39 protein-coding genes and 2 tRNA genes (2 of these 41 only partly in view) are annotated in these 57,671 nt (G+C 60.3%); 12 read left to right on the forward strand and 29 right to left on the reverse strand.

Annotated features, from left to right (window positions below; all coding sequences use genetic code 11):
- The 3 genes in view from Q0025_RS01050 to Q0025_RS01060 are tightly spaced (at most 2 nt apart) and all read right to left on the reverse strand, a layout consistent with a single transcriptional unit that may run on beyond the window.
- Positions 1–2,731, reverse strand: the 5' portion of a protein-coding gene (locus Q0025_RS01050; RefSeq protein ID WP_297295136.1) for an efflux RND transporter permease subunit. 428 nt of this gene lie to the left of the window's left edge; 2,731 of the gene's 3,159 nt are visible here — the first part of the coding sequence; its start codon is at positions 2,729–2,731; its stop codon lies off the left edge, out of view.
- A gap of 2 nt (positions 2,732–2,733) precedes the next feature.
- Positions 2,734–3,777: a hypothetical protein gene (locus tag Q0025_RS01055; protein WP_297295137.1), complete on the reverse strand. Its 1,044-nt coding sequence runs from the start codon at positions 3,775–3,777 to the stop codon at positions 2,734–2,736.
- A complete protein-coding gene (locus tag Q0025_RS01060; RefSeq protein ID WP_297295138.1) occupies positions 3,774–5,195 on the reverse strand; it encodes a TolC family protein in 1,422 nt (473 codons plus the stop codon). The genes Q0025_RS01055 and Q0025_RS01060 overlap by 4 nt, the downstream gene beginning before the upstream one ends.
- A 267-nt stretch (positions 5,196–5,462) precedes the next feature.
- Between Q0025_RS01060 and aat the strand changes: the two genes are divergently transcribed.
- The gene (gene aat / locus Q0025_RS01065) at positions 5,463–6,149 is read left to right on the forward strand and encodes a leucyl/phenylalanyl-tRNA--protein transferase (RefSeq protein ID WP_297295139.1); all 687 of its coding nucleotides are present in this window, start codon (positions 5,463–5,465) and stop codon (positions 6,147–6,149) included.
- On the opposite strand, the gene Q0025_RS01070 is transcribed toward aat, so the two are convergent.
- From Q0025_RS01070 to Q0025_RS01095, 6 genes are all read right to left on the reverse strand, one after another.
- A complete protein-coding gene (locus tag Q0025_RS01070; RefSeq protein WP_297295140.1) occupies positions 6,146–6,886 on the reverse strand; it encodes a DUF2155 domain-containing protein in 741 nt (246 codons plus the stop codon). The genes aat and Q0025_RS01070 overlap by 4 nt on opposite strands.
- Positions 6,887–6,963: 77 nt before the next feature.
- Complete coding sequence (ndk, locus tag Q0025_RS01075) at positions 6,964–7,386, reverse strand: nucleoside-diphosphate kinase (RefSeq protein ID WP_297295141.1); 423 nt, start codon at positions 7,384–7,386, stop codon at positions 6,964–6,966.
- Between the two features lie 70 nt (positions 7,387–7,456).
- Entirely contained in the window at positions 7,457–8,092 is a 636-nt protein-coding gene (locus tag Q0025_RS01080; protein ID WP_366939370.1) for a Pr6Pr family membrane protein, read from the reverse strand.
- Positions 8,074–8,149: transfer RNA gene (locus Q0025_RS01085), tRNA-Phe, on the reverse strand. Before Q0025_RS01085 ends, Q0025_RS01080 begins: the two co-directional genes overlap by 19 nt.
- A gap of 77 nt (positions 8,150–8,226) precedes the next feature.
- On the reverse strand, positions 8,227–8,832 hold the full coding sequence (locus Q0025_RS01090) for an HdeD family acid-resistance protein (protein ID WP_297295142.1): 606 nt from the start codon (positions 8,830–8,832) through the stop codon (positions 8,227–8,229).
- 139 nt (positions 8,833–8,971) lie between these two features.
- A complete protein-coding gene (locus Q0025_RS01095; protein ID WP_297295143.1) occupies positions 8,972–9,196 on the reverse strand; it encodes a hypothetical protein in 225 nt (74 codons plus the stop codon).
- 389 nt (positions 9,197–9,585) lie between these two features.
- Between Q0025_RS01095 and Q0025_RS01100 the strand changes: the two genes are divergently transcribed.
- A complete protein-coding gene (locus tag Q0025_RS01100) occupies positions 9,586–9,783 on the forward strand; it encodes a hypothetical protein (RefSeq protein WP_297295144.1) in 198 nt (65 codons plus the stop codon).
- A gap of 130 nt (positions 9,784–9,913) precedes the next feature.
- On the opposite strand, the gene Q0025_RS01105 is transcribed toward Q0025_RS01100, so the two are convergent.
- On the reverse strand, positions 9,914–10,678 hold the full coding sequence (locus tag Q0025_RS01105) for a metallophosphoesterase family protein (protein WP_297295145.1): 765 nt from the start codon (positions 10,676–10,678) through the stop codon (positions 9,914–9,916).
- A gap of 311 nt (positions 10,679–10,989) precedes the next feature.
- Here Q0025_RS01105 and Q0025_RS01110 point away from each other — a divergent pair, with 311 nt between their 5' ends.
- Both Q0025_RS01110 and Q0025_RS01115 read left to right on the forward strand, forming a co-directional pair.
- Positions 10,990–12,564: a 2-isopropylmalate synthase gene (locus Q0025_RS01110; protein WP_297295146.1), complete on the forward strand. Its 1,575-nt coding sequence runs from the start codon at positions 10,990–10,992 to the stop codon at positions 12,562–12,564.
- A gap of 145 nt (positions 12,565–12,709) precedes the next feature.
- Positions 12,710–12,785, forward strand: a tRNA-Lys gene (locus Q0025_RS01115).
- A 243-nt stretch (positions 12,786–13,028) separates the two neighbouring features.
- On the opposite strand, the gene Q0025_RS01120 is transcribed toward Q0025_RS01115, so the two are convergent.
- The 3 genes from Q0025_RS01120 to Q0025_RS01130 are packed head-to-tail and all read right to left on the reverse strand — an operon-like array spanning position 13,029 to position 18,993.
- On the reverse strand, positions 13,029–14,606 hold the full coding sequence (locus Q0025_RS01120; RefSeq protein WP_297295209.1) for an efflux transporter outer membrane subunit: 1,578 nt from the start codon (positions 14,604–14,606) through the stop codon (positions 13,029–13,031).
- A gap of 19 nt (positions 14,607–14,625) precedes the next feature.
- Entirely contained in the window at positions 14,626–17,781 is a 3,156-nt protein-coding gene (locus Q0025_RS01125; RefSeq protein ID WP_297295147.1) for an efflux RND transporter permease subunit, read from the reverse strand.
- Positions 17,782–17,784: 3 nt separating this feature from the next.
- On the reverse strand, positions 17,785–18,993 hold the full coding sequence (locus tag Q0025_RS01130; RefSeq protein ID WP_297295211.1) for an efflux RND transporter periplasmic adaptor subunit: 1,209 nt from the start codon (positions 18,991–18,993) through the stop codon (positions 17,785–17,787).
- Positions 18,994–19,882: 889 nt separating this feature from the next.
- Between Q0025_RS01130 and Q0025_RS01135 the strand changes: the two genes are divergently transcribed.
- On the forward strand, positions 19,883–21,292 hold the full coding sequence (locus Q0025_RS01135; RefSeq protein ID WP_297295148.1) for an aspartate aminotransferase family protein: 1,410 nt from the start codon (positions 19,883–19,885) through the stop codon (positions 21,290–21,292).
- 31 nt (positions 21,293–21,323) lie between these two features.
- Here the strand turns inward: Q0025_RS01135 and Q0025_RS01140 are convergent, their stop codons facing one another.
- Together Q0025_RS01140 and Q0025_RS01145 are read right to left on the reverse strand one after the other, a co-directional pair.
- A complete protein-coding gene (locus Q0025_RS01140) occupies positions 21,324–22,790 on the reverse strand; it encodes an outer membrane protein (protein WP_297295149.1) in 1,467 nt (488 codons plus the stop codon).
- Entirely contained in the window at positions 22,774–24,000 is a 1,227-nt protein-coding gene (locus Q0025_RS01145) for a DUF535 family protein (RefSeq protein WP_297295150.1), read from the reverse strand. Before Q0025_RS01145 ends, Q0025_RS01140 begins: the two co-directional genes overlap by 17 nt.
- Between Q0025_RS01145 and Q0025_RS01150 the strand changes: the two genes are divergently transcribed.
- Both Q0025_RS01150 and Q0025_RS01155 read left to right on the forward strand, forming a co-directional pair.
- Positions 23,987–24,673, forward strand: coding sequence for a response regulator (locus tag Q0025_RS01150; RefSeq protein ID WP_297295151.1), 687 nt, complete (start codon positions 23,987–23,989; stop codon positions 24,671–24,673). The two genes, Q0025_RS01145 and Q0025_RS01150, sit on opposite strands and share 14 nt — an antisense overlap.
- The gene (locus Q0025_RS01155; protein ID WP_297295152.1) at positions 24,670–25,758 is read left to right on the forward strand and encodes an ATP-binding protein; all 1,089 of its coding nucleotides are present in this window, start codon (positions 24,670–24,672) and stop codon (positions 25,756–25,758) included. The genes Q0025_RS01150 and Q0025_RS01155 overlap by 4 nt, the downstream gene beginning before the upstream one ends.
- Here the strand turns inward: Q0025_RS01155 and Q0025_RS01160 are convergent.
- The 3 genes from Q0025_RS01160 to Q0025_RS01170 all read right to left on the reverse strand — a co-directional run bounded on the left by Q0025_RS01160 (position 25,755) and on the right by Q0025_RS01170 (position 28,555).
- Complete coding sequence (locus Q0025_RS01160; protein ID WP_297295153.1) at positions 25,755–26,072, reverse strand: hypothetical protein; 318 nt, start codon at positions 26,070–26,072, stop codon at positions 25,755–25,757. The two genes, Q0025_RS01155 and Q0025_RS01160, sit on opposite strands and share 4 nt — an antisense overlap.
- 167 nt (positions 26,073–26,239) lie before the next feature.
- A complete protein-coding gene (locus Q0025_RS01165) occupies positions 26,240–28,102 on the reverse strand; it encodes an ABC transporter ATP-binding protein (protein ID WP_297295154.1) in 1,863 nt (620 codons plus the stop codon).
- Between the two features lie 165 nt (positions 28,103–28,267).
- Positions 28,268–28,555 (reverse strand): hypothetical protein, encoded by a 288-nt coding sequence (locus tag Q0025_RS01170; protein ID WP_297295155.1) that lies wholly within the window; start codon positions 28,553–28,555, stop codon positions 28,268–28,270.
- A 211-nt stretch (positions 28,556–28,766) separates the two neighbouring features.
- Between Q0025_RS01170 and Q0025_RS01175 the strand changes: the two genes are divergently transcribed.
- A complete protein-coding gene (locus Q0025_RS01175; RefSeq protein WP_297295156.1) occupies positions 28,767–31,220 on the forward strand; it encodes a TonB-dependent receptor in 2,454 nt (817 codons plus the stop codon).
- A gap of 116 nt (positions 31,221–31,336) precedes the next feature.
- Positions 31,337–31,549, forward strand: coding sequence for a hypothetical protein (locus Q0025_RS01180; RefSeq protein ID WP_297295157.1), 213 nt, complete (start codon positions 31,337–31,339; stop codon positions 31,547–31,549).
- 243 nt (positions 31,550–31,792) lie between these two features.
- Here the strand turns inward: Q0025_RS01180 and Q0025_RS01185 are convergent, their stop codons facing one another.
- The 3 genes from Q0025_RS01185 to Q0025_RS01195 form a co-directional block, all read right to left on the reverse strand.
- Positions 31,793–32,656, reverse strand: a complete 864-nt coding sequence (locus Q0025_RS01185) for a universal stress protein (RefSeq protein ID WP_297295158.1) — start codon at positions 32,654–32,656, stop codon at positions 31,793–31,795.
- Between the two features lie 136 nt (positions 32,657–32,792).
- Positions 32,793–35,378, reverse strand: coding sequence for a cation-translocating P-type ATPase (locus Q0025_RS01190; RefSeq protein WP_297295159.1), 2,586 nt, complete (start codon positions 35,376–35,378; stop codon positions 32,793–32,795).
- Positions 35,379–35,382: 4 nt separating this feature from the next.
- Complete coding sequence (locus Q0025_RS01195; protein ID WP_297295160.1) at positions 35,383–36,477, reverse strand: AI-2E family transporter; 1,095 nt, start codon at positions 36,475–36,477, stop codon at positions 35,383–35,385.
- Positions 36,478–36,734: 257 nt separating this feature from the next.
- On the opposite strand from Q0025_RS01195, the gene Q0025_RS01200 reads away from it, so the two are divergent.
- Entirely contained in the window at positions 36,735–37,034 is a 300-nt protein-coding gene (locus tag Q0025_RS01200; RefSeq protein WP_297295161.1) for a hypothetical protein, read from the forward strand.
- Here the strand turns inward: Q0025_RS01200 and Q0025_RS01205 are convergent.
- Positions 37,031–37,957: an FAD:protein FMN transferase gene (locus Q0025_RS01205; RefSeq protein ID WP_297295162.1), complete on the reverse strand. Its 927-nt coding sequence runs from the start codon at positions 37,955–37,957 to the stop codon at positions 37,031–37,033. The genes Q0025_RS01200 and Q0025_RS01205 overlap by 4 nt on opposite strands.
- Positions 37,958–38,386: 429 nt before the next feature.
- Here Q0025_RS01205 and Q0025_RS01210 point away from each other — a divergent pair, with 429 nt between their 5' ends.
- Both Q0025_RS01210 and Q0025_RS01215 read left to right on the forward strand, forming a co-directional pair.
- Positions 38,387–39,541, forward strand: a complete 1,155-nt coding sequence (locus tag Q0025_RS01210; protein WP_297295163.1) for an acyltransferase — start codon at positions 38,387–38,389, stop codon at positions 39,539–39,541.
- The gene (locus Q0025_RS01215; protein ID WP_297295164.1) at positions 39,528–40,622 is read left to right on the forward strand and encodes an acyltransferase; all 1,095 of its coding nucleotides are present in this window, start codon (positions 39,528–39,530) and stop codon (positions 40,620–40,622) included. Before Q0025_RS01210 ends, Q0025_RS01215 begins: the two co-directional genes overlap by 14 nt.
- Positions 40,623–40,957: 335 nt before the next feature.
- Here the strand turns inward: Q0025_RS01215 and treY are convergent, their stop codons facing one another.
- The 7 genes in view from treY to Q0025_RS01250 are tightly spaced (at most 3 nt apart) and all read right to left on the reverse strand, a layout consistent with a single transcriptional unit that may run on beyond the window.
- The gene (treY, locus tag Q0025_RS01220) at positions 40,958–43,567 is read right to left on the reverse strand and encodes a malto-oligosyltrehalose synthase (protein ID WP_297295165.1); all 2,610 of its coding nucleotides are present in this window, start codon (positions 43,565–43,567) and stop codon (positions 40,958–40,960) included.
- Positions 43,564–45,621: a 4-alpha-glucanotransferase gene (gene malQ, locus Q0025_RS01225; RefSeq protein ID WP_297295166.1), complete on the reverse strand. Its 2,058-nt coding sequence runs from the start codon at positions 45,619–45,621 to the stop codon at positions 43,564–43,566. The genes treY and malQ overlap by 4 nt, the downstream gene beginning before the upstream one ends.
- Positions 45,618–47,387: a malto-oligosyltrehalose trehalohydrolase gene (gene treZ / locus Q0025_RS01230; RefSeq protein WP_297295167.1), complete on the reverse strand. Its 1,770-nt coding sequence runs from the start codon at positions 47,385–47,387 to the stop codon at positions 45,618–45,620. Before treZ ends, malQ begins: the two co-directional genes overlap by 4 nt.
- Positions 47,384–49,492 (reverse strand): glycogen debranching protein GlgX, encoded by a 2,109-nt coding sequence (gene glgX, locus Q0025_RS01235; RefSeq protein WP_297295169.1) that lies wholly within the window; start codon positions 49,490–49,492, stop codon positions 47,384–47,386. Before glgX ends, treZ begins: the two co-directional genes overlap by 4 nt.
- Positions 49,493–49,495: 3 nt before the next feature.
- Positions 49,496–51,697 (reverse strand): 1,4-alpha-glucan branching protein GlgB, encoded by a 2,202-nt coding sequence (gene glgB, locus Q0025_RS01240; RefSeq protein WP_297295171.1) that lies wholly within the window; start codon positions 51,695–51,697, stop codon positions 49,496–49,498.
- The gene (gene treS / locus Q0025_RS01245; RefSeq protein ID WP_297295173.1) at positions 51,684–54,992 is read right to left on the reverse strand and encodes a maltose alpha-D-glucosyltransferase; all 3,309 of its coding nucleotides are present in this window, start codon (positions 54,990–54,992) and stop codon (positions 51,684–51,686) included. Before treS ends, glgB begins: the two co-directional genes overlap by 14 nt.
- Positions 54,989–57,671, reverse strand: partial view of an alpha-1,4-glucan--maltose-1-phosphate maltosyltransferase gene (locus Q0025_RS01250; protein WP_297295174.1) — the 3' portion only. 539 nt of this gene lie beyond the right edge of the window; the window shows 2,683 of its 3,222 coding nt (coding positions 540–3,222); its start codon lies beyond the right edge, outside the window — the gene reads right to left on this strand; its stop codon occupies positions 54,989–54,991. The genes treS and Q0025_RS01250 overlap by 4 nt, the downstream gene beginning before the upstream one ends.

Consider the following 57,671-nt stretch of genomic DNA (forward strand, 5'->3'; position numbering starts at 1 on the left):
CGACGACGCCACCGACGAGCGCAAAAGGCAGGTTCGCCAAAGTGACGAGCAGATTGCGCCAATTGCGGGTGACGATCGATAACAGGAGGACGATGCCGACGCCGGCGCAGATCGATTTCAGCGTCAGATCCTGCTGCGCCTCGGCCTGACCTTGCGCCGCGCCGGTGAAGACGAGATAGGTGTCGGGCGGCAATTTGATCTTGGCCGCGAGTGCCGCCTTCGCATCCTTGACGAAGGAGGCGGGGTCCCTACCCTGCACGTCGAGCGTGATCGATTGCAGCCGCCGCCCGCCCTGGTGCTCGATGAGATAGAGGCCGGAGGTCGGCGCGATATCGGCGACTTGCGCGAGCCGGACGTAGGTGCCGTCTGGCGCCCGCAGCGGCAGATCGCCGATACCGACGACATCGCCGACGCGGCGTTCCGCGAGCCGCACGACGACATCGAAGACACGGTCGGCTTGATAGGTCTGGCCGACGATATCGCCTTGATAGGCGGTGCGCACGACATCGAGAACGCTCGCCGGATCGAGCCCGAAGCTGTGCAGGTCGGCGGAGCGCAGCTTGATCGAGACCTGCGGCAGACCGAGGGGCGATTCGATCTCGACGGACGAAGCCCCGGGCACGCCGCGCAAGACCGCGACGACGCGTTCGGCGGTGTCGTTGATGACGCCGAGATCGCTGCCGTAGACGTTCACGGCCACCGGTGTCGAATAGCCGGAAAAGGTTTCGTTGACGCGCTCGGTCAAAAACGTATTGGCGGAAATGTTGACGCCGGGGAAGTCGAGCAGATGCGCCAGCAGCGCCTGTTTGGCGTTCATCGCCGCATGGCCCGAGATCGGATTGAGCTCGACCTCGAACTCGCTCTGGTGAGTGCCATGCGTGTCGCCCGCCGCCGCCTGTTCGACGCGGCCGACGCGCTGCGCCACGGTCTTCACCATCGGCAGGTTCATCATCGCCTGGGCGATGCGCGCGCCCATACGAAGCCCTTCCGCGGTCGAGGTGCCGGGCATGGCGGTCATGTGGACGATGAAATGACCTTCCTGCAGATCCGGCAAAAACGTTTCGCCGAAGAGCGGCAGCAGCGCGAGGCCGCCGGCGGTCAAGAGCGCCGCGAAAAAGATCGCGAGCCGCGGCGCGCCGACGATGACATGCAACACGCTCTCATAGCGGCCGCGCGTCCATTTGACGACCGGTGGCGTATGCGCTTTCGCGTGGCGCGGCAGCAGCAGCAGCGACAGCGCCGGGGTAACCGTCAATGCGACGATCAGCGAGGCGAGAACGGCGTAGATATAGGTGAGGCCGAGCGGCGCGAAGAGCCGCCCCGCGACCCCCGCCAGGGTCACGACCGGCAGAAAAACGAGCAGGACGGCGAACGTCGCATAGACGACGGCGCTGCGGACTTCGAAGGTTGCTTCCAGCACCACGCGCGCGGCGGGCCGCGGCTGCGGCAGAAGCTGGTTCTCGCGCAATCTGCGGGTGATGTTCTCGATGCCGATCACCGCGTCGTCGACGACTTCGCCAAGCGCGATGGCGAGGCCGCCGAGCGTCATCGTATTGAGCGTGATGCCGGATTGTTGCAGCACAACGACTGCGGCGAGCAGCGAGATAGGGATCGCCGTACAGCAGATCGCCGCGGCGCGCAGGTCGAACAGGAACAGGATCAACACGACGATCACCAGCACGCCGCCGATCAAGAGCGATGAGCGCAGGTTGTCGGTCGCGGCGACGATAAAGTTCGCTGGCCGGAACAGGCCGCCGTGCAAAACGACGCCTTGTGCTTTGAGGCTCGGTTCGAGATCGGCGAGCGCCGCTTCGATCGCTTTCGTCACCTGCAGCGTATTGGCACCATACTGCTCGTCAATATTCATGACGACGCCGGGCTCGCCCATGATCGCGGCAGCGCCGATCGACGGTTCCGGTGCCTCGATGACGTCGGCGACATCGCCGAGCGCGATGCGGCCGCCATCCGGGCGAAGGACAGTCGTGCGGGCAATATCGTCCGGAGTGATGCCCTCCGTCTCGGTCTCCAGGGTAATGCGCTGGTTCGGCGTGCCGATGAAGCCGGCGCCGCCGACGCCGGTGGCGCGCCGTGCGGCCGCGAGCACATCCTCCATGCCGAGACCGTAGCGGATCAGCCGGTCGGGATGGACCAGGATCTGGGTCGATTTTTCCTCGCCGCCGAAGACTTCGGCACCGGCGACGCCGGGAACGGAAAGCAGGCTCGGGCGGATCGTCCATTTGGCGATCGTCCGCAATTTCATGAGGGATTGCCGCTCGGAGGTGATGCCGATGACCAGAATGGTGGCGCCGGACGAGGTCATCGGGATCATCCCCGGAGCCCGCACGCCGACCGGCAATTGATTGGCGAGCGTCGCCAGCCGTTCCGCGACCTGCTGGCGGTCGCGATAGAGATCGGTGTTCAGACCGAAATAGACCTTGATGTCGGAAAGGCCCTGGATCGAACTCGATTCGATGCGCTGCAGGTTGGCGATACCATTGACCTCGGTCTCGATCGGCCGGGTGACCAAAGTTTCCACCTGCTCGGCGGCAAAACCCGGCGCCTCGGTCTGGATATCGACCTGCGGCGGCGCAAATTCCGGAAAAGCGTCGTAGCTCGCGTGATTGAGCACATAGATGCCATAGGCGACGAGCAGGCAGGCGAGGACGACGATGATGCCGCGGAAACGCAGCGCGAAGCGGATGATCGAGGCCTGCAGTCCGGCGACGTTCATCGTCAATCCTCGACCGGCACCGAGGCGCGGAATTCTTCCGAGAGCAGCATTTGCGCGCCATGGATGACGATCTGTGCGCCGGGCGCAAGGCCGCTGACAATATAGCCTTCGCGCGGCGCCGAGCGGGCCGGGTTGATGGCGCGGCGGATGAAGATCGTCGGTTGCGTGCGGATGTAGATCCAGGCCTTGCCTTCAAGCCAGACGACGGCGGAGTCCGGCACGATGAGGCCCGGTTCCGACGCCTTGACCGCGAGGCTCGCCTCGAGCGTCAGGCCGGGCAGAAGGTTCTGGGCCGGAGTCTGATAGAGATAGCTGACGCCTTGCAGCTTGGGATCTGCGGCTGTCGCTAGCGAGACGAAGCTGAGACGCACGTCGGTTGCGCCAAAAAGCGCGCTGGCGGTCGCTGGCGGCGTGGCGATGACGACGCCAGGTGGCAGCGTCACGCGTACGAGATAGCTGCGCCGGCCGATGAGATCAGCGAGCAAGGCGTCGTCGCCGGAAAGCGCATCGGCGATCGCGCCGCCCCAGGCCTGCCGCGCATTGGCAATGATCGCGCCGGCATGGGTCTCAGCCGCGGCAAGCGTGTGGATATCGACCTCAAAGGCGCTGTGCGCACTCTGTAGTTGCGCCGTCGAGATGTTCTGCTGGTCTTTGTTGAGGACTTGTGCGCGCTGATAGGCGGCCTGCGAGGCGGCGAGCCGCGCCTTGGCGACAGCGACTTGCGCTTCGGCATCGCGGTATTGATTGCTGAGATCGACGAGGCCGGCGGGATCAAGCACGGTGGCGAAGCCGCGCGTGTAATCCTGGGCCGGTGCAGCGTCGAGCCGCTGTGCGATGATCCCGGCGTTCTGCTGCTCTTCGGTGCTGATCGTGAGTGTCGGAACGCCGTCCTTGATCGTCAGACGCACCGGCGGATTGGGGTTTTGTTCGGTGTCGCTGTCCTCGTCGGCATGCGAGGGGATGAGATAGAATGCGCCCAGCACGCCGCCGACGGCGAAGGCCAGCAGCACGATGGCGAGGATGCGGAAGCGTTTGATCGCGGTCATGACGATGATCTCGGCGGCGGCGGCAATTGCGCTTGCGGCAGCGCCAGCAAAACATCCGGCCCGTAAAGCGGCCGCTCCAAGGCGTCTTCCAGCGAGCCCAGAGCTTGCCGTTGCTGCAAGACCGCGTCAAAGTTCGAAAGTGCCGTGATCGCCGCCTCCACCTGCGTCGAGACCAGGGTTGGCCGGTCCGCCTGCCCGGCGGCGAAGGATTTCTCGATCTGGCGTGCGCGGCGCGCCTCGTCGGCCTGCATGGCGGCGGCGCTGGCCAGCACTTGGGTCGATTTGCGGTAAGCGACGCTCGCGCGATCGATCTCGCCGATGATTTGCGCCTGAAGCGCAACAAAGCGCGCCGCGGCTTCCTGCCGCTTGGCGACCGCCTCGGCAAGAGCGCCCTGGTTCTGGTTGAAGATCGGCAGGGTCGCAAGAACGTTGAGCTGGTATTGATTGATGCCGTATTGGTAGCTGTAGCCGGGGCTCAGCGTAATGTCGGGATATTGACCGGCGACCGCTAGTTTCAGGTCCGCCTCGCTCGCCGAATAGACGGCGAGGCTCGCCTGAATATCTGCCCGCCGGGTCAGCGCTTCGCGCCGCCAAAGACCGGACTCCGCGCGCCCGTCCAGGAGATGCGGGTGGTCGAAGGCCTCGGTCGCCAGCGCGACGCCATCGAGGGCATGATCAGGAACGCCGATGGCGGTGGCGAGATCGACGCGCGCTTCGGACGCGGCAAGATCGAGGTCATGCAGGGCCAAAGTGACTTCGGCCCGGCTGACGCGCTCGCGCGACACGTCGAGGGCGGAGGCCTCGCCTGCCGCCTGGCGATGCTCAAGCAGTTCGACAAGCTGATCCTGCAGCGCCAGCCGTTGCTTCGTCAGCGCCAGGCGCCGCTCGGCCGCCCACAGCGCCAGCAAAGCCGCCCGGACGCGACCGCGCACTTGCCAGCCGGCGGCGGCAAGATCCCAGCGCGCCGCCTGCTCGAGCCGCAAGGCCTCTGCCGTGCGGGCCTCGCGCTTGCCGAAGGCATCGATGAGGAAATCGATCGCCGGGCCGATGGTCAGCGGCGCAGCGCCGATGGGAATGGCCCCCGGTACCAGCCCCTGCCCGACGATATTCGTAAAATTGAGCACCGGATTGGGCCGTTCATTGGCGGTGATGACGGCCGCCTTGGCGCCGGCAAGCTTGGCCTCGGCCAGCGCAATATCCGGGTGATAATAGAGCGCCGCCGCCGTCAGGCTGGCCAAATCCCAGCGGATGGGGGCATCGGGCGGCGCATCGGGCCGGGTCGCGGCAAGCACGAATTGGCGCAGGCGCGGATCCTCGAGGCTACGGCTTTCGAGCGCCGCGGCGGTCGCCACGGGCGAAAGCGGAACCGGCTGATCGCGCACGCAGCTACTGGCGAAAATGCCGGCCAAAGCAGCCATCAAGAGCCTGCGCACACATGTCATCCCGGTTCCCCGCCACGCGTGCCGCCTCTCCCGGCGACTGAAGCGTGGCTCACCTAGACTGTTATCGTCTCAAAGGGATTCCGGGAAATGTTCCAAGGTACTTATCAGGCATTTTCTTGCAGATGTGCCAAATATGAAACGATCACGAAAATATCGATCGGGCGGGCTCCCGCCCCCGGCGTTTGCCGTGAACTGGCCGTTTGACGCCTTGACGCCGCGGCGCTCGGAAACACATCCTGAGCCATGAGCCGGCCACGCCAGGACTTCGAGATTACGCCCGATATTCTGTTGCGGGCCTATTCGATCGGGCTCTTCCCGATGGCCGAGAGCGCCGAAGACCAGAATCTCTTCTGGATCGATCCCGAAGCGCGCGGCGTCTTCCCGCTCGACGGCATGATCGTGTCGCGGAAACTGGCGCGACTCGTCCGCTCGGACCGTTTCGAGGTGCGGATCGACCACGATTTCGAGGCCGTGATCGATGCCTGCGCCAGCGTCGGCGAAGGCCGCGAAAAGACCTGGATCAATCACCGGATCAAGAAGCTTTACGGCCAGCTCTTCGATCTCGGCCGCGTCCATACGGTCGAGGCCTGGCACGATGGCGTTCTGGCGGGCGGTCTTTACGGCGTGGCGCTCGGCGCCGCCTTCTTCGGCGAAAGCATGTTTCACCGGCAGCGCGACGCCTCGAAAGTGGCATTGATCCATCTTGCCGGCCGGCTCGTCGCCGGAGGCTTTCAACTGCTCGACACGCAATTCGTGACGCCGCATTTGCAGTCGCTGGGCGCGATCGAAGTCTCGAAGGAAGCCTACCGTTTCATGCTGGCCGATGCGGTCGCCGGAAGGGGCGATTTCCTGGTCTGGCCGAAGGACCGCACCGTGCCGGGCCGCGAGGTGCTCGCCGCCCTGGCCGCGTCGGGCGACGAAATCGACTAATTATTGTTATCCGGCGGCATCTGGCCGGGCGACAGCGGCGACGGCGGCGGCTGATCATTGCCGCTATTATCCGGCGGAGACTGATCGTTACCCCCCGCGCCCGGCGGCTGGTCATTGCCGCCATTATCTGGCGGCTGGAAACCCGGTGGCGGTCCGACTTCGATGGGGCCGTGTTGCGGTGTGTTTTGCGGTGCGTCGCGAGTCTGGCGCTTCGGATGCTGCGGCTTTGCCGGATTGGCCGCCGGCGGCGCGGCCGGATTGGCCGCGGCCGGGGTGCCGCCTGCCTCTTCCGGCTCCGGCGTCGCAGCCGTGGTCGGCGGCGACGCGATCAATTGTTCGGTGCCTTTGCAGTCGGTCAGCCAGATGTCGTAGACGGGCTGGTCGAGCGCATTGAGGCCGGGGCTCGCCGCGAACATCCAGCCTGAAAAGATGCGCTTCGTCGTCTTGTCGGCGTCGATCTCGTCGACTTGCACGAATGTATCGGTCTGTGGCGCCTCGGTCGGCGGCCGCGTGTAGCAGACACGATCGGTGACCAGTAACGAGCCGAATTGCACCGTCTCGTTCATGCCGACTTCAAAGGAAATGATCCGGCCGGTGATCTTGTCGAGTCCGGAAAAGACGGCGATCGAATGCTTGATCTTGTCGGCCGCCGCTTCGCTCGAATGTGCAAGCAAAAGGCCGAGACCAAGACATGACGCCAAGGCGCCGCGCGCTCGTCTTCGCATCATGATCTTCATCCGCGGCGCCGTCAGTTTACCCTCTCGAAGCCGGGCGAAAGGACCATCAAACTCCGGCCGGAATAGGGCCGCGCCGATCAGCCGACGATCTCGTTGCCGGAAAAGAATTGTGCGATCTCGATGGCGGCCGTCTCGGGCGCATCGGAACCATGCGCCGAATTCTCGCCGACGGAGAGCGCAAACTGTTTGCGGACCGTGCCGCTGGCGGCCTTGGCCGGGTCGGTCGCGCCAAGCACGTCGCGGTATTTCTTGATCGCGTCTTCGCCCTCGAGCACCTGGACGACGACGGGACCGGCGGTCATCGTTTCGACCAGTTCGCCGAAGAACGGCCGCGCCTTGTGCACGGCATAAAAGGTTTCGGCCTGGGCGCGCGTCATCAGCACGCGCTTTTGCGCAATGATGCGCAATCCCGCCGCTTCGATCAGTGCATTGATCGCGCCGGTCAGGTTGCGGCGCGTCGCGTCGGGCTTGATGATGGAAAACGTGCGTTCGATGGCCATGTTTTATTGGTCTCTGAGGTAGGCCGCGCGCTTATAGCGGCGCCCATGCCGCCCTGCAAGGTGGACGGCGCTAATGGTGCGCCATGCGCCGCCGCAGCCCGCGGTCCAAAGCCAAAAGCGCATAGCCGCCGGCGACAAAACCCGCGGCGATGAAGCCCGCATTGAGGAGCGTTTGCGGCCAGCCGATCCTGGCCGCGTTGAAAAACGGATAAGGATAATGGCCGTCCGCCGCGCCGCGCGCCATCGCATAGACGAAATAGATCACCGGAAAGGCGGCGAAGACGAACGGGTCGCGGAGCCGTAACGCGCCCTTGCACCCCGCGGCGAGCCAGAACAGCGGCACGAGAATGGGCATGACGAGATGCAGGACGACATTCGCGGCGCTCGCCAATCCTTGCGGATGGTCGATCGGCCGCAACAAAAGCGCATAAACGATTCCGACAAGCAGGATGGCGAGCGTCAGGCCGGCAAGACTCTGCGGCGCGCGCCAGCCCGCCCCGCCTAATGCGATACCCGTGAAGAACGCGGCAATGGCAAGATTGGTGAGGATGGTGAAATAATCGGCGAGAATCCAAAGCGCGGCGATGGCCGAGCCGACATGCGCGTAAGTCGCCAGGAATTGCAGGGTGAGCCCCAGCCAGGCAGCACAGGCGATCAGCGCTGCGGCGAAGCGGCGAAACCAGCGGCTGGTGCCCAGGGGCGGAATCGAACCACCGACACTGCGATTTTCAGTCGCATGCTCTACCAACTGAGCTACCTGGGCAGGGTCCGGCGCAGGGCCGGAGGGGCGCTTTATAGGAAGCGATCCAAGGCTTGTCCAGCCGTCCCGAAGCCTGTCCGCTATGCGACGGCGGCGACGGCGCCCTTGCGCGCCTCCAAGGCCATGACGATCAGCGAGGCGCCGCCGAAGAGGAGATCGATGCCGACGAGAAGCGCCAGCGCCCAGAGCGCCGAATCCGGCAGCCCGGTGAGCAAAAGCCCGACGATGAGGAAATCGACGAGGCCGTTGGCCAGCAGCAATTCCCATCGCGCCGATTGCTCGCTGCGATGCGTAATGCCGAAGATGATCATCAGCAAGCCGTCGATGATGAAGAACACGATCAGCACATGCGCCAAGGTCGTGAGATTGTGCGGCAGTGAGGCAAGAGACTGCAGTGGGTTCGAGAGCAATACCGCCGCCGCGATCAAAGCGATGATCGCCGACAGAAGCGACCAGCCGAAGCCCGGCGCATTGCGGCCGCGCAGCGTCGACATGAGGCCGATGAGTCCGGCGATCAGAAACAGCCATCCGAGAAAGAAAATCGAGACGTTGCCGGCAACGAACGGAATGATAATCGCGGCAAGTCCAAGCAGGACAAGCGCGCTGCCTTCCGCCAGAAAGAGGCCCCAATGATCGTGGATCGCGCGGGACGATGCCGCGTCGGTTGATGGCTGAAACGTTGACACGGTTGCCCTCCTCACCGGCAGCGCTCGTCGAGCGCGATCGAAGCCTGCGCCTCTATAGCATCGCGGCGATTGTTGGCCATGGTGAAGTGGCCGAATTAAGCCAAGGGAAGAGATTGGATGCCGACGAACGACCCCGCGCTCAATGCGGCATTTCGCTGGCGGATTTCGGCGACCAGCGCCAGCGCCATCTGCGCCGCCGCTTCGCCGACTGGGCGTGAACCGCAGACGACGGATCAGCCTTGCCCTGCGCGGCTTCGTCGGCGGCCATGTGCAGAAGATAGGCGACCATCGGCCGCCGCTGTTGCTCGGCTAATTTCTGCGCCTTGTCGATCAATTCGAGAAGCGGCTCGGAACTTTCAGGCATGATCTTAGCCTGCCAATAAATGCGGAGCTTCGCAAGTCTTGCGCGACACTTTTGTGACGCGCCGCATTAATTTTCATGGGTGTGGCGCCGCGATCACTTTGAGATTGATAATATAAATTCGTCAAAACGTTATCTAACATTATTTCGAGCCTATTTAATCTCTCTCTCGGCCATCTGCTTTGTCGATTTCCAAGAGAAAAATTCAATCGCTTCAGACTGCGCCCCTTTCTCATCGGCGCGGGAACGGTCCGGTCGGCCGGGCTTCGAGAAGCCGTCCCCGATGCGGGGCGCATGCCGGGGAGTTTGACGCTCATGTCCCGCTTACACTTTTGCGCATGATGCTCTAGGGTCCCGGCGAGCCAAACGCCCTTGTGTCTTAAGGAACTGCAATGCCCAACGCCGCCGCCCTCGCCGCGCTCGACCAGGAAATCGCCGCCGTGCGCGAGAACATTCGCGACCTGACCGAACAGGCTGCCGCCTATTCCGGTGCCGAAGATGACGAACTCACGTCGGAGCGCATCGCCGAACAGGAGGCACTCCTCGCCAGGCTTTTGAAGGACCGCGAGGCGGCCGCCGCGGCGAGCTAATCCCCCTGCTCTAGGCCTTGCCGGCAGCTTTCAGCCAACGCAGGTCCGGAAGCGAAGCGGTTTCTGCCGCAAGCGCGCCGTGTAGCAAGTCCCTGATTTAATTTGATAAATGGAATGATTTAAAACCGATTCAGGCCGCGCGGGCGGCGATCCGTGCGGTATCGATGAGGCGCAGAGTACTGCCTTCGATGACCAGGGCGGTGAGCTTGCCGGAGGCATAGGCCGCCGTATCGATACCGATGCGATTGGCGCGGCGCTCGACATTGCGGACCGGCGTATGGCCGTGCACGATCATTTTGCCGAAATCGCCGTCATGGCGGAGGAAGTCCTGCCGGATCCAGAGGAGGTCTTCTTCCGATTGGCGATCGAGAGCGATGCCCGGCCGCACCCCGGCATGAGCGAAGAAGAAATCACCGCAAGAAAATGAGCATTTCAACCCGCGGAAGAATTCGAGATGGGGGGCGGGCAGCACCGCGGCAAAAGCTTGTGCAAGATCACTCACGCGGCTCTTCGCGACGGTGGCGGCGGTGAGGCCATAGGACGCCAAGGTCTCGACGCCATGCATCAGCAGCCAGTCGCCCATCGCCGAAGGATCATCAAGCGCCTGGAGCACGAACGAATCATGGTTGCCCTTCAGCGCGACGACGCGATGCTGGACCGACCGGGCGAGAATAAGATCGATCACCTCGCGCGAGGCCGGTCCGCGATCGATATAATCGCCGAGCATGATGTGCATCACTTGCGCCGGCGGCCGCCGGGCGAGATCGGCGTCGATGAGAGCGTAGAGGTGCGCCAAGAGGTCGGCGCGGCCATGCACGTCGCCGATGGCATAGACCCGCATCCCGTCGGGGAGCCGCGGTCGCGCCGGAGATTTGAATTTGAAACCCGGCGCCATCGGAATGCCTCCCCGTCTCGGGCCGCCGAGCGTGACTTTAGACGATTCGCATGACGGTCAGGCCGACTTTTCGGGCCGCTTGCCGCTGTTTCCCGCTTGCTCTAAAGTGTCCCCGATTGTGGATTTCATGAGGCTCGCGTGCGGTTTGGCGCCGACCATTTGCAGCGTAAGGACTTGGCCCGCGGGCCGGCGGCGCTGTCGCTCGGCCTGCTTCTCCTTACCAGCCCCTGAGCGCCGGCCGGGTTTTCGCCCGGGCACTCAGGGGAGCATTGCACCAGCCCATTCCGTCATTTCAGACCTGAGCCAATCCGATGAAAAATTCTGTGCAAAGCAACGGCGCCAAGCCTGCCGATAAAGACCGGGTTTTGATCTTCGATACGACCTTGCGCGACGGCGAACAATGCCCCGGCGCAACCATGACCTTCGAGGCGAAGCTCGAGGTCGCCCATCTGCTCGATACGATGGGCGTCGACATTATCGAGGCCGGCTTTCCCATCGCCTCCGAGGGCGATTTCGAGGCCGTGTCCGAGATCGCCAAGCGCACCAAGCGGGCCCGCGTCGCCGGCCTTGCCCGGGCCATCGAGCGCGATATTGCCCGCGCCGGCGAGGCCGTGCGCCATGCCGCGCAGCCGCGCATCCACACGTTCGTTTCGACCTCGCCGATCCATCTTGAGCATCAGATGAATAAAAGCGAGGCGGATGTTCTCGCCATCATCACCAAGACGGTGATGCAGGCGCGCAACCTCGTCGACGACGTCGAATGGTCGGCGATGGATGCGACGCGGACGCCGATCGACTATCTCTGCCGCTGCATCGAGGCGGCGATCAAGGCCGGTGCCACGACGATCAATCTGCCCGACACGGTCGGCTATGCGATCCCGAGCGAATATGCCGCGATGTTCGAGGCGGTGCGCAATCGCGTGCCGGATGCCGACAAGGCGATCTTCTCCGTCCATTGTCACGACGACCTCGGCCTCGCCGTCGCCAATACGCTCGCCGGCGTCGCCGCCGGGGCGCGGCAGATCGAATGTACGATCAACGGGCTTGGCGAGCGCGCCGGCAACGCCGCCCTCGAAGAGGTCGTGATGGCGCTGAAGACGCGCGGTGATCGCCTGCCCTATTACAGCACGATCGATGCGACGATGCTGACGCGCGCATCGAAGCTCGTCTCCGCCGTCAGCTCCTTCCCGGTGCAATACAACAAGGCGATCGTCGGCCGGAACGCCTTTGCGCACGAGAGCGGCATCCATCAGGACGGCATTCTCAAGAATGCGCAGACTTACGAAATCATGACGCCGGAGAGCGTCGGCCTCAGCAAAAGCTCGCTCGTCATGGGCAAGCATTCGGGCCGCCACGCTTTCCGCGAGAAATTGCGCGAGCTCGGCTACGAGCTCGGCGAGAACGCGCTGCAGGATGCGTTCACCCGCTTCAAGAATCTGGCCGACCGCAAGAAGACGATCTACGACGAAGATCTGATCGCGCTGGTCGATGACGAATTGGTCAGTGCGCATGAGCGCATCAAGCTCGTCTCGCTGACGGTGATGGCCGGCACCGGCGGCCCGCAATCGGCGGCGCTGACGCTCGACGTCGAAGGCACGCTCAAGACGCATCAGGCAACCGGCAACGGCCCCGTGGACGCGATCTTCAATGCCATCCACGCGCTCGTGCCGCATGAGGCGCAGCTCGAACTCTATCAAGTTCACGCCGTCACCCAGGGTACCGACGCCCAGGCGGAGGTCTCCGTCAAGCTCGCCGAGGGCGGCCGCTCGGTGACGGCACGCGGCGCCGATCCGGATACGCTTGTCGCCTCCGCCCGGGCCTATATTGCCGCGCTCAACAAGCTTGCAGCGCTGCAACGGCGCAAGACGGATAGCAAGGCCGGCTAAGCAGCAGGCGGCGGCTGGGTGCCGGTTCTGCTTGGGGCAAGGATCGGCTTCGGTGCGCTTGCGGCTTGCGCTGCCGGCAATGTTCGCTTACATGCTGCCGGCGCGCCGCTTTCGGCGGCGCCGGTGGTCCGCCTCACGGACGTGAGGGCGCATAGCTCAGTTGGTAGAGCAGCTGACTCTTAATCAGCGGGTCCAAGGTTCGAGCCCTTGTGCGCCCACCACTAAAATCAAAGACTTAGCGGCATCAAAGCCTTTAGCGGCAAAGCCCGAAGAACGTCGCGAGTCGGTGCGGCTGCAAAACGGTGCCCGTCGGATGCCGGACTGTCGTTCTTCAGGCCAGCAAAGCGGTCTGAGCCAGCGGCCGCTGCGCGACCATCTGCGTCTTAGGTGAATCACCGCGCGCCGCGCCCTGACGTCCTCCATCTCGACGCGGGCCGATTCGCTTGCGATCGCGGGATGCGGTTTCAATCGGGCTGTGCTAGATGAGGCCCGGTATTGCGATCGACCACCTCCGGCTTCGAAGCATCGATCAATCCGTTCCAACCGCCGCCAAGCGCCTTGTTGAGCGCAATGTAGTCCGTCGCAATCAGGACATGGCTTTGAAGGAGCGAATCTTCAGCGCTGTAAAGTGATCGCTCGGCAAGCAACACATCGAGGAAGCTCGATGATCCGGCCTTGTAAAGGGATTGCGATAGGCTGGCCGCCTGCCGATACGCCGTGACCGAGCTCGCGAGCGCGCGTTTGCGAGAGCGTTCCTTGGCGAGAGAAACGAGCGCGTCTTCGACGTCCCGGAGCGCGGCAAGAACCGACGCTTCATAGGCGACGAAATATTGGTCGCGCTGCGCTTGCGCAATCCCAACCGCAGCCCACAATTTACCGCCATTAAAGATCGGCACGCTCAGGGTCGGGCCGAATGACCAGCTGATCGACGAATTCTTGCCGAGATCGCCGAGCTGAGTGCCCGCGGTCGCTATGCTCCCGGTGAGGCTGACGCGCGGATAGAGGGCAGCATCGGCCTGTCCGATCTTGGCCGTGGATTGCGCATATTGGCGTTCGGCAAGACGGACGTCCGGACGCGTCAATAAGATATCGGCCGGAATGCCCGTCGGGATTGGCAGTTTCGGCACCGGAATCGGCGCGACGTTCACCAGCCGGCTTTCCAAGGCCGTAGGCTGCTGCCCCGTCAAGACGGACAATCGATGCACGGCTTCGGCATAAGCTGTTTCGAGCGTGGGGATCGCAGCGCGCGTGGTTGCGGCCTGACCTGTCGCGTTCGCGAGATCGACGGCTGAAGCGCTGCCCGCGGCCAGGCGATTGCGGGTGATTTGAGTCGTTTCGTCCTGGGATGCAGCGGTCCGCCGGGCGAGCGCGATGCGCGCTTGGTATCCGCGTGCCTGAACGTAATTGGAGGCGATGTCGCCGACGAGCGTCAACAGGACGTTGCGAAGATTCTCGTCAGAGGCATCGACACCGTAGGCAGCCGCCTCGACCGCGCGCCGGTTCGCACCAAACAGATCAAGCTCCCAGCTCGCATCGAAGCCTGTCTGAAATAACGTATAGGGTCCGACGAGGCTTGATTGAAAAGGCGAGGATGTGTTGCCGGCGGCGGGAGTCCCCGCCATAGCTCCTTGAGAGAAGATGGAAGCCTTGGCACGCGTGAGCGAGTCATTGTTTGCGACCGTCGGAAACAGCGCACCAACGGCTTGATTGTAGCTCGCGCGCGCCTCGCGAATTCTCGCTTTGGCCGTCGCCACATCGAGGTTGCCATCGACCGCTTGTTGCATGAGTTGATCCAGCATCGGATCATGAAGGCGCCTCCACCAGCGCGACAATTCGAGCGGACGGGAGGGGTTCGTGCCTTCTGCCTCACTCCAGTGCGCAGGCATTGCGGGCCACGGCGTTTGATAGTCCGGACCAACGGCGCATCCAGCCAGGATCGTTCCACATCCAGCCAACAAGACCGTCTTGAGAGACAGGTTATGGATACGCTTCGAAGAGGCGGCAAGCGTCCGGCCGATCCTTATCGCCGCTAGTGTTCTCATGAGATCGCCCTGTCGCTTGTCAGTCTTGTGCGTCGGCCGTGCTCGGCTTGGCGGCGCTCCGAGGCGCGCCTGTCCGCTCGGTCTTCCCAAAGACCCGGCAGACCAACACGAACAACAGCGGCACGAAGAAAACGCCGAGCACCGTTGCAGCAAGCATGCCGCCCATGACGCCGATGCCGATTGAATTCTGAGCTCCCGAACCGGCGCCGCTCGCGACCGCCAAAGGTGTAACGCCGAGGATGAACGCGAAGGACGTCATGAGAATCGGGCGTAGACGCTGCTTCGCGGCGATCAGCGTGGCTTTTATCAACTCTAGTCCCGCCTCTTGGCGGGCGATCGCGAATTCGATGATGAGAATGGCGTTCTTGGCGGCGAGGCCGATCGTCGTTAACAGGCCGACCTTAAAGTAGACGTCATTGGTCTGGCCGAACAACAGCGCCGCAGACAAGGCTCCGAGAACGCCAACCGGGACTGACAGCATGACCGCAAAAGGTATCGACCAACTCTCATAGAGGGCGGCAAGACACAGGAAGACAACAAGGATGGAGACGGCATAGAGCGAGATCGCTTGTTCGCCGGAGAGCTGCTCTTGTCGCGAAAGAGCGGTCCACTCATGATCGAAGCCCGCGGGCAAGGCGGCGACGAGACGATCGATCTCAGCGATGGCGCTGCCTGAGCTGACGCCTGGGGCTGCGTCGCCTTGGATCTCGACGGCCGGCGACCCATTGTAGCGCTCAAGACGCGGCGAACCGAACGTCCAGCGGCCGGATGCGAAAGCCGAGAACGGCACCATCCTTCCGGAGGCATTGCGGACTTGCCACCGGTCGAGATCTTCCGGCTGCATTCGAAAATCCGGGGCCGATTGAAGATAGACTTTCTTGATGCGTCCGCGATCGATGAAGTCATTCACATAGCTGCTACCCCAAGCCATAGAAAGTGTGCTGTTGATCGTGGTGAGATCGACGCCGAGGGCGCTCGCCTTCTCCTGGTCGATATCGATGGAAAATTGCGGCGTGTCGTCTTGACCATTTGGGCGGACATTGCTCAACAGCCGGCTTCCTGCGCCGGCGGCGAGCAATCGATCGCGGACGGCCATGAGCTTTTCATGACCGGCACCGGCGATGTCTTTCAGGTAGAAATCGAAACCATTGCTCGTGCCCAATCCATCAACAGCGGGGGGCGCCAGGGCGAAGACCTGAGCGTCCTTGATATTGGCGAAGGCTGTCATCGCCCTTCCCGCGATTGCGTCGGCGGTGAGATTAGGCGCTTTGCGTTCGGCGAAGTCTCTCAACCGTACGAAGGCCATCCCGACGTTCTGGCCCTGCCCTGAAAACGCAAAGCCCGCCACTGTCATTACACCCTCGACGGCTTTCATTTCGCGATCAACGAAATACCGGCTGACGCGATCGAGAACGCGTCGCGTGCGGTCTGCCGTGGCGCCAGCTGGCAATTGCGCCACGACCATTAGAAGGCCCTGGTCCTCTTTTGGTAGGAACGAACTCGGCAAGCGGGCGAACATCACGCCGGACGCGGCGACAATTAGAACGAATGCGATAACCCCGCACCATGGCCGCCGCAGCATGGCGCGCGTGCCGCGATGATAAGCTTGCGTACTTTCTTCGAGCGCGCTGTTGAACCAGCCGAATGGCCACCGTCTCGCGTCGTGCAATTTCCGCGGCCGCAGAATGGTCGCGCAGAGCGCCGGCGTCAGAATCAACGCGACGAAGACCGACAATATCATCGCCGAGACGATCGTTATCGAAAACTGGCGGTAGATGACGCCGACCGAGCCGCCAAAAAAGGCCATCGGCACGAACACCGCCGAAAGCACTGTCGTGATGCCGATCAGGGCTCCCGTGATCTCCGTCATCGACTTGGCCGTTGCATCGCGCGGCGATAAACCCTCGCTTTGCATGATGCGCTCGACATTCTCAACCACGACGATGGCATCATCGACGAGAAGCCCGATCGCAAGCACCATGGCGAACATGGTTAGCGTGTTAATCGAGTAACCCGCGAACGTCAGGATGCCCAGCGTCCCTAGGAGAACGACGGGAACCGCGAGCATCGGGATCAATGTCGCGCGAACGTTTTGCAAGAACAGCAGCATAACGGCAAAAACCAGCGCGATTGCTTCGACCAGAGTGCGCGCCACCTCGGCGATTGAGATCCGAACGAAGGGAGTCGTGTCGTAGGGATAGACGACTTGCATGCCTCTCGGGAATGTTGGCGTAAGCCGGTCAATGACTTCCTTGACTGCGGCAGCCGTGCGGATTGCGTTGGCGCCGGTCGCGAGGTAGATGGCGAGCCCGGTCGCCGGCAAACCATTGTAGGTCGATGATGTATTATAATCTTCGGAGCCGAGCTCGACGGTTGCGACATCGTTGATGCGAACAATTGATCCGTCGGAGGCGCTCTTCAGGATAATGTTGCGGAACTGCTCCGGCGTCTGCAACCGGCTTCGAGCGGTAACGGTTGCGTTGAGTTGCTGCCCCTTGCGCGCGGGCAAGCCGCCGAGTTGGCCGGCCGATACCTGCATATTCTGAGCCTGGATCGCGGCTGCGACGTCGGCTGGGGTCAAGGCATATTTGGCCAACCTGTCCGGATCAAGCCAGATCCGCATTGCATAACCTGCGCCGAAGAGCTGCGTATTGCCGACGCCATCAACGCGCTTCAGCGTGTCATTGAGCGAACTTTGGACATAGTCCGACAGATCAATCTCGCTCATTCTCCCGTCGGTCGAAACGAAGCCGACGACCATCAGGAAGCCGGCCGATGATTTGGTGACGGTGAGGCCGGTGCTCTGCACCATTGGCGGCAGCAGCGCAGTAACGAGCTGCAGCTTGTTCTGCACCTGCATCTGCGCGACATCAGAGTTCGCTTTGCTTGTGAACGTCAGCGTGACCTCGGCCTGCCCGGTCGAGGTTGACGTCGCGGCCATATAATCGAGATTGTCGAGACCCGTCATGCCTTGCTCAATGACCTTGGTCACCGAATTCTCGACCGTCTGCGCGTCCGCGCCGGGATAGCTGGCATCGATCTGGATAGTGGCCGGTGCGATTTCGGGATATTGCGAGATCGCAAGCGTGTTCAACGCCAGGACGCCGCCGAGCGCGATGACGATGGCGATTACCCAAGCGAAAATTGGTCGTTTGATGAAGAAGGCCGATATCATCTATCAGCCTTTGTTCGGCTGACTTTCGGACACAGCAGCCTTGGGTTCGCGCACCTCTCCTGTCGTGTCGTCAATGATGACTTCGGCACCAGTGGCCTGTTGGCCGGGACGCACCAACTGGGTGCCCTCCACAATCACCCTGTCGCCGTCCTCGACACCGTGGGTAACCAGCCAATTGTTGCCGACACTGCGACCCGTGATGAGCACTCGCTCCTCGACTTTGTCGCCCCTGCCGAGGAACATGGCCGTCGCCTCGCCCTTCGTGTTGCGGGTAACGGCGCGCTGCGGCACGAGGAAGCTATTTGGTGCGACGCCCTCCTCCACGATAGCCCGGACGTACATGCCCGGCAGAAGTAACCGTTTCGGATTGGAAAAGACGGCTCTGACCGTAAACGTCCCGGTTTCGAGGCTGACGTTGGCCTCGGAAAATTCGAGTTTGCCGCCCAGCGGATAAATTGCGCCGTTCTCGAGCCTCAGCCTGACGTTGACATTGAGTCCCGACACCTTAATGCGTCCCGCGTCGATTGCCTGACGCAGATTGAGCAGGTTCGTGCTCGATTGGGTGACGTCGACGTAAATCGGATCGAGAGTACGAATAGTTGTCAGCGCTGTGCTCTGGCCTGCCGTCACCAAGGCGCCAGGGGTGAGCGAGGATTTGCCGGTGCGGCCCCCGATTGGTGCCCTGATCGTGGTGTAATCGAGATTGATCTTTGCCGTCGCGGCATTGGCCTTGGCGGTCGCAACGTCGGCTTTCGCCTGCGCTAAGGCGGCAAATGCGTCGTCGAGGTCCTGCTTGCTGACCGCGTTCTGACTAACCAATCCCTGATATCGTGCGAACTTGGCCTGCGCGCTTGGCACCGCTGCTTCGGCCTTTTCCAGCGCCGCAACGGCGCTGTCATAGGCCGCCCGATAAGGCGCGGCGTCGATCTGATAGAGAGGCGCGCCTTCAACGACCTCGCTGCCCTCCTCGAATAGGCGCCTCTGGATGATCCCGGCGATCTGCGGACGGACCTCAGCCTCCAGCGAGGCAACGACGCGCCCGGGCAACTCCGCTGTGATCGCGACGGTCTCAGGGTGCAGCGTAACGACGCTGACCTCCTGACGTCCCGGCGGCAACGATTCAACCGTACCGTTTGATCCAGAGTCGCAGCCGGCGAGAGCGAGCAGCGCCGCGCCAGCGCCGATTGCCGCACATATCGAATGACGTCGCATCTGCTCCGACTTTTCCACCAAGCATAGATGATCGTGCCGGCCGAGGGCCGAGCACCAATTTTGCTAGCCGGCGAGAATTGGCCGACCGTGGAGATTTGACGGAGGTCGCATGGACGAAGCAAAACATGCCGGTCTTTCTGGATGCCGGTCTGAATTAGAATTTCGTTTTCTATCAAGCTCTTGCGGAACTTGCGCAAGAACGCATCGCTTCCTTTCGATCGCCTCGATTGGAGTGAAAGTTTATCTTGATGGCACGAGGCCATGCGGGCATTGGAATTTATGAAAATGGGAATGAGACGGACATGAAGACAATGTTATTGCCGATGCCCTTCTGCCTCGGAGGGGGGCGCAATTCTCTGCCAATGCGGCGGCGATGCGACTTGACGCCGCGCTTCCCAATCCGCACTCGGGGGTGAAGACTGGGTGCAATGCGGGCCCCGCGCGAGCGCCCCGAACCGGTTCTCTTGAGGCTCCCCGAGGGTTTTTGGCGGGTACGGATATTGATGGCACCGTCCGTACCGCGGGAGGAAAGTGCCATGGCTATCATGGATGGGATGGGGCGTCTGGCCGAAACGTTTTGGCCGACCGCACAAGCTCATCTGAGCTCCGCTTGTCCCACATTCCACGCACGCGGCTGATGTCGAAGCGGCTCCGACAGCGGCGTGTGAGATCCGCATCTATCCGAACGCCCAGTCAGCATTTATTCATGCTGGCAGAGCGATGACATCGGAACCTAAGCCTCTAACTTTCAAAGTTAAGCAGAAAACGAATCGCTGTGATATTGGAAGCTGGATTTGATCGTCGGCGGGTTGGCGCAACAGCGATGTCCTTAGGCATCCTTGGCTCACGCGCCGACTCACACGCCGAAACTTTGTAAACAGACGAAACCATGCACAACGCCTCAGCGGACTTCTTCGATATCGCGACCCTGCTCAAGACGCATGAATCCGAACGCTACGATCTCCATACGCGGTATCTGAACGACATGATGGTGCGCGCTTTACGCACCATCGGCTTTGATGTCGCCTTCCAGCGCGGCACTGGCCAATATCATTATGACAAGGCCGGTGCACGCTATCTCGATCTCTTGAGCGGCTGGGGGGTTTTCGCAGTCGGCCGCAATCATCCGACCGTGCGGGCCGCTTTGCAGTGCGTGATCGAGGCCGATTTGCCGAACCTCGTACAGATGGATGTGACGACGCTGGCCGGCCTCCTCGCCGAACGGCTTCTGCACTTCGTGCCTTACCTCGACAAAGTCTTTTTCGCCAATTCTGGGACGGAGGCGGTCGAGGCGGCAATCAAGTTCGCTCGCGGTGTGACCGGCCGGCAAAATATCCTTTATTGCAGCAACGCATTTCACGGCCTGACCTATGGCGCGCTGTCGCTCAACGGTGACGCGACATTCCGCGAGGGCTTCGGTGGATTTCTGCCCGGCTGCCAGGAGGTTCGCTTCAACGATCTGGAGGCGCTCGAACGAGCGCTTGCGAGTCGCGAAATCGCCGCCTTTTTCGTCGAGCCGATTCAAGGCAAAGGCGTCAATGTCGCAGACGACGATTACCTTAAAGGCGTTCGGGCGCTGTGCAGCAAATACGGCACTTTGTTCGTCGCCGACGAAATCCAGACGGGGCTCGGCCGTACCGGCAGATTTCTTGCGACCGAACACTGGAATGTCGAGCCGGACATGGTCTTGCTCGCCAAGGCGCTTTCCGGTGGTCATGTGCCGATCGGCGCGGTTCTCATGCGTAAGAAAATCTTCGAGGCGACCTTTAACCGCATGGATCGCATGGCCGTCCACGGTTCGACCTTCGCGAAGAACGATTTGGCGATGGCCGCGGGTCTTGCGACGCTGGAAATAATCAAGTCCGAGCGGCTTATCGAGAATGCGGCGCGGCAAGGCCAGCGGCTGTTCGACTTTTTCGGGCGTTTCGCGGAGCGCTACGAACTCGTCAAGACTGTGCGCGGCAAGGGATTGATGATCGGGCTTGAATTCGGACCGCCGCACAGCTTCAAGTTGAAGACCGCCTGGACCTTGCTCGAATCCGTACGCGCGGGCCTATTCTGCCAGCTCATCATTATCCCGTTGTTCAAAGACCATAAGATCGTGGCCCAAGTGGCGGCCAATGCGAGTCATACGATCAAGCTGCTGCCGCCGCTCAACATCAGCGATGCGGATTGCACCTGGATCGAACAAGCGTTCGATAGCGTCGTGGCTGACGCGCATCGCGTACCCGGTGCCATCTGGTCGCTCGGCAGGACTCTCGCGGAGAACGTGCGCCGCAGCAGCAAGAGCGCGGGCTGATTGGCCCCTCGGCAGCGCGAAGCGTTTTGGCCTAATATTTCGCGTTGCTGAGCGTCACCGGGCTCGAGTCGAATTTGTAGATCAACCCGGCGACGGCGGATTGTATTTCCGGGTGAAAATGGATGGCATCGCCTTGCCCGGCGGCGGAGAAGGTGCCGATGTCGCGCGCGCCATATTGGGCATAGCGATATTCGATCTGCCAGAACCACCCCGGCGCCAATTGCGCCTCGATCCCATCGCCGAGCAGCCAGCCGTTGGTCGTCAATCCATGCGTCGAGACGCCGGAAGGTGCCCCGTTGGCGCTATCCAGCATTTCGCTGCCACCGAAGTGCGCCTGGGTGAAGCCAAATTTGCTGTAGGTCAGAATCTGCGGCGTCGCGAGGAAACCCAGCCGCGCACCGCCGCCCCACGACCAGCGCTCGACAAGGGTTGCGGCTTGTCCGGCAGGTTCGTCCTGAATCGTTCCGGAGAGGCCCGCAGGATCGAAATCGCCGAACGCGCCCGCAACGATTTTGCCGGTCAATTGATAATCGTAGCCGAGGCCGATGCGCCCGCCGATGCCGCGGCCGCCCTGGATCTGATCGACGCAGGTGACGCAGGCGCCATAGGCCGTCTTGACAATTGTATCGGCACTCGAGATGCCATAGCCCGCGCCAGCCTCGAGATAAGGTCCGGTCCAGAGCGAGGGCCCCGTCGGCGGTGCGATCAGATCCTGGACGAGGTCGCCGACCCCGAAAGGCGGCAAGCCCGCAGGATTCATCGCGGGCCAGCCGAATTTATAGACGATCCCGCTCGTGACCGTCTGCACGATCGGATGGACTCGCAGATCATCGAGGCGTCCGGCCGCGCCATTATCGCCGAGAACCCGCGCGCCATAATCCGCCAGGCGATATTCACTGCGCCAGAACCAGCCCGGCGCCAGTGCCGTCTCCAGCCCGCCGCCGACGAACCAGCCAGGGGTGTCGAAGCCGGATATCGAATTGCCGCTGACGGCGCCGTTTGTCGTGCGCAGCAAATCGGAGCCGGTGAAATGGCTTTGTGTGAAGCCGGCGTCGGCATAGGCAAAAATATCGGGCGTGATGAGCGTTCCGAGCCGGACGCCAGCGGCCCAGGACCACGTCTCCCGCACATTGCCGGTTACGTTCGCGGCCTGATCTTGCAGCGTGCCGCGCAGGCCGCCGTAGCTTCCGTCGGCGAAGGCGCCGGCGACGAATTGCCGGGCGAATTGATAATCGAAGCCAGCGCCCACGCGACCGAAAAAGCCGCGGCCGCCCTGAACCTGATCGAGGCAGAGCGCGCAGCCGGTGCTGGCGGGCACGCGCGTCGTCGTATTCGCCGCCCATTCGCCGTAGCCGCTGCCGACATCGACGTGAAAGCCCGTCCAGCCGAAGGCCGGAACGGGTGACGCTTTCGCGGAAGGCAGATCGGCCGCCAAGGCGGTGGTGGCGATAAGGGCGAAGCCAAACCCCAAGCCTGCAGCCCTATACGTGATTCCCATATTCCAACGCTCCAAGGGACGGTCTCGCCGAATCCTCAGGTTGACGACATGCTCGGAACCGAAATTTGCTAAGGTCTTCGAGCATCTCGTCGATCAAAGCATGGCGCGCGCGCCATGCACTCCGCTTAGCCGCGACGACCTCTTTGGCAGAGCGCCGGCGCAGGCGCGGCGGAAGCTTAAAGGTGTATCGACCGTCCGCTTTTCCACCCAGTTCAGTCCAGTAAAGATCGTAGTCCGCTGTCCACCTTCTTAATCCGAAAATGCCTCTGCCCACATGCCCAAAGTTTGACGTTGCCGCTATTTCGGAGGCGCCGAAATGCTCTTTAAGGGCATAAACGGCGTGCATCAATAAATCCTTCGGCCGCAATCCAAAGAGATCCCGGGTCACCTGAACCGTAAAGGATTTGCCATATTGTCTGGCGCTGCCTTGCAAGCCGCCAATCCATAGCCAGATCGGCCCCTCTCGCCGAGCGGCTCCGACGGCGAAGCTGAGAGTTGCGACCGTTGCCCACTCATTCTGGGCAAGAAGTCTGCACGTCAGCTCCCCTTCCCGCCCCGACCATGTCGGGCTTCGCTCCAACCTGAGTTCGTATCGGCGGCCGCTTTTGCCTGTCAATGTGGCGAGAAGCAAATCATGCCCGCCGATGAGACCATGGACCCGCTTGCCTCCCAAAACGCGCAAGAGAATGTCGTAATGCGAGATGAGTACGCGCGACCGCTGGGCTGGCCGCAGCGCGCTGTGCAGGAACTTGTGTGTCGGCTTGCTTGCCAGATCAAAAGGAATCTTTCTCAGAAAGGCGTGCTGGCAGATGTTATCGACGGCTGCAAACCATTTTCGCATGCTATTGGGCGAACAGAGAATTCCCAGCAAAAGGAAACATTTCTCTTTTACGCTGGCTTGCCCTAAATGCCGCAAGATCGAAAAAAACATCCGCGGTTGCGGAACAGACAATGGCGCATGGGCCGTCGCGCTCGCCAATTTTGCGGCCCACGCGCTGCCTTTCGGGCCGTTTTGCTTCCTACAGAACATCGTATTCAACAGCGAGAGGCCAAATTCAATTGGTTTGTAAATTGTAGCACCCAAATATGTGTTGAGGTTTGATGGAGACTTGATGGATTTCGGAGTTTGCCGTTCGACGAAATGAATCTGTATCCAGATAATAGTGTGTGTTCGACATTTAAGGTGAAATTGCAAGATGAACGAACTCATCCTTGTCGCCGAAGATGAGCCGGAGATCGCCAAGATCCTCGAGGCCTATCTGGTGCGGGAGGGCTTTCGAACTGTCGTCGCCGCAGACGGCAAGGTCGCACTGGATCAACATGCGATACTCAAGCCCAATCTCGTCCTTTTGGACGTCAAGATGCCCAAGGTCGACGGCTGGCAGGTGCTGGCCGAATTGCGACGCCGTGGCGAGACGCCGGTTATCATCATCACCGCACTTGATCAGGATATCGATCGCCTGCAGGGATTGCGCCTCGGCGCCGACGACTATGTGATCAAGCCGTTCAATCCGGTTGAGGTCGTGGCTCGTGCCAAAGCCGTTCTGCGCCGGACCAGTCCGGCCGAGAGCAGTTCGGTGTTGAGGATTGGAAAGGTCGAAGTCGATCTTGAAAGCTACGTCGCTCGGGTTCTGGACGGCGGAACATCGAAGCTTCTTCCTCTCACGCTGACCGAGTTTCGTCTTCTCGCTCATATGGCCAAGTCCCCGACCCGTGCTTTCGGCCGGAGCGAGCTTGTCGACGCTTGTCTTCCGGGCGGCGATGCGCTGGAACGGACCGTTGACAGCCATGTCAGCAATCTTCGCCGCAAGCTTGACGACGCTGGTGCGCCCGGGATGCTATCCGTGGTTCGCGGGGTGGGCTATCGATTGGCCAAGATATGAAACAATACCGTTTGAGCCGCCAGATCGCGCTGTGGATGAGCGCCGTTGCGGTGATCGTCACGCTGATGCAGTTCGTCGTCTACGTTGTCTTCTACGCCATTGCTTGGACTCTAAACCCCCCGCCGCCTGGTCCGCTTCCCCTCCTTCCGAGCGAGTCGGACTATGTGCTGATCGTCATCCTTATCCTCTTCAGTTTGGCCCTGTCGGTCATCGTAGCATTTCGGCTGACCAGCCGGATCGTCGCGCCGCTTACTTCGCTTGCGGAAGGCGCGCGAAGGATCGCCGCGGGCGATCTCAGCGCCCGTGCATTGCCTGGAGACAGATCCATCGGCGAGACGGCTCAACTGGTCGACGATTTCAATGCGATGGCGCAAAGGCTCGAAGATACGGCGCAGGCGATCGCATCATGGAATGCGGCGATCGCACACGAACTCCGAACGCCGCTCACGATCCTGCGCGGCCGACTTCAGGGGGTCACCGGCAAGGTGTTCGAACCGAGCGACGAGCTATTTCGTAATTTGCTGTCTCACGTCGAGTCCCTGTCGCGGCTCGTCGAGGACTTGCGAGTGGTTACTTTGTTCGACAGTCGCAGGTTGGAGATGCGCTTCGAATCGGCCGATCTCGAACAAGAGGTTCTGAAAGCGGTCGATGCCATGCGAACCGATCTCACCGATGCGGGCTTCACGATCGAGCTGGCGACCCGCCCGATATTCTTGCATTGCGATGCCGTCCGGCTGCGACAGGCGCTGTTCGCGCTGCTCGAGAACGCGCGTCGCTATGCGACACCGGGGCGTCTGCGTGTTTCGATGCGCGTCGACAACGACGGCCTCGTCATCGCGGTAGAGGATCAAGGTCCCGGCCTCAGTCCGGACTTCGCGCCGCATGCTTTCGATGCCTTTGCCCGCGGCGAGCCTTCACGCTCCCGACAATTCGGCGGCTCGGGACTCGGTTTGTCGGTTGTTCGCGCCATTGCCGAGGCGCATCATGGTGAAGCGCGTTATCGCTCTGCGACAAGCGGCGGTTCGATTTTTGAAGTCGCTATCCCAATCGGACGGGCACGGCTTGCCGCAGAGGAATCGTGCTAATGGCCGTGCAGTTCGAGGGTGACGACGCCCCCGGACTTTGTACCCCGATAAATCGAACAGATTTGGGAGTCACAACGTGCTTTGACGCCGGCAACGACGTCAACCTCAGGATCATAGGCGTGCCTTGGATCGAGAGGGTTCAAAAGCAAGGCACATATAATGGCGAAAAAAAGTGCGTACATAACAGCGAGGCTAATCGCCACAACGACGACTAAGGCCTTGTCAATGTCCTGCAAGACCTGCTCGCGGCCCCACAGTGTCGGGATTTTTTGAATCGTTCGGCAGCCCATCTTGTTCGGCTCGACGCGAATCATAGTCTCCACTTGACATCCAGTGTTCACGCCGTTTGTAGAGAAATGATGGAGATTGAGCGCAGATCGTGCAAATGCGGTGCGGCGCCGCCCCTAGCGAGAATGCGAAGCGGAGCGCAACGACAGGTAGAATCTGCGCAACGTCCTCTGTTGCAACGGCACTCCTATTGTCATGTCGGCGCGGCGCCCGAGGCGCGGACGAGGGAAGAATATGCGCCGCCACGCGCCATCAGCTCATCGTGCGTCCCGCGTTCGACAATGCGCCCCCGCTGAAGGACGATAATTTGATCGGCACGCCGGATCGTCGAAAGACGATGCGTGATGGTAATGGTCGTCCGAGACTTGGACAGCTCCGCCAAGGCGGCCGTTATGGCTTGCTCGGTTTCGGCATCGAGGGCGCTGGTGGCCTCATCGAGCAAAAGAACACGCGGATTGCGCAAAATCGTCCGGGCAAGCGCGAGCCGCTGCTTCTCGCCGCCTGAAAAGCGATAACCCCTTTCTCCGACCAAAGTCTCATAGCCTTCTGGTAACGCCGACACTGTCTCGTGGATTTGAACCGCCTTTGCCGCCGCCTCGATCTCCTCGCGCGTCGCCTCGGGTTTTGCGAAGCGAAGATTATCGATGACCGAAGCGTAGAGCAGATACGGGTCTTGCGTGACGACACCCAGCATGTCCGTCAGCGACTCGAAACTGAGAGCCCGAACGTCAACGCCGTCATAACTAATCGAGCCGGAATCGACATCATAGAGTCGGGCCAAGAGATAGCCGAGGGTTGTCTTTCCAGACCCCGTAGGACCGACGATGGCGATATGACTTCCAGCCGGAACATCGATCGAAATATCCTTCAGCGTCGGTTCGTGATTTTTTTCGTAAGAAAAAGTCACGCCGCTGAGCTTCACGTCGCCGCGCATTCTGCCGCGATCAAGCGTGACAGCACCCGGCCGTTGCCTGATCCAAGCCGGCGAGTCGAGATATTCGAAGATGCGGGCAAATAAGGCTCGAGTCGTCCGAACCTGACGCCCTATCTCCAGAAGCTGTTCAAAAGGCCAGAGGAGCTGTTCCTGCAGCGCGATCATGGCGACCAGCGTGCCGATCGTGATTGACGCGCCGGTGTTCATCAGAAAGCCGCCGAGAAGCAAGGTCAGAGGCGGCAAGATCGACAATGCGAGGTAGATGAAGGACCATTGCCATTCTCCGGCCGTGCTCGAGCGGACCTCAAGCGTCGCAAGATCACGCGAAGTTTCCATAAAGCGACGGATCAGATATTCGCTCCGGCCTGTCGCCCTGGCGAGAATGATGCCTGAAAGCGACAGCGATTCCTGGATTGCGGATGACATATCCGCAATTCGTCTTTGTTGTGCGTAGGTGATGGTCTCCCGCATTCTTGCGACATGGCCGCTGATGGCCACAGACACTGGAATAGTCATAAAAGAGAACAGGGCCAGGCGCCAGTCGAGCAGCAACATGGCGATTGCGGTCATCATGGCAGTGCTGAGATTGCGGGCCAGCTCGTTGACCGTATTGGTAACCAGGGCCTGCAGACCGCCGACGTCGCTGGCGATGCGAGACTGGATTTCGCCCGTGCGCGTACCGGTGAAGAATGTAAGCGAAAGAGATTGCAAGTGCGCATAAACGCTAACCCGGAGATCGTGCATGATCGCCTGGCCGATACGCGAGGATATGACAATCTGGAGCGTATTCAGCGCCGCAGTCGCCGCCGCTATGCCGATCAGGCCGCCGGCAAGCCATGAGAGCAAAGCCAGATTTGCCTTAGGCAGCGCATCGTCAATGATGGCCCGCAGCAGGAATGGAGACGCCATGCCGATCGCGGAACCGATGACGATCAACCCGGCTACCGTAAGGGCACGGCGGAGATAGGGACGGAAAAGCGCCAGGATTCGGCGAGGCGTGACGCTCGCCGCCAGATCGGCATAACGCCTGTTTTCGATTTCGGTATTCGATATCGTCATTCTCGAGGTCTGATCAGAATTTGAGCGCCCGAGGCCCCGACTTCCATCCGGCGGGCTTTGCAACGGTCGATGCGAGCGGTCTACCGAACCTCGGCGCAGCCTAGGGTTTCGCGGACGCGCGGTTCGACGGGAACGAAGCCTCGCGGCGCGCGCTCGGCGCGGCCATTGCTTCGAACGCGCGTTGCCGCAACGGCATCTTCCAGCCATCGCAGCGATGCGGCATCGCTGTTATTCGCAGACTCTTACACGCTGGTAGGTCCACACTTCGCTGTAGTCATCCCAATAAGGTTCACCGGCGGCCCAATAGCAGCGGGGGCCGTAAACCGGCTCGGGTACCGCATAGGCGGGCGGATAATAATGCGGTCCGCCGATCGTCGCGCCAAACAGTGTTCCAACCGCCAGGCCGCCGATGAGGCCGGCGGCGACATCGCCGCCGCCCGCACGCGCTGGGGATGCTGAGATCGCCACCGAAGACAACAATGTGCCGACCGCGAGAACATGCGCAACTCTCCGCATCGATATCCTCCAATGTGCTCGCAAGCGATGTTCTCGAAGGAAATAGGATCGCATCGTGTCGGGAAAACGCCGGATATTGATCTTGTGCAGAGAGTTCATGGAGAATGTGTGAAGACGCGCACACTTCCAATTCTTGAACTTGAGCAGTCTTGGGCGGTTCCTTAGCGATGCCGTTCATCAGAGTGGCGGTTCAATTCGCTTCGGGGGAGCCATGCTCAACGGTAAAAAATTTCGTGCGCGCTGCACCTCGGTCGTTCTAACTGGCGGGACGCTGCTAGTACCGTCAACGCAGGCAGCCCATGCACAGGGCGCGAACACGTCGTCGCCGATCGTATCGCCAAGTCAAACGGTCGCGGAAACCGCCGTCAACGGTACGCTCTCGACCGTCGAAGTCGTCGCGACGACGCCGCTCGGGGCGCCTACGAGCCCCCTCGATATTCCGAGCGAGACGCAGACCATCACGTCGCAGGAAATCGGCAATCTCAGGCAGACCACGCTTCAGGATGCCTTGGCGCGCCGGATGCCTGGCGTCTCGGTCACCGATGCGATCGGCAGTCCACTTTCCGAGTCCGTCGACTTCCGTGGTGAAACCGCCTCGTCCGTTCCAGGCACGCCGCAAGGTCTCGCCGTCTACATGAACGGCGTGCGGATTAATGAGGCCTATGGCGATGTGGTGAATTGGGATTTGATCCCGCAATTCGCAATCGACACCGCCCAGATTGTCACCGGCAATCCGGTCTTCGGCCTCAACGCGCTCGCTGGAGCGGTGGTTCTGAACATGAAGAACGGCTTCACCTGGCAAGGGACCGAATTCAATCTCCAGGGCGGCACGGATTATACCGCGCAAGGCGACGCTCAATATGGCATCCAAAAAGGCAATTGGGCCTATTATGTCGCCATGGAAGGCGTGCGGACGAACGGCTATCGCTTTTTCGGCCAATCGGATGCCGAGCGCGGATTCGCCGATATCGGCTATCGGGCCGAAGGCAACGAGGTTCACGTGAGCGTGACGGGTGGCGCCGATGGCCTTGGCGTTGCCGGCACCACGCCGCTTGCGCTTGTCGAGCAAAATCCCGCGGCCGTTTTTACGACGCCGCAGACGACGAACACGACGGCCGAGATGGTCATTCTCTCGGATGAATCGCATATCACGCCCACGCTGACGTTCAACGGCAACGCCTATTTCCGCAGCTATGCCCAGATGCACGTCGACGGAAACATCAGCAACTTCTACTCTTGTGGGTCCGTCACTGTTTGCAACCAAAACGACGCGCCGGGCATACCAAATGGAACGCCGATCGATGGAACTGTGGCGGGAACCGCCGCACTCGGCGATCCGCTTGCCGGAGCCGCCGCCGCCGGTACGCCATTGGGCGAGATAGACCGTAACTGGACGCGTACCTATAGCACGGGCGCAACGGCGCAACTCACCGACACCGACAAACTATTCGGTCATGAAAATACGGTCACCGCGGGGATAAGCGTCGACCATGGCTGGACGCATTGGGTTGGCGCCAGCACCTTGGGCGCCTTGCCGCCGGATTTCATCGTCACCAATTCGAACGAATATATCAACGAGCCGCTCTATGATGTTTCGCCGGTTAACGTCCGCGCGCAAAATACCTACGCCGGCGTTTTTGTTCTCGACGATTTCGCGCTGACGGATCGGCTAACCCTTCATGCCGGCGCCCGCTTCAACGATGCGCAAATCCGCCTCGCCGATCTGACTGGCGTCAATCCAAACTTGAATGCGAGCAATAATTTCAATCGCATCAATCCGGTTGCCGGAGTTACATTCAAAATCACGCCGGATATTGCCGCTTATGCCAGCTATTCGGAAGCAAACCGCGCGCCGACGCCGCTCGAGCTTGGCTGCGCCAGCCCGAGCAACCCTTGCATGATCGACAGCTTCCTGGTTTCCGACCCGCCATTGAAGCAGATCGTCGCGCGAACCGTCGAGGCCGGCTTCAAGGGCATGAACGAGATTGCCGGCGTCATTCCGGGAAGATTCGACTGGAGCGTCAGCCTCTACCGGACCGAGAATCAAAACGACATCTACAGTGTGCCGAGTCCCACGGTCATTGGTCTTGGATATTACACAAATGCCGGCGATACCCTGCGACAAGGGATCGATCTCGGCGCCACCTATACGACAGATAGGTGGGATGTTTACGCCAATTACTCCTACCTTCGGGCGACATTCCTGACGCCCGTCCGTCTTTCTTCGAAAAACAATCCTTATTCGGTCGGCGGTAGCGAACAAGTCGAGCCGGGCGACAATCTTCCCGGTATCCCGCGGCATAAATTCACGATCGGGTTCGACTATGAACTTCTGCCAAGATGGAAGGTGGGGGCCGACCTCGTCTACCGTTCCGGCGTCTATTATTTCGGCGACGAGATCAACGCTCTGCCGCAGATCCCAGGTTTCGCGAGCCTCAACCTTCGCACTTCCTATCAGGTCAACAAGAATGTCGAAATTTACGGCCTGATTAACAATGCGCTTGACTATCGCGGCGCCTCCTACGGGGCTCTTTGGGAGACCAACTCGACTCAAAACCAAGCGACCAATGCCTGCATTCCTGGGCTCTTCTGCTCGTCTGACCCGCGAGCCGTGACGATCGCGCCGCCGTTCGAAGCTTTTGTTGGGTTGAAAGTTGCATTGTGAGGGCGCCTTAGTCGGAAGTTAGATGCCGTGGTCCCTCGAGGCGGCGGCAACAAGTGTTAATAGCTTTGTAGGGATTGCTGCATAAGCTTGGGGCTGCAAATGAAGAGGAATGAATCATGATCGTCTCCGGAGTGGGCTCTACGACGTCTGCCGCCCCCAGCAATATCCAAACGACGAACAATCGCGTCAGCGACGGTGATTACAAAGCCGCGAACGCCAATACGTCCTCCGTGAAAGATTCCGACGGCGACTATAAGCCGAAAACGACGTCCTCGACTTCGACCGCTGGTGTGCAAGCGGCGTTGACGGGTTTGAAACTCGGCGGTTGAGCGCGCCCGGATACAAGCACGACAACAAGACGCTGATAATTTACTCCGCATCCGAGCAAATTCTGCTCGGATCGGGCGCCAGGGCTGGGGATCCAAGCCTCTCGTTCCGATCCAGTCCGTTGGCGTCAGCCAAGCCGACACAATTTTAAGAGAACTAGCTGGATCGATACAGATCGCGCCACTGCCGGTAGCGTTCCGCGGCGCGGGAACGCGATCCATTCGCGAATCGAGGGTGATCAAAGGTCAGTGCGAGCAAAATAGCGGTACCTTGGAATCGCGAAGTAAGGTCCTTGTGACGCCCCCCAATAAGAACTCCCGAAAACGCGAATGACCATAAGCGCCCATGACCAGTAAGTCCGGCGCCGCAGCCTCGAGATGGGCCCGCAGGATGGAGCCCGCATCCGATTCCGTCAGCGGCAACTCGACCAACTTCAACGCGCCGCTGCAGTGACGGCCGAGACGCCGAGCAAGATCCGTTCCCGCACCGCCCTGCTCGCTCTGATCCGACTCCACACAGAGAATTTCTATAGTGTGGGCATCTTTTAGCAAAGGAATGGCATCTCCGATTGCACGTGCCGCCTCGCGGCTACCATCCCAAGCGACGGCCGTATGCTCAAGAGACGGTTGCCGCACGAATTGAGTCGGTACGACGATGACCGGTCTACCAGAACCGAATAAAATATCTTCCAGGATGTCATTCTTCGTCGGCAGGATACCACCGGGCATGGACAGCACGCAAAGATCACTGAGGCGCGCCGTCATGACAAAGCGATCGCGTATCTGGGCATATGCGGCGCGAACGACATGACAGTCTATCGCTATTCCAGAGAGCTGCGCGGCGAGTTCTATTTGCTGCTGCACATGGGCCGCCTTCTTCCGCCTTTCGTCATTCAAAACCCGGAGGGCCTCGTCAATGGCCGGTAACAGATAACCCGACGGCATATCAATGATGGTCGTCGTGAGATCGACAGTCAGATGAGCCTTTTGCGCGTCGCAAAAGTAAAGCGCGTAATCGATCGCGGCTTGCGTGATCGGATCTTCGTCGATGACGATATTCAGGTAGATCGATTTAAAGGCGTTATCGCTCGATACTTGCTCTGAACACATTGGCGTCTCCGCTTCGCATAACCTTCGATACTCAAAAAAACAGGTGCGGGCGCTCGCTTCTCCGTCACGAAGACCTGACCATTGTGCTGGCTTCGCAAGTATCCAGGTCTATAACGTGCTCGGGCGATGGGATAGATCAGTTGGCTCCTGCCAGCGCTTGCGCCTTTCTAACGAAAATAAATATCACGTCGTTTATGATGAGACTTATCCCTGCTGCGCCCATGGCTTCGCCGATTTGCCCCCAATTGAGACGTTCAAATGCGAAGAGCGATCTGAGCCACGGAACGAGCAGAGCCGCCGTAAGCGCCACCAATGCGGTTACAAAGACGATCACCAAGGTTGCGTTCGGCTTCGTAAGGGAGAATATGACGCTAGAGTCCAACGAGCGGTTGGTCAGAACGAGACCCAAGTTGCCCAAAACAAGGGTAATGAATGCCATAGTCCGGGCAACCGACTCGCTGTGATCGCCCTGGATTCCCAAATAGAAGACGATAAGCGCCATAGCCAACACGATGGCGCCCTGCGTTAAGCCGTGCGCGAGGAGAGTCAGGCTAAAGAGCGGCGCCTTGGGGTCACGCGGCGGATGTTTCATCAGTCCATGCGCTTCCGGTTCTGCCTCAAACGCGATTGAGGACACCGGATCTATGATCAATTCCAAAAACACCACATGAATCGGTCCGAGCAACAACGGCCAACCAAAAAATACAGGAATCAGGGACATGCCCGCGATCGGGACATGCACCGCGAGAATGTAAGAGATCGCCTTGCGCAAATTGTCATCGATGCGCCGGCCGAGGCGGACTGCGGTAACAAGGCTTTCGAAATCGTCATTCAGAAGCACGAGCGACGCGGCTTCGCGTGCGACGTCGGTGCCACGTCCGCCCATGGCTACGCCGATATGGGCAGCTTTGAGCGAGGGAGCATCGTTGACGCCGTCGCCGGTCATGGCGACAACATCGCCATTTGCCACGAAAGCATTGACCAGCCGCAGCTTTTGCTCTGGCATAATGCGGGCGAAAATGGATGTATCGCGGGCCTTCTCGAGGAGTTGTTGGTCGTCCAGCGCCAGCATGGTGTGACCTGTCAGGACGTCGTCGTCGGATATGCCCGCTTGGCGCGCGATGGCGCGCGCCGTGGCCGGGTGATCGCCGGTGATCATGACCACGCGAATCCCCGCCGTGCGGCAGGCCGCCACGGCGCCTCTCACGCCCGGCCGCAATGGATCTGCGAGGCCGACGAGACCAAGGAATGAGAAATCAAACTCCTGCTGGCTTTGCGGATGCGCATCGCGCGCGAACGTCGCTTTGGCTATGCCGAGAACACGCAATCCGTCGGCCGCAAGAGCCGTCGCGGCGTCCCTGACGATGTCTGCATGAATAGCGTCGAGGTGGCATAGATCGACGATTGCTTCCGGCGCCCCCTTGCTGGCGACGATGACAGAAGGCGCCTGTCGTTTCGTCGCGCGCCATATCTGCGACGTGGCAAGCAAATCGGGATGCAACGGGTAGGTTTTCGCAATAGCCCACCCTTTGTGCAGATGATCCGTTTCAACTCCGCATCTTTGGCCAAGTTCTCTAAAGGCTCGCTCCATCGGGTCAAACGGATCCGGTTGGCTAGCGAGGATCGCGTATTCAATCAGAGCACGGAACTGTTCCGGTAATTGCGTGGACTCCTCGCTAACAGCGAGCTCCACATCGTCGACAATTATTTTCGCTACCGACATTTTGTTGAGCGTGAGCGTACCCGTCTTATCGCTGCAGAGCACGGTCGCCGCGCCAAGCGCTTCAATTGCCGACGAGCGGCGGACAATCACGTGGTATTTAGACATCCGCCAAGCGCCGAGCACCAGAAATACCGCAAGGACGACCGGAAACTCTTCCGGCAATGTCGCCATTGCCAATGTGATGCCGGCAAGTATGGCATTCATCCAAGATCCTTGAAGCATGCCATATGCAAGTGCGAGAATTGTGGAGGCTGCAGCGCCCACGCCAGCAAATAGCCAAACCAGCCGTCTGGTTTGTACTTGCAGGGGTGTTGGCGCGGCCTCAACCGTGTGTAGAGAGCTTCCGATTTTTCCTATGGCGCTCCGCGACCCCGTCGCCGTCACACACGCGATGGCATCACCCGAGACGACGAGACTTCCAGCCCAAATATAAGGGCTGTCGTCGCCGCCCGGCCGTATTTCAGGACCGGAAGGGACGGCGTCGGGATTGATAACTTTGCATACGGGAACTGACTCGCCGGTTAGCAAGGACTCGTCGACCTTCATATTGTCGGCCTCAAGCACCAAGGCATCGGCCGGTACTCGGTCTCCCTCAGTCAGAACGACGATGTCCCCTTCCACCACCTCTCGCGCCAATATCCGCCGCCGACACTTATCGCGGATGACGATCGCATGAGGACTGGTCAAATCCCGCAGAGCCGCCAGAGCGCGCTCATTGCGGCTTTCTTGCACAACGACAAGAGCGATGTTGATAAGCGCGAAGCCAAGGAGGATCAATGCTTCCGTAACGCTGCCCAAGAAAAGATAAATGATGCTAGCGGCGAGGAGGAGTTGCAGCATCGGTTCTCGAAGAGCATCGGTGATGATGCGCATCAATCCGCGCGATTGGTCCTGAGGCAATTCATTGGGGCCGTCGCGGCGTAATCGCTCGGCGGCGACATTGGACGCAATACCGCTTGGTTTCGCAGCAGCCAGCGACGCTTCCGCCTCGAGGGACATTTTCCTAAGCGTCCTTCGGATGTTCAACAGTCGGCAAAGCCGCGGAAAACGGCAAGTCCGGGGTATCCCCCAGCATCCCTTCCATGTAGATAACTTCGACGACAACAAGAAGAAGAAGCGTCAGAGGCGCGGCAAGAAACACGGCGGAGACGCCGAAAAGCATACTACAGGCCACCGTCGAGAGCAGTGACAGGACCGGTGGCAGGGAGGTCGCCTCCGCCTGCACCAACGGCGTTATGAAATTACCCTCAACGAAATGAACTGCGGCATACATCCCGATAACCTCAAGAGCTTGCCACGGACCCTGCGTGAGCGCGACCAGCGTTGCGGGGACGGCGGCCAATATGGCGCCGATGTAAGGGATGAATGTCAGGATGCCGCCGGTCAAACCGAGGACGAAAGCTGCTTCTATGCCTAATGCCCAAAGGCCGAGTCCCGACAAGGTGCCAATGACAGTCATGACCACGAGCTGAGCCAAGAGCCACTTTCGTAAAACTTTTCCTGCGCGATCAAATAGCGTGTCAATTCGTGGCCGATGCGCCGGTGGCACAAGCCGCAGGCAAAGTGCGCGGTAGAGTCCTGGCTGGGCGGCGAGATAAATTGCGGCGAGAAAAATGAGCACGCCATAACCGACGCCGCGTGCGAGCGACCTTGCAATGGCAGCTGTCTCCTGCGCGGCCCACCCTGCCAGTTGCGAAGGACCGACCCCTTTAGCCTGCTCCAAGGCGTAGGCCCCATAGGGGAGCGCCTGTATTTTCGTGGTGACGATTCGAAAGCCCTCGGGTACTCCCCGGATGAGCTCGTCGGTCTGAGCCACAATCAAAGATCCAAATAGCAAAACGACAGCTGCGAGAGTGGTCGCGAACAACATGACCGCGATGGCAAGGCCCGCCGGTTCCGCGATTTTGATCCACCTCGTCAGAACAGTTGATATCTCGCGCAGGCCGATCGCAATGAGAACGGCGCCAAAAACCAGGATCGCAATATTGATGAGCCGCCAAGCTGCGAGCGTCAGCGCACCGAGCAGGATGACAAGCAAAACCCGCGCTGCAAAGCTCTCAATGCCTTTAGGCCCCGGTTGCGGGAGCGCGTCGGTCATCGGCAACTCCGGATGGCACCCACGATGAAAATAGGAACGTCTCGAATGCGAGCATTGACCTGCCTCAATTGGGCGCGTGAGCGAATGGCCGGCTGGCCTGTGGCCAATGAGAGCGTCGGTTTCAGGGCGGAATTCAAGCATTGCGGTCGGGCAATGGGGCGCCGGAGGACGCCTCTCGTTCACTCTCGCCGAGACAAGGTTCGCTCAAGCTTGGAGGGAGAGATGTTTTCCTGGGCGACGAATCTTGGGAGTATGAGATGCTGGTTTCAGGAGCCTTAGGTGGCGTCAATATGCAGGCCATGACCGGGGCAAGCGCACGTCAGCCCCTATCGCAAAGATATAATGCGATCTTCAGTCAGCTCACCACACCTGGTTCAGGCACTGTCACGCGCGCCCAATTCACGCAAGCATTTTCGAGCCTGAATGCGCCGGCGAGCTTTCAGTCGATGGGGTCCAATTCGATTTTCTCCGCATTGGATCCGAATAATACCGGTGCCGTCTCTCGGCAGAGCTTTATCCAGGGCATGCTGCAATTATCAGCGAGCCTAAAAGGTTAAGCGTCGTCGCGATTGGCCGCGGCGGTCGGAATTGCACTTCCACCCAAACGCCCTGCCCGATCGATATAGACATGCGGACCCGCGTGACGCGACAGCCAATCGATCCCGTCCTTGCCATTTAGCATGGCGACGGTCGAGAGCGCTCCGGCTTCGGCGCAGGTCTCCGCGACGACCGTGACGGACGCGAGGCCCTCGACGGGCCAACCGGTCATCGGGTTGAGGATGTGCCCGTAACGCCGGCCGTTAAAATTCCAGAAGCGCCGATAATCGCCGCTCGTCGCGATGCCGCAGTCCCCAGCGACAAAAAGGGTAGCGGCAGCGCGCGAAGGATCTGCTGGTTCGGCAATCCCAACCCGCCACGGCGATCCATCCGGATTGGCGCCGAAGATCGAGAGGTCGCCGCCAAGATCGATAATTCCGCGAACGCTGCCTCGCGAGCGACAGAGCGCGGCAGCTTGGTCGGCAGCATACTCCTTCACAAGGCCTCCGAAGTCGACTTCCATTTCTCTTTGCGAAAATGCAAGTGTGGGTCGTTTCCATTCGAGCTTATCCAACCCGATTCGCTCCAAAAGACGAGCAACGGCCGACGCCTCGGGCGGAGCAAGCGTCGCCTCGTTCCAGACTCTCCTCAGCAAGCCCGAGGTAATATCGAACAAGCGATCTGATCGTCGATAAAGCCGGAAAGCACGATCGAGGAGCTCAGCCGTCTCGTCGTCAACATCGATGGATGCGCCGCGTCGCGCCGCTTCGTTGATCGCACTTGTTATGCTGCCTGGACGATAGCGAGAATAAGCGCGTTCCAGCCGACCAATTTCTGCAACGGCCGCATCAATAGCCTCCTGTGCCTCGGCACCGGCCAGTGAGATGGCGCAGGGGCACCCCATGGCAAAGAAGCTTTTCGTTAGCAATGCATTCTGAATCACCGATCACTCATCTTGGTCATTTCCAGACGCTAGGCATCTTTACGATACAATGACGGTTCAATAGCCAATCCGACGGAATTGGCCCATGATCATATCCCTCGCAAAGGTTTGCGATCTTATGTTAAGCACGATATATCAGCGACTTAGAGAATTTTCTTCGATTGTATTTTTTCTCACGCCGGAGCCTGAACGGACCGGGTCTGCGCTATCCGGCGATCGCTGTCTCGTTTTGGCGCGTCAATATCGCCCTCTCGGCGGCAAGGTGAACGCAGTCGCGACGCGCGATCGAGGCCGTCAAGGCATCGGCGGAGCGCGATGGAGATCGGGGGCGACGGGCCCGAGAGCTGCGAAAGTCGACCAATCCTTCGGAGGGGGCGCCTGTCGGATGTCGCGTTTTGTTTCGGCACCGATCATGCAGCCGCGTAGCGTATGATCCAAATTGGGGCTATCCAAATTTTAAGAGCCGTTGCGGCGCTGATGGTCGTCTTCAGCCACGCGCAAAACGACACATGGGTCGCGGCGCTGAAGAACGGCACGCATTTCACGCGGCTGACGCTTGTCCCGTGGGATTCGGGCGTTGATCTGTTTTTTGTGATCTCCGGCTTCATCATGGTTTATTCTTCGCAAAACCTGTTTGCGACGCCGGGCGCCAGCTCCGCGTTCATCAGCCGACGCCTCATACGCATTGTCCCGCTTTATTGGCTCATAACCGCAATAGCGCTTATCTTTTCCGCCTACGCCGCTTGGCTCGGAAAGCACGCATTTCCCGATATTTCCGAAATCCTCGCCTCCTTTGGCTTCTTCCCTTTCGCCAGACCCGAAGACGGCCAACCGCGTCCGCTCGCGGCTCAAGGTTGGACTCTCAATTACGAGATGTTTTTCTATATCCTCTTTGCCTTAGCCGTGCGCTTTCGGAGTCCCGTCGCCGTCGCCGCGACGAGCCTCGTGTTGGTCTCGGCGGTTGTTGCGGGTGCGCTCGCCAAGCCATCGGCGACGGCACTCGCCTATTGGAGCGATCCAATCGTCCTTGAGTTTCTGTTGGGAATGTCGATCGCGCTGCTTTGGCAGAGAGGCTTCCGTCTTAGCGGCAGATATACGCTGCTTTTTCTTTTGGGCGGTATCGGCCTACTAACTCTCGACATCGATCAGATGACAAGAGTCAGTGCGCTCGGGGTCGACAACAATGGCTTTGGTCGCCTTTTTGGCGCGGGTTTTCCAATGGCGGCTATTTTCGCGGCGGTTGTGTTGGGGGCATCATCGACCTCAACCGGCGGTCGCGCCGCCGCTTTCGTCGCGCTCATCGGCGATGCGTCTTATGCGCTCTACCTTTTTCATCCGCTCGCCATCATTTTCCTGCGCAAATGCTGTCTCGCGCTCGGCTTGGCAAATTTGATCGGCTTTTGGCCACTCGTCGCAGGCGAGATTCTCGTCGCGCTCGGCCTTAGTGTCGCGATTCATGCGCTGATCGAAAAACCGGTAACAGCGGCGCTGCGCCGATGGTGGCAGCCCGACGCGGGGCGCACAATGCAACAAAGGAGTCCCGCAGAGTCGCAAGAGATTTTGGTGTCAAATGCCCCAGATTAGGTCGATTCAAATATTGCGTGCGACGGCTGCGCTATCCGTAGCCTTTGGGCATCTTCAGTCCGAATCTCTCAGCATGCCGGCGGCGGCCGCCTCGCATTTTAGACCGATACTTCTCGATCTGACAGGCGCCGGCGTCGATCTGTTCTTCATCATATCAGGCTTCGTCATGGTCTATGCGTCGCACGATCTTTTTGAAAGCGCGGCAGGCGGGCGCATCTTCTTGCGGCGTCGGATCGCGCGGATCGTGCCGCTCTATTGGCTGACGACGACGATCTTTCTCGCGACGATGCTGCTGCTGCCGCATGCGATCTCGAGCGCGCGCCCTACGAGCTTCGAGATCGTCAAATCCTATTTCTTCATTCCCTATGCTCACGCAGGCACCGACGACATCCGACCGATCTACAAGCTTGGCTGGACGCTCAATTACGAGATGTTCTTCTACTTCGTCTTCGCCGCCCTGCTCTTTCTGCCAATGCGTTGGGCACTCTCGAGCATAGCCGCCTTGTTTCTTGCGCTCGTCGCAATGGGCGTCATCCTCTCGCCCGCAGCCGGGCCCGTCGCCTTCTGGACCCATCCGATCATTCTTGAATTTGTCATGGGTGCTCTTCTTGCCGCGGTTTTTCTCAGGGGCCAGCGGCTTTCGCCTTGGTTGGCTTTTCTGTTGCTCCTCTGCGGCGTCAGCGGCTTTGCCGCGACGACGATCTGCGGGGGCGACGCCCATGGCGCGTGGCGGCCGCTGCTTTGGGGTGTGCCTGCCTTGCTCATTGTCGCCGCGGCGGTGTTGCGCGACGGCACCCATGGAGCGACGCCGTGGCCTCTTGGCTTTCTCATTCTGTTAGGCGATGCCTCTTATGCGCTTTACCTTTTGCATCCGCTCGTCATTCGTGCCCTGCGCCTTATTTGGGATCGGCTCGGCCTCAGTCTCTTCGTTTCGCCATGGGTTTTCGTCGGCTCGGCGCTGCTCCTCATTATGCCGACCGCAATCCTGCTGCATCTTTTCTTTGAACGGCCGATGACGCGGCATATTCAGAAGCTTTTGACGATGCCGCGGCCTTCCGCATCGACAGCGGCGCAAGCTTAGAATCGTTGCGGGGCGGTATTGCAGGCGTCTTCCGGGGCCTTGAGGCGCTGTAACCGGGGCGGCTCAGGTCAGTCCTGATGAAAGCTGAGACCTCGTGCTGCGGCGTTCGGAAAATCCGCTCCGCTGAGCGGCACTCGGCATAGAGTCTAGAAAAGCCCTCCCCGGCGTCGGCCTTCGGAGCGCGGCTGGCCAGGGCGGCTCCTAGGGAGGGCCCGATAACGATTGCCGAATTCGGTCTGGGCGCCAAGGTCACGTTCACGTTGATCTGTGGATTCGCCGCATTGCACATGAGGCACGAACGGTTCTCTCGCGCGGCAACAATTGAAGCTGCGCTCTCAGTCGCCACGACTGTCCGAGACGAGAAGCGCCACAGGCAAGCGATCCAGAAGCTGCTCACCCGAAACAGTCCTGCCTGAGATTGCCACCGGCAGGCCCGTGAACACATTTTCGAGCCGACCCGTGAGGAAGGACCGCGGCAGGCCTAATTCCAGCCCCGCGAGCTCCGCCGCGGCAAAACCGATTCGGTCTCGGTCGAGCAAGCTGCGCGAGAACCGCGCCCCGACAATAAGCGCAGCAGCATCGTTGAATTGACGGGCAAAAGCGAAAACGCCCTGCCCGTTCGGGCCGCCGATATCGATTTCGGCATAATCGCCTTTTTCGAAGAGATCCGGCAGCCGCCGGCGTGCGGCGAGACTCCGGGCGATGAGGGATTGCTTGATTCGACCGTCGCGCCAGGTTTGCGCGAGATCCGCCGGTGCGTTCGCTTGCGCCAAAGCGGCCACACGCGCCGCGTAATCGACCGGGCGCCGGTTATCGGGGTCGACCAGGCTGAAATCCCAGAATTCCGTTCCCTGATAAAGATCGGGAACGCCGGGGCACGTCAGCTTCAGGAGCGTCTGAACGAGACCCTTGGCTGCTCCAGCAGCGCTGATGCGGTCGACGAATGCCGCGATCTTCTCGCGCCAGGCGTCCTGGAAGATCGCAAGAAGAAAATCTCGGGCGGCCGTTTCGTAAGCTTCGTTGGGAACGGACCAGTCGGTCCGCAGCTTGGCTTCCCGCAAGGCCTTCCGCTGCCATATCGCCAAACGCGCGCAATAATCCGCGCAGCCGCGCCGGTCGCTCCATACGAGGTCCAGCGGCCATGCCCCGACGACGGCCTGGAACAAGATGGCGGCATCGCCGGCCGAAGGCGTAGCCCTGCCCTCGAGCTGCGTAAACAACGGTGCTGCGTCGCGAAGCCATGTTCGCAGCGTGTGCTGCCAAATCTCTGGAACCTCGCTCAGGACGGCCAAACGTGCACGCGAATCCTCGCCACGTTTATGATCGTGCGTTGCGGTCGCCAACATACCGTGCGGAAAAAAGGCCAGACGGTCTTTCATCTGCCGATGAAATGCATCCTTGTCGCTTGCGAATCGCATCGCGTCGAATCCGACATCGAGCCGGGACAGTAGCGCACCATGCCGATAAAATGCGGTATCTTCGACCGCCTTCGCCGCCAAAGGTGCGCTCAACTGTTGGAATTTGCGGATTGCGTCCGCACGACGTTGCGGATCGCCGGGCATTTCTGCGCCGCCAAGCCAGGCCGCGACCCAGAGCAAAACCTCCTTGTCCGCCGGCAAACAGCTTCGCAACGACGCGGTGACGGCATGGCTCAGATGATGATCATCGGCCGGTGACGCCGCGCCGACGCGCGCATAGGTGCGATAGACGCGCAGATGCGCCAGAATTTCGATCATGACCCGACGGATTGCCGGACCCGTGACGTCGCGGGAACCCAATTCGCCGGCCGCGCCTTGCGAGAGCGCACCGATCAAGCCATCGAACTGCGCCGAAAAGCTGCGCATCAGGATGTCGCGCCGCGCCACGTCTTCTTCATGGGAAAAATCCGCCGGGCGCCCACTGATGGCTTGCCAAAAATCCGCCAGCGAGCGGCCGCCGCTGCTTGCGTGCAGGAAACGCGACACTTCGTCCATGAAGTCATAGCCCGTCGTGCCATCGCATGCCCAATCGCGCGGCAAGCCTTCATCGGCACCGAGAATTTTTTCGACGACGATATAGGCCCGCGCCGGACAATGCTGCGGACGCCGCGGCGCAAGCGCCTCAAATCCCGCACGGAGCTTGCGGCAATAAGCCCCGGGATCCGACAGACCATCGACGTGATCGATCCGCACGCCGTCGATCAGACCGCGCGCATAAAGTTCAAAGATTTTCCCGTGCGTCGCGGCAAAGACATCGTCGTCGTCCTGCCGGAGCGCGGCGAGCTCATTGATGTCAAAAAATCGTCGCCAATTGATCGCGTCATTCGCCGTTTTCCACCAGGCAAGGCGGTAGTGTTGCTTCTCCAGCAATTCGTGAAGATGGTGGACGCCCTTTTCGCTCGTGGGATCAAACGCTGCCAGCGAGCGTCTCTCGATGTCGTCAAAATCGTCTTGTCTGATTGGAAACCGATGCTGGTAATATTCTACCTCAAATCCTCCGCGCGCGGCGTCGAGCGTCAACGCGACATCGCCCCTACGGATTGTCTCGCTATAAGGGCCACCGAGGAACGGCGCGAGTATTTTTCCGTCCATGACGTTCCAATCGATGTCGAAATATTTCGCATACCGGCTTTCCCGGCCATTCTGAAGCAGATCGAGCCACCAGGCGTTGTCGTCGCCTCCGACGGCCATGTGATTGGGAACGATGTCGACGATGATCCCAAGCGATCGGGCCCGTAGCGCATGCACGAGATCGCAAAAGCCTTGTTCGCCGCCCAATTCTGGATTGATCTGCGTCGGGTCGACCACGTCATAGCCGTGAGCCGACCCAGCGCGGGCCTTGAGAATGGGCGACGCGTAAACATGGCTTATATTGAGCGCGTCAAGATAAGGCAGGATCGCGATGGCGTCGCTGAACGTGAAATCCTGGTGAAATTGCAAACGCATCGTCGCGCGCGGGATTGTCACGCGTCAGTCCTTCCCGTCAACATCGCTGCGCGGGCCGCCGCACGCTGATTTGCAAAGACTTCATCTGCCGAAATGGGATAACGGCGTCGCCAATTTGGCTGCGTATCAGTCGTGCCGGGTACATTGGGCTGATCCTCAAGCCCCAATAGATCTTCAAGCGGCAGCAAAACGAGCGGTGCCGGCGATTTCCCTACAAAGCCGATCGCCGTGTCGACGGTGGCGGCGCTTTCGTCGGACGTTGCGGGGACCTCTGCCGCGACCTGCGCGTCGGAGAAGGCGCGCTCCAGATCGGCGCGGTCCGCCGCCCGTGCGGCTTTCTCTGCTGCGTTAGCCGCAACGTCGTCCTCACCCGTGCCATGCGCAATATCGACGCCGCGCCACCAACCGGCGATCGTCGGAAGATCATGTGTCGTCGTCATCGCGACGCCATCGCGCCGCCACAGCCGCGGATCGATGAAGCCGCTCTCGTCGCGGGAGAACCACAGAACGTCCATACCGGCGATGGCACTGTCTGAAAGCGTCGTGCGCAGCCCATCGGGTACTGTGCCAAGATCCTCACCGATGACGACGGCGCGGTGACGCTGCGATTCAAGCCGAACGAGCCGCAACAGATCGTCGAACGGATAGGCCAGATAAGCGCCCGCACGCGCCGGGACGTCTTTAGGCACGACCCAGAGCCGCTTCAATCCGAGCACATGATCGATGCGGATGCCGCCGGCGTGCCGCATCGACGCGCGCAAAGTCTCGATGAAGGGAGCAAAATGCCGCTCGACGAGGCCGCGCGGCGAGAAGGTCGTCAGACCCCACCCCTGCCCTTGCGCATTGAAAAGGTCGGGCGGCGCGCCGATCGTCATGCGGTCGAGCACGCTGCGTCGATCGGCCCATGTATAGCTGCCGCCCGGTTCCATGCCGACGGCAAGATCGGAAATCAATCCGAGGCGCATCCCAGCAGCGCGCGCTTGATGCTGCGCGTTGGCAAATGCGGCATCGGCGATCCATTGCAAGAAAATATGAAAGGTCACGTCGCGCTGATGAGTGACTGCGAAACGCGAAACGGCCGGCCGATCGGGCGCAGAATAGGCCTCGGGCCACGTTTGCCAACCGCAATTGTGCGGATCGCGACCGACCATTTCAGCGTGAATGGCCTCGAAGAGCGCATGATTTTCGAGCGCTTGACCACCCATTTGCCGAAACGTCATAAATTGGTGGACGAGCGCGTCCTCGCCATTGCTGAGTCGAGTCCAAAAGTCATCGAAAAGCGCGCGCAAACGCGCGATTTTGCGCGCGGCGGCACGCGGCCAATCGACTAAGGCATCGTTCGCGTAATCGGGCGCATACGCCGATTTCGGTTGGGCAAGCGGAAATTCGCCGAAAAGAAAATCGGAATCGGCAAGCAAGGGATTGAGAAACAGCCTATTCGACGGCGCATAGGGACTGAATTTGTCCGGGCGCGCGCTGAACAAAGCATGGATTGGACTGATCGCAACCGCGTCGGCGCCCCGCGCCGCTGCGTCGCGCGCGAGCATCGCCAGTGCTCGCGTGTCTCCGCAGCCGTCGTCGCCGTCGCGCCGAAGCCCATAAAGTTGAACAGCGAGCCCCCAAAGCTTCGCATCTCCCGCGACGTCGCTCAGCGAAAAACAGCGCTTCGGTGCGACCGCCAGCGTGATCGTGCGGTCCTTGAGATGCAGCGTGTGGTAGCCTGGCTGTCCGATCGGGGGCAGCCTCGCAGAGCGATTTTGACCGCGCGCGAGCGCTACATCTTGTTGCGCGCCGTCCTCGAGCATCAACCGGGCTTGAGTATCGATGACGCCAGGCAAAAGGATCGATCTATCGGTATCCGCGGTGACGAACTGCGGGCTGCACGTCGATTCGACCGCGTCGAGTTCGGCTAGACTGCGCGCCGAATCGCTTTCGCTCTCGCATGGAAAGCCGAGAGCGGCGAGAACCAATCTCACCGTCTCGTCGGAGACACGCTGCGGCCGGTCTGCGGCGTCCGTCCAATCGACGAGGAGGCCGGCATGCCGCGCAAGCCGATAGAGAGTATTGTCGCTCACGATGCACGGCTCAGAAAAGCGACCGTCGCATGGCCGAGCAACGTCCGATTGTCCAAAGCGGCGGCCGCGCCCGGCTTGCTTTCAAAGATCATGGTGTCGGTCGGCGGGACGGCACATGCGGCGTCGGCGCCGAGATTCGAAAGGAGTGTCAACTCGCTGCCGTCGTTCAGACGCCATTGGACGCGGACGGCAGCCTCAGAGAGCACGGTCGCACCGACAGTGCGGGCTCCTTTAAGCCGTGGAACAATCAAGGATCGCCGTAACGACAACAGCCGGCGATAATAATCGAAACGCTCCCGGCCGTGCGTTTCGTCGCGCAGGGGCTTCGATCGGCTAAATGTTGAGGGTGCATTCGGATCCGGAATCGCATCGCGCAATGCGGGGTCGGTGAACGCCTTGAAGCGCGCAAACTCATGCCGTCGCCCGTCGCGCACGATCTCTGCGAGTTCGCCATCGTAATCGCAAAAAAATAAAAACGGCGTCGTGCTTGCGTCTTCCTCGCCCATGAAAATCAGCGGAATTTCCGGCGCCAGAATCTGCAAGGCGATCGCGGCTTCCAGCGCGTCGGCTGAGCAGAGGCGCGTCAACCGCTCGCCAAAAGCACGGTTTCCGATCTGATCGTGATTTTGCAGAAAGAACACAAATGAGATCGGCGCGAGATCGCCGCTTGGCGTGCCGCGGCTCTTGCCGCCGTGATGAGCGGATGCGTCGCCCTGGTAGATGAATCCTTCGCTCAGCCCTTTGGCGAGTTTCGATGCGGGACGTTCGGCATAATCGCAATAATAGCCTTCCGTTTCGCCGGTCAAAAGAACATGGATGACATTGTGGATATCGTCATTCCATTGCGCGTCAAAACCGCCACGCAAATGGCTCGACACATTGCCCTCATGTTCGAGCACGAGATGGACATGCCGGCCGACTTCGACGCTGGCGCGCACGTCGGCGGCCATTTCATCCAGCCAATCCGGCTCGCTGATCGCGTGTACGGCATCAAGGCGTAGACCGTCGAAGCGATATTCCAAGAGCCAGTAAAGTGCGTTCTCCGTGAAGAAGCGGCGAACGTCGGGGCGGCGAAAATCGATCCCTGCCCCCCAGGGCGTGCGGTAATCCTCGCGAAACGTTGCCGGCGCATAGCGGCTGATGTAATTGCCGTCCGGGCCGAAGTGGTTATAGACGACGTCGAGGAAAATCATCAGGCCGTGCGCGTGCGCCGCGTCGATCAAAGCTTTCAGATCATCGACCGAGCCGTATGACGTATCGGGCGCGAATGGCAGCACGCCGTCGTAGCCCCAATTGCGGCCGCCGGAGAAATCATTGATCGGCATCAGCTCGATCGCCGTGACGCCGAGATCAGCGAGCCGAGGCAACGCGGCTTCAACGCCGCGAAATCCGCCATAGAGCCCGCAATGGATCTCGTAGATGATTGTCTCGTACCAGGGTCGCCCCTGCCATCTGGTTTCCCGCCACGCATAGGCTGCGGGATCGATGACTACGCTCCAATCATGAACGTCATGCGCCTGCGCACGCGATGCCGGATCCGGAACGCGGCTTCCATCGTCCAAAACATAAATGTAGCGTGCGCCGGTACCGCAGGCCAATTCGGCTTCAAACCAGCCGGCATCGTCACGACGCATCGCCGCGCGTCCTTGACCGTCGATTTCGACTTGGACCGCCTTCTGCGCCGGGGCAAATAGTCGAAAATGCGCGCGATCAGGGGCGACCAATGTCGCGCCGAAGGGCAGCCTGCATGCAAAGCGCGCCGTCATCCCAGGCTTTCATGAAAGCCGCGGAGCAGAACGGCGCTGTGTGGCATGACGGTGATTTTGTCCTCATTGAGATCATATGGCATGACAGTCGGGTCGTTCGAATCGATCAAAACGCACGATGGCACGTGTGGCGATGGCAACTGGAATTCGCGCGGTTCGCCGATCGGATTGAGCAAAAGCGTCAAAGCGACGACGCGGCCATCGGAATTCTTCTCGGCGCGCCGAAGCACAATCGAACTCTTGCCAGGATTGTTCCATAAATCCCCGGGGATCGACTCTCCGTGATAATTGAACCATGAAATATCCTTGACGCCTCGGGCTAGCTCCTGCTTGCCATGCAAAAAATGGCGCGAGCGTAAGACAGGATAGTCGCGCCGCAACGCTAAAAGCCGCGAGACAAAATCGATCATCAATTTCCCGTCTGGTGATTGTGCAAGGCTCCAATCGATCCAAGAGATTTCGTTGTCCTGGCAATAAGCATTATTGTTGCCCCGTTGCGTGCGGCCGATTTCGTCGCCCGCCAGAAGCATCGGCGTACCGTGGGAGAATATGAGAGTTGCCAGCATGGCACGGCGCAGGCGCGTGCGCGTCTGCGTAATATCCGGATCGTCGCTGGCTCCTTCGACACCCCAATTCGCCGAATAATTCTCTGTCATCCCGTCGCGATTATCTTCGCCGTTCGCTTCATTATGACGGTCGGCATAGCTGACGGTATCCATGAGCGTGAAGCCGTCGTGCGAAGCGGCATAGTTGATCGAGGCCCACGGACAGCGTGAGCGCCGATCGAAGATATCGCTTGAGCCGGAAAGGCGTGCCGCGAAATCCGGCCTCTGTCCGGGATCGCTGCGCCAAAATCTGCGCAAGCCGTCACGATAGCGGTCGTTCCATTCTGCAAAACCCGGCGGATGCTGGCCGAGCTGATAGCCGCCCGGACCAATGTCCCAGGGCTCGGAAATGAGTTTCACGCGTGCGAGGATGGGGTCTTGCCGCAAGGCATCGAAGAATCCGGCGCCCGGGTCAAACCCATAAGACTCTCGGCCAAGCGTCACGCCAAGATCGAACCGAAATCCATCGACATGAAAGGATGTCACCCAATAGCGGAGCGAATCCATCACCATTTGCAGGACGCGCGGATGCGAAAGGTTGAGCGTGTTCCCGGTTCCGGTGTCATTGACACATCGTCGCCTATCGCTTTCGACGAGACGGTAATAGCTCGCATTATCGAGGCCGCGAAAGGCGAGCGTCGGGCCTAATTCGCTTCCCTCCGCAGTGTGGTTGTAGACAACATCGAGAATGACCTCCAGACCCGCCGCGTGGAGGCGGCGGATTGCGACGCGCATCTCGTTTGACCGTCCCGTCGATAGATATTGCGGCTCAATCGCGAAGAAGCCGATGCTGTTATAGCCCCAATAATTGCGCAGCCCCTTTTGCAAGAGATGGCGATCTTGCGCGAAGGCATGAACCGGCATGAGTTCGATTGTCGTGACGCCAAGACGCCGCAGGTGATCGATGAGCGCTGGATCGCCAAGCGCGGCAAAGGTTCCGCGTTCCGGCGCGAGCAAATCCCCCCGCAATATCGTCAGGCCGCGTAGGTGTGCTTCGTAAATCACCGTCTCGGACCAGGGTATATTCGGCGGTTCGTCGTCGCCCCAATTGAATGTTTCGGTGGTGACGACGGCCTTGAAATTTCCCGCCGCGCTGTCGCGTCGGTCAAACGAGAGATCCGCGCGCGGCGAATTGACCCGATAACCGAACATCACGTCCGACCAACGCAATTCCCCGGCAAGTTGGCGAGCATAGGGATCGAGCAGAAGTTTATGCGGATTGAAGCGATGGCCGTTCTGTGGGTCATAGGGGCCATGCACGCGATAGCCATAAATCAACCCTGCCCGCGCGTTTGGCAAATAGCCATGCCAGACCTCATCGGTACATTCGGGCAATGTCAGGCATGCGATCTGCCGTCGTCCGGATGGATCGAAAAGGCACAGCTCGACTTCCTCGGCATGGGCGGAGAAGACCGCAAAATTCGTTCCGAGGCCGTCCCATGTCGCGCCAAGCGGATAAGGCGAGCCAGCCAATAATCGGGATGGAAAAAGTTCTGCCATCGATCAGCTCGCCGATTTGAACATGACGGCCGCAAGCGGAGGGAGAATGATATTCAGCGTCTGCGCCTCGCCGTGCAGGGGCTGCGGAATCGCACGGACTTCACCGGCATTTCCGACATTGGAGCCGCCATAGATCTCCGCATCGCTATTGAAGATCTCGCGCCATATGCCGCCGACCGGAACGCCGATACGATAGTTTGGCCGCGGCACTGGCGACATATTGCAAACGACGAGAATCGGCGCGGATCCAGGGCGACCGAGGCGTAGAAACGCGAAAACGGAATTGCCGCGATCGTCGCCGATGATCCATCGAAAGCCTTCGGGTTCGCAATCGCGTCGATGCAGCGCGTCCTCTGCCTTGTAAAGTCGATTGAGGTCGCGCACGAGGCGTTGAATTCCGGCGTTCGGCTGGTCGTTCAACCTGAACCATTCGACCTCGCCATCGTGCGACCATTCGTGCTCTTGCGCGAGTTCGCCGCCCATGAAGAGCAGTTTCTTGCCGGGATGCGCCCACATGAAACTCAAATAGACGCGCAGATTGGCAAACCGCTGCCAAGCGTCACCCGGCATTTTCGCGATCAGCGAGCGTTTCCCATGGACGACCTCGTCGTGCGACAGCGGCAGAATGAAGTTTTCCGAAAATGCGTAAAGCAGCCCGAAGGTGATGTCGTCGTGATGGTAGGATCTATGAATGGGATCGCGCGCCATGTAGCGCAGCGTGTCGTGCATCCAGCCCATGTTCCATTTATAGGCGAAGCCAAGCCCACCCTTTTCAACCGGCTTCGTCACGCCGGGCCACGCAGTCGATTCCTCTGCGATCATCATGGCGCCCGGGCAGCGCTCCGTGACGACGCTGTTGAGATGCCGCAAGAAATCAATCGCCTCGATATTTTCGCGGCCGCCGTAGACGTTCGGCACCCATTCTCCTGCTTCGCGGCTGTAATCGCGATAGAGCATGGACGCCACGGCATCGACGCGCAGGCCGTCGACATGAAATTTCTCGAGCCAGAAGAGCGCGCTCGCGATGAGAAAGCCCTGCACTTCCCGGCGGCCGAAGTTATAGATGAACGTGTTCCAATCGCGGTGGAAGCCTTCTCGCGGATCGAGATGCTCGTAAAGGGCCGTGCCGTCGAAGCGAGCCAACCCGTGCGGATCGGTCGGAAAATGCGCTGGCACCCAATCGAGGATCACCCCGAGTCCGGCGTTATGGGCGGCGTCGATGAAACGCGCGAAATCCTGCGGTGTCCCGTATCGGCTTGTCGGCGCGAAAAGGCCGAGGGTCTGATAGCCCCAGGAACCGCCGAAAGGATGCTCGGCAATGGGAAGGAGTTCGATGTGTGTGAATCCCATTTCGGCGACATAGGGAATGAGATGCGAGATGGCCGAGTCCCAATTGGCGAATGCGCCGGCATCGCTCTTGAGCCAGGAGCCGAGATGGACTTCGTAGATCGATAGCGGCGCGTCGACGGCTTGGCACGCCGCGCGGGCGGACATCCAGTCCGCATCTTTAAAGGCGTGCATTTCTGGTTCAGCGACGACGGAGGCCGTGGCCGGGGGCAATTCGGCGCGCCGCGCGACAGGGTCTGCTTTTTGAAAGCGTTCCCCACCCGGGCCCACGATATCGAACTTATAGCGTGTGCCGACCGGAGCGCGCGGAATAAAAAGTTCCCAGATGCCGGACGGGTAGCGGGCACGCATGGGATGGCGCTGCGGATCCCAGGTGTTGAAGTCACCGACGACTGCGACGCGGCGCGCGTTCGGCGCCCATACGGCAAAGCGTACGCCGGGAACGCCATCGACCACCATGAATTGGGCGCCGAAGACGTCAGCCAAGGCGAAATGACGTCCTTCATTGAAGAGATAGATATCGATTTCGCCGAGGAGAGGACCAAAAGCATAGGGATCTTCCGTTTCCTGCTCGGCATCGGGCCGAGAGATCCGCAGCTTGTAGGCAGTTCGCTTTTTGATATGCGCCTCGAACAGACCGTCGACCGCGCCGCGCGCCATCGAAGCCAATAGGCGCCCGTCCGCCTGCGCTACGACATCGACGGCTTTGGCGCCAGGAAGGATCGCCCGGATCACATAGCCGTCCTCGGTCTCGTGCGGCCCGAGAAGTGCGAAGGGATCGACGGAGGCGCAGCCGATAAGCTTTTCCGCTTCGCGCCGTTCGAGCTGCCAGGACGGCGCGTGATCAACGCCGGTCATGCACGTCTCCGGGGGCGAGGATCCGGCGAGCCAGGCCGGCCAGGCCGGCGAGAGGAATAGGCAGCCATGACGGTCGATTTGCCGCTTCGTAGCGGATTTCGTATGCGGCCTTTTCGATCATGAACAAATCGAGCAGAGAATCGTTCAGGGCTTCGCCATTCAGAGCCGTGACGTCCCGATAACTTGAAAGAAATGCAGCCGCGGTCGCATCGCGAAAATGCGTGATGAAAGCCATTTGCGCGGCCGCCTGCCCTCCTGGTTCGCTCACGCCTTTGCCTTCAGCGGCAGTCGCCGCGGCGTAATCGAGAGATCGCAAAAGCCCTGCGACATCCCGCAAGGGACTTGCTTTCAGACGCCTTTGCTTCAGCGGCGTACGCGGCTGGCCTTCGAAATCGATGAAATAGACGTCGCCGCCGGAGACAAGAATTTGGCCGAGATGGAAATCCCCATGGATCCGGCACATCAGCGCCCCTGTTCCGCTGCGCGCCAACTGGTCCAAGCGGGCGACGAGGTCCGCCGTACGCTCGAGAAGGACCTGCGCATCCGCTTGATGCTCGGGGCGGTCCCATTTGCGATCGCGGACGATCGCGAGAGCCGCTTCGAGTTCCTTTCGAGCCGCCTCATGCCAGAGTGCCGATTCATTTTCGGTCGCGCGCATGGGTGCGAAATCGGCATTTTGCGTCGGGAGAGCCAGGACCGCATGCAGGTCGGCCAGCCGCCTACCAATCGTCTTCGCGAGCTTCTCGTGATCGGCGATATGATCGACGAGCACGGGCTTTTCGGTCGCAGACAAGCTATCGAGAGCTCGAGACAAGTCATCCCTCACCCACGACCATGCATCGCCTTGATTGGCGACAAAACGTTGTGCGATTGCCAGTGAAGACCGTGTTCCGTCGGAAGTGACGTGAACGACTTCGCCGAGCAGCGGCGGCGAATTGGCAAAGCCGCGTTCGGTGAGATAGCGACCCATTTCGACTTCCGGATGCTGACCGCTCGAGATTCTGCGGAACATCTTCAGCATGACCGAATCGCCGATGACGAGCGAGCTGTTGGATTGTTCGACCGTCAGCCATTCGATTTCTGCATCTGGCGGAAAGCGCAAAGCCTCCGCGCTGTCGGGCATCGGCTCAAATTGGATATAGGCCGACGGCAGAGGCAGCCGTGCGCCTTGCGCAAGCGCGGCAAGCGCGTTGCGGGCAAATTCCGCCACGGCGAATGCGTCGGTCAGAAATCCGACGCGACGATTTTCCCGAACCCGTGCCAATGCCAATTGCCCGGGGAGCGCGAGCGAGGTCTCGTCTTCCCATACGATCGCCAGCGGGAGCAGCCAACGCGATTGGCCTTTGCCGGTCTTCACCTCGATATCGCAGAAATAGATGTCACGCTTGGCACCGGGGACATGGGCGAGGTCGACCACGCGCGTTTCCCGAATCGCTTCGTCTTTTGCGGAGAACCAGCGCCGCTTGGCGAGATAGGGCGGCAGAACCTCATGCTCAAAGAGCCGTCTCTGGGATCCGGTCAACGCATTGACCAGTCCGTCATTGAGGACGAACGTTTGATAGTCTGGCATGGGTTCGGGCGCCGGGGTATGCCACGCTGGCCAATCGCCTTCCTTCGCCAAGAGGAACCAATAAAATCCGTAAGGCGGCAGAGTCAGGAGATAGGTGAGTTGGCCGATCGGCGGGAAGAGTGATCCGTTGTTGAGCTCGACGGGGACCCACTCGGCATATTCGGACAGATCGATTTCCACCGCTTGCGGGCTATGCGCGAGATTGGCAACGCAGAGAATGATCTCGTCATTGTATTCCCGAAGATAGGCCAATATTTTGCGGTTCTTCGGATAAAGGAAGCGCAGCGTGCCGCGGCCGAAGGCTCTGTGCTTGCGGCGGACGGCGAGCATCCGCCGCATCCAATTTAGCAACGAATGGGGGTCGCGTTTCTGCGCTTCGACATTGATGGTCGCATAGCCATAGAGCGGGTCCATGATCGTCGGCAGGACCAGCTTTTCGGGATCGGCTCTGGAGAAACCGGCGTTGCGGTCCGGTGACCATTGCATCGGGGTCCGCACCCCGTTGCGATCGCCAAGATGAATATTGTCGCCCATTCCGATCTCGTCGCCGTAATAGACAACCGGCGTTCCGGGCATCGAAAGAAGCAGGAAGTTCAGCAACTCTATGCGTCGTCGATCGCGCTCCAGCAAAGGAGTGAGACGACGGCGAATCCCGAGGTTGAGCCGCGCCCGCCGATCGGCGGCATAAGTCTCCCACAGGTAATCGCGCTCCATATCCGTCACCATTTCGAGCGTCAGCTCGTCGTGGTTGCGCAGGAAGATCGCCCATTGGCAGTTTTCGGGAATTGGCGGCGTCTGCCGCATAATATCGGTGATCGGGAAGCGGTCTTCGCGCCCGATCGCCATATACATGCGCGGCATCAACGGGAAATGGAACGCCATGTGGCATTCGTCGCCGGAGCCAAAATAATCTTTGGCATGCTCTGGCCACTGGTTGGCTTCGGCGAGGAGCATCTTGCCCGGGAATTTTGCGTCTAGCTCGGCCCGAATCCGCCGCAGGACGGCGTGGGTCTCCGGAAGATTTTCGCTGCTCGTGCCTTCGCGCTCGATCAGATAAGGAATCGCGTCGAGCCGAAACGCATCGACGCCCAGATCGAGCCAGTAGCGCATGATCGAAAGGACCTCGCGCAGGACGCGAGGGTTGTCATAGTTGAGATCCGGCTGATGGGCGTAAAATCGGTGCCAGTAAAACGCGCCGGCGACCGGATCCCACGTCCAATTCGATCGCTCGGTGTCGAGGAAAATGATGCGCGTTCCGAGATATTTTTGGTCGGTCTCCGACCAGACATAAAAATCGCGTGCGACAGAGCCAGGCTTCGCGCGCCGCGCCCGCTGAAACCACGGATGCTGTTCGGATGTATGATTGATGACGAGCTCGATGATGACCCGAAGGCCTCGCGCATGCGCCGCTTGGATGAAACGGCGCACGTCGCCGATCGTGCCGTAGTCCGGATGGACGCCGCGATAATCGCTAATGTCGTAGCCATCGTCGAGCAGTGGAGACGGAAAGAAGGGCAAAAGCCAGATCGCCGTCGCGCCAAGATCGGCGATATAATCCAGTTTCTCGATCAGGCCGGCGAAGTCGCCGATCCCGTCGTTATTGGAGTCGAAAAAGGATTTGACATGCACTTGATAGATGACGGCGTCCTTATACCAGAGCGCGTCATCGGGCTGTGCGGCATCGGCCGGCTTGCTGAAATGAGATCGGCGCACGTCGACGTTCATGCGGCACCTTCATTGACGGGTCTGAACCGCCAAATGGCGTAAGGCAAGACAGATGGGTCGAGCCTCACGCGTTGCAGTTTCCCCGTCCAGATGAACGTGACGCCCTCGTGAATGAGATCGTCCACATGAAGCGATTCGTGGTCCGGCAAGTTCCACTCCCAGAGGGGAATTTCAAAATCTGCTTCCTGTATATGATGCGGATCGAGATTGACCACGATGAAGATCAATTCGCCGCTGTCTCGAACGGGTCTGGCATAGGCAATGATCTGGTCGTTAAAGGCGTTGTAGAATTTTACGCCGCGATGAGTGTGTAAGTCGCCATTCGCGGCGCGAATTCTGTTGAGGGCCGCGATCTCGGCTTTGATGTTCCCGGGTGCATTGAGATCGCGTGTCTTGATCTCGTATTTCTCCGAATCAAGATATTCCTCGCGCCCCGGCAGGGCTGCGGCCTCGCAAAGCTCGAAGCCCGAATAGACGCCCCACAGACCGGAGAGCGTTGCGGCGAGGACCGCGCGAATGAGGAACCCGGCGCGGCCCGACTGCTGCAGAAAATAAGGATTGATATCCGGCGTATTGACGAAGAAGTGCGGGCGGAAAAAATAAACCGCCGGCGGCGACGTGAGTTCCGTCACATAGTCGGTGATCTCCCGTTTCGTGTTGCGCCAGGTGAAATAGCTGTAGGATTGGGAAAAGCCGATCTTTGCAAGCCGGTACATCATCTTCGGCCGCGTAAAGGCCTCTGATAGAAAGATGACATCGGGATGCCGCGCGCGGATGTCGGCGATGAGCCATTGCCAGAACGGCAGCGGCTTGGTGTGTGGATTATCGACACGGAAAATCCTGACGCCGTGCTCGATCCAGAACGCAACGATGTCGCGCAGCGCGGTCCAAAGTGCGGCGGCGCCGTCTTCGGCGTAGAATTCGACGTTGACGATATCTTCGTATTTTTTTGGCGGATTTTCAGCGAAGCGCAGAGAGCCGTCGGCACGCCAGCGAAACCATTCGGGATGATCTCTCAGCCAAGGGTGATCCGGCGAACACTGGACGGCGAAATCAAGGGCGATTTCGAGGCCCTGCGCGGTAGCGGCGGCGATAAGCCGTGCAAAATCCTCGAACGACCCAAGCTCGGGATGCAGCGCGTCATGGCCGCCCTCCTCCGCTCCAATTGCGTACGGGCTTCCGGGGTCCTCGGCCGCGCTTGTCAGGCGGTTGTTCTTGCCCTTGCGATTGGTCCGGCCAATCGGGTGAATTGGCGGCAGATAAAGGACATCGAACCCCATTGCCCGGATATCGGGCAGCCGTGCGATGACGTCGTCGAATGTGCCATGCCGGCCTGGAAAGGAAGAAGCAGATCGCGGGAATAGTTCGTACCATGCGGCAAAGGCCGCTTTTTCCCGTTCCACATCGATGCGGAAAGGCTGCGAGCGCGACAAAAAGCGCCGCGGCTGCGCCCGCTCTATCAGAGATCGAACGCTATCGTCTGCGAGTAGCTCGAGCGCCGCCGCTGCCGAGGCTGTCGCAAGACGTTCATTTAAGGCGAGCAGCTTCGATTTTATGCCGGGCTCGGCGGCAACCGATGCAGATTTGAGCAGCGCCGTTGCTTCAGCCAAATCGAGCGCGATGTCGCGGCCAGCGTCGTGCTTGATCGTGATATCGCGAAAAATGCTTGCGAATTCGTCGATCCACGCTTCGATGACGTATTGATGCACGCCGAGTCGTCTTGGACGAAAAGTGCCGTGCCAACGATCGTTCTGGGCGAAACGAAGCGGAGCGCTATGCCACGCCTCGTCTGCAAAATGCCGCCAGCGTAGCTGCGCGCCGATGGCTGGATGCCCGTCAGAAAAGATATCAGCAGAGACGGCGACCGGCTCGTCGATCGCATAACGTGCAGAAAAAAGTCCTCCATCCACCGAAGGTTCGATCGACTCAATCGCGATCCGCGGCGCGGCCATTGCCGCCTCCAAGCTTTCATGCGTCTTGCCAAAGCTCTGGGCGGGAACCGGAAGCGATACTGTGCGCTCGACCTTCACGACCCGCACCTCTCCTTGTTCAACTCGTGCCAGGGGATCTCCCTCGCCACTAATACGTAAAAGATTGACAGCCGCGCCCGAGATCGCGGCGAAAGCACCGCTTGCAACTTCAGTTTTCGCGCCAGACACGTTCTTGCTGATAAGCGTAATCAGCGCCTCTCTTGTCTCAGACTTAACGGGCAAATAGTCACGGACGAGCGCCGTGCTGGCGTCACCTGCACGGCTCAACGCGCGCATCTCGCTTCGCGTTCCAAAGCTCTGGATAAGATTGAATTGCTCAATCGTTGTGCGAAGTTCTGGTTCGTTATCGTGGACAGGGTCGAACGGGACCAGAAGACAATCACCGATTGCCGCTGCAATGCTCAACCGCGGCGCGCCGGGCGCCGGGTGCGCCGGGCGGCTCGGTGGCAAAGCGTGCGGCGAGGCAACGACGCATCCCACCCGACGCAGAAGATTAAACTCGTCCGAAAGCCAGCTCGCGGAACGATCCCACCACGGCAGCGAGCTAAAGCCGCTGTCGAAGCCGCTGCCGCATAACCGATCGATTGCCTGCCACGACAGGCCCGGCGTGTAAGCGAAGGAAATCATCCCAGGAAACGCTCGCCTTAACATGGAATTGAGAAGACGCCACGTCTGCGGTGCCATGCAG

This window comes from uncultured Methylovirgula sp., from assembly GCF_947646745.1.
In the GTDB taxonomy this organism is placed as follows: Bacteria; Pseudomonadota; Alphaproteobacteria; order Rhizobiales; family Beijerinckiaceae; genus Methylovirgula.

Coding starts and splice junctions, on each gene's coding strand:
- Q0025_RS01210 (WP_297295163.1), top strand. CDS start 38,387: ATGATCCAAATTGGGGCTATCCAAATTTTAAGAGCCGTTGCGGCGCTG.
- Q0025_RS01060 (WP_297295138.1), bottom strand. CDS start 5,195: ATGGCTGCTTTGGCCGGCATTTTCGCCAGTAGCTGCGTGCGCGATCAG.
- Q0025_RS01105 (WP_297295145.1), bottom strand. CDS start 10,678: ATGGCGCCGGGTTTCAAATTCAAATCTCCGGCGCGACCGCGGCTCCCC.
- glgB (WP_297295171.1), bottom strand. CDS start 51,697: ATGACCGGCGTTGATCACGCGCCGTCCTGGCAGCTCGAACGGCGCGAA.
- Q0025_RS01215 (WP_297295164.1), top strand. CDS start 39,528: ATGCCCCAGATTAGGTCGATTCAAATATTGCGTGCGACGGCTGCGCTA.
- Q0025_RS01150 (WP_297295151.1), top strand. CDS start 23,987: ATGAACGAACTCATCCTTGTCGCCGAAGATGAGCCGGAGATCGCCAAG.
- Q0025_RS01125 (WP_297295147.1), bottom strand. CDS start 17,781: ATGATATCGGCCTTCTTCATCAAACGACCAATTTTCGCTTGGGTAATC.
- Q0025_RS01170 (WP_297295155.1), bottom strand. CDS start 28,555: ATGCGGAGAGTTGCGCATGTTCTCGCGGTCGGCACATTGTTGTCTTCG.
- Q0025_RS01135 (WP_297295148.1), top strand. CDS start 19,883: ATGCACAACGCCTCAGCGGACTTCTTCGATATCGCGACCCTGCTCAAG.
- treS (WP_297295173.1), bottom strand. CDS start 54,992: ATGAACGTCGACGTGCGCCGATCTCATTTCAGCAAGCCGGCCGATGCC.
- Q0025_RS01140 (WP_297295149.1), bottom strand. CDS start 22,790: ATGGGAATCACGTATAGGGCTGCAGGCTTGGGGTTTGGCTTCGCCCTT.
- Q0025_RS01055 (WP_297295137.1), bottom strand. CDS start 3,777: ATGACCGCGATCAAACGCTTCCGCATCCTCGCCATCGTGCTGCTGGCC.
- Q0025_RS01155 (WP_297295152.1), top strand. CDS start 24,670: ATGAAACAATACCGTTTGAGCCGCCAGATCGCGCTGTGGATGAGCGCC.
- Q0025_RS01185 (WP_297295158.1), bottom strand. CDS start 32,656: ATGTGTTCAGAGCAAGTATCGAGCGATAACGCCTTTAAATCGATCTAC.
- Q0025_RS01200 (WP_297295161.1), top strand. CDS start 36,735: ATGCTGGTTTCAGGAGCCTTAGGTGGCGTCAATATGCAGGCCATGACC.
- ndk (WP_297295141.1), bottom strand. CDS start 7,386: ATGGCCATCGAACGCACGTTTTCCATCATCAAGCCCGACGCGACGCGC.
- Q0025_RS01160 (WP_297295153.1), bottom strand. CDS start 26,072: ATGATTCGCGTCGAGCCGAACAAGATGGGCTGCCGAACGATTCAAAAA.
- Q0025_RS01195 (WP_297295160.1), bottom strand. CDS start 36,477: ATGACCGACGCGCTCCCGCAACCGGGGCCTAAAGGCATTGAGAGCTTT.
- aat (WP_297295139.1), top strand. CDS start 5,463: ATGAGCCGGCCACGCCAGGACTTCGAGATTACGCCCGATATTCTGTTG.
- Q0025_RS01095 (WP_297295143.1), bottom strand. CDS start 9,196: ATGCCTGAAAGTTCCGAGCCGCTTCTCGAATTGATCGACAAGGCGCAG.
- Q0025_RS01120 (WP_297295209.1), bottom strand. CDS start 14,606: ATGAGAACACTAGCGGCGATAAGGATCGGCCGGACGCTTGCCGCCTCT.
- Q0025_RS01070 (WP_297295140.1), bottom strand. CDS start 6,886: ATGAAGATCATGATGCGAAGACGAGCGCGCGGCGCCTTGGCGTCATGT.
- Q0025_RS01130 (WP_297295211.1), bottom strand. CDS start 18,993: ATGCGACGTCATTCGATATGTGCGGCAATCGGCGCTGGCGCGGCGCTG.
- treZ (WP_297295167.1), bottom strand. CDS start 47,387: ATGACGGCGCGCTTTGCATGCAGGCTGCCCTTCGGCGCGACATTGGTC.
- glgX (WP_297295169.1), bottom strand. CDS start 49,492: ATGGCAGAACTTTTTCCATCCCGATTATTGGCTGGCTCGCCTTATCCG.
- Q0025_RS01175 (WP_297295156.1), top strand. CDS start 28,767: ATGCTCAACGGTAAAAAATTTCGTGCGCGCTGCACCTCGGTCGTTCTA.
- Q0025_RS01190 (WP_297295159.1), bottom strand. CDS start 35,378: ATGTCCCTCGAGGCGGAAGCGTCGCTGGCTGCTGCGAAACCAAGCGGT.
- Q0025_RS01110 (WP_297295146.1), top strand. CDS start 10,990: ATGAAAAATTCTGTGCAAAGCAACGGCGCCAAGCCTGCCGATAAAGAC.
- Q0025_RS01145 (WP_297295150.1), bottom strand. CDS start 24,000: ATGAGTTCGTTCATCTTGCAATTTCACCTTAAATGTCGAACACACACT.
- Q0025_RS01100 (WP_297295144.1), top strand. CDS start 9,586: ATGCCCAACGCCGCCGCCCTCGCCGCGCTCGACCAGGAAATCGCCGCC.
- Q0025_RS01180 (WP_297295157.1), top strand. CDS start 31,337: ATGATCGTCTCCGGAGTGGGCTCTACGACGTCTGCCGCCCCCAGCAAT.